This window comes from Streptomyces sp. CCM_MD2014 (assembly GCF_000772045.1).
In the GTDB taxonomy this organism is placed as follows: domain Bacteria; phylum Actinomycetota; class Actinomycetes; order Streptomycetales; family Streptomycetaceae; genus Streptomyces; species Streptomyces salinarius.
The window spans coordinates 5693149-5748990 of record NZ_CP009754.1; the positions used below are offsets into that span (position 1 = coordinate 5693149).

Sequence of the window (55842 nt, forward strand, 5' to 3'; positions counted from 1 at the left end):
ATCTCCGGATCGCTCCGGATCGCTCCGGAACGTTCTCCGACGATCTCTCATCTCTCATCTCTCCGAGCAGGAAGACAACCAGAGTGCGACAGACCCTGAGCAGGGGGATGGTCGCGGCTGCCGCCGCGACGGGCATCCTTTCCCTGTGCGGCAGCCCCGCCCTTGCCGACTCGCATGCGGACGGAGCGGCCACGAACTCACCGGGCGCCGTGTCCGGCAACGCCCTCCAGGCGCCCATCGACGTGCCGGTGAACGCCTGCGGCAACACGATCGACGTGATCGCCGCGCTGAACCCCGCCTTCGGCAACGAGTGCGAGAACGCCTCGGACGAGCAGACCGACGGCCACGGCGACGGCGGCGGGTACGGCGAGGACACGTCGTCCTCGTCCTCGTCGCCGACCGGGTCCTCCTCCGGATCCCACGCGGACAGCGTGACCGAGGGCTCTCCCGGCGTGGGCTCCGGCAACAGCACGCAGGTCCCGGTCGACGTGCCGGTCAACCTCTGCGGCAACACCGTCGACGTGATCGCCGCGCTGAACCCGGTCTTCGGCAACGAGTGCGAGAACGCCTCGGAGGAACCCCCCGGCTACGGCGAGGAGGAGCCCCCGCCGCCCACCACGCCCCCCGGCTACGGCGAGGAGGAGCCGCCGCCCCCGACCACGCCTCCCGGGTACGGCGAGGAGGAGCCCCCGCCGCCCACCGACGAGGAGGAGCCCCCGCCCTCCGGCGAGGAGGAGCACCCTCCGACGACTCCCCAGACGGAGCAGCCGCCCGTCCTGGCCGAGACCGGCAGTGAGGGCACGCTGGGTGCCGCGGCCGCCGGTGCCGTGCTGATCGCGGGCGGGGCGATCCTGTACCGCCGGGGCCGGGCCGCCGCCGGCCGCTGATCCCGCCCCACGCGCCCCCGACGCCCCCGGACGGCCCCCGCACGGGCCGCCGGGGGCGTCGGGCCGTCCGCCCCCGGACGGCCCGGGAACGTCAGTGGCTGCCCGCCCGGTCCGGGTCCGGGCGGTCGGCGTGACCCTCCTCCGGGCGGTCCGAGGCGCCGGTGCGGTCCGCGGCCGGTGCGGAGGCCTGGCGTACGACGCGGGCCCGGGCCGGGGCCGCGGCGTCCGGGCGGGCGCCGGCCCGGTGCACCCGGTCCCGCAGCCGGGCGCTCACGTGCCGGCCCCACAACGCCCACAGGGCCCGGCCCGGCGCCCGGTCGTCCCGGGCGTACCAGGCCAGCTCGCGCCCTCCGCGCCCCTCCCCGGCCGGACGCAGCGCGCTCAGCGGCGCGTAGTTCTCCACCACGAACGCCCGCCCCGGCCGCGGCGTCCCCTGAGGCAGCGGCCGGTGGGTCAGGTCCAGGTGCAGGGCCCGTACGACATCCAGTCCCGAGGTGTCGGTGAAGAGGCGGAACTGGGCACCGGGGCGCGGGTTGAAGTCGAGCAGGTGATAGCGGCCGGTCGTGCCGCAGCGCCGGAAGTCGAGGTCGAGGACGCCCCGGTAGCCCAGTTCGGAGACGACCCGTTCGGAAAGCGCCCGCACCTCGGGGTTCGGCGTCCAGCGGCCCACCGCCGTCAGGCCGGCGCCGCGCGGCCTGGCCCGTGTCTTGCGGCCGGGCCCGCCCGCCCGGACCGCTCCCGTGCGGTCGGCGTACCCGTGGAAGAACCAGTCCCGGTCGGGCCCCGGCGGCAGGAACGCCTGCAGCAGCAGCCGGCTTCCGGCCTCCTCGGCCCGCCCGTACAGCTCCCCGGCCTCCCGTGCCGAGCGCACCAGCACCGTGCTGCGCAGCCCGCCGCCCGGGGGCACCAGCCAGGGCCGGCTCCACTTCGCCACCACCGGCAGCCCCAGCCGCCACGCCGCACGCGCCGCCTCCGCCGCGCCGTCCGGGACGACGGTCTCGGGGTGCGGGACACCCAAGGACGCGCACGCGACGGCCAGTTCCGCCTTGTCGGCCACGCGCTCCGCGAGCCCGGCCGGCTGGTCCGGCAGCAGGAACAGGGGCGCCAGCTCCGCCCGCGCCCGGCCCACGGCCACGGCACACGCGTCGTCCATCGGAATCAGTACGGCGGGGCGCGCGATCCGCGCGGCGACGCGGCGCAGGGTCACCGCGATCTCGGCGGGCGACGCACCGGGCGGCGGCGGGGTGTGCAGCTCGCTCAGGTAACGGGAGGCGCGGACCGGGCTCCCGGCGCAGTCGGCGACCACGTGCACGTCCACCCCCGCGCGGCCGAGCGAGCGCACGGCACCCAGCGTTCCGTGGTGAAAGGGATTCCGGTCGGTCCGCAGCACGACGGCGGGGACCCGGGTGTCGAACAGCGACACGGGAGACTTCCTTCGGATTCGGGCTTGTGCGAGCGAGTGCCGCCGGGGCGGTTCACCGGTGCGGGCGATCGCCGCACTCGAACGCCGTAACGGCGGTGGCGTGATGGCATTTCATATGACTGAGTGTCAGTAAGAGGCGTGATTCGGGGCGATCCAAGGAGGCCGGTATGGCCGTACGGCAGTCACGGGCCCGGTCCGGGCGGCGGCCCGCGCACGCCGCGGCGGCGGCGATCGCGGTGGCGGTGTTCCTGGCCGCGGTCCCCGGCGTCGCCGCCGGCGAACCACCCGCGCCCGGACCCGGGCCCAGTACCGGAGCCAGTACCGAAGCCGGTACCGGAGCCGGTGCCGAGTCCACCCCCGCCTTCGGCGCATACCTGGACTACGGCCCGCGCGGCGTGGCCCGGATGGCCGCGCTGAGCCACTGGCTGGGCGGCGCCGAACTGCGCGTCGGCCACACCTACCTGCCCGGCGACCGCTGGAGCAACATCGAGGGAGCCCCCGGTTTCCTCGACGTGTGGGCCGACTGGCGCACCCGCCAGGCCGACCGGATGCTCGTCCTCAACGTGCCCATGATGGAGCGCAACGAGGAGCACCTCGGCGACGGCGAGGTGCGCCGACTGCTGCGCCAGGGCGCCGCCGGACGCTTCGACCACCACTTCCGCGCCCTCGCCGAACGCCTCGTCGCCCTCAAGGTGCCCGACACGGTCCTGGTGCTGGGCTGGGAGATGAACGGCACGACCTACTCCCACCGCTGCGGGCCCGACCCCGAGGCCTGGAAGACCTACTGGAACCGCATCGTCACCACCATGCGCGCGGTGCCCGGCCAGAAGTTCCGGTTCGACTTCGCGCCGAGCCGCGGCCGGGACGCCGTGCCCTGGACGCGGTGCTACCCGGGGGACGCCACCGTCGACATCATCGGCATGGACTCCTACGACCAGCCGCGCGGCATGACCTTCGACGAGCAGGTGAAGGAGCCCTACGGCCTCCAGGCGCACGTCGACTTCGCGAAGGCGCACGACAAGCCCATCTCCTACCCGGAGTGGGGGCTGTTCCGCAACGGCGACAACGCCGCGTACATGCGCGGCATGCTCGCCTGGATGGACGAGCACAAGCCCGTGTACAACACGGTCACCGACTACTGCCCGCACGGCGTCTGGCAGTGCGACGACAATCCCCGTTCCACCGCCGTCTACCGGTCCGTGCTCTTCGGCCGCACCGACGAGTCCGAGCCGACGGCCCCGAAGCCCGAGGAACCGGGCACGCCCACCGCACCGCCCGTGCCCCCGGTGCCGTCCACCGCGCCCGAGCCCCCCGCCGACTGCTCGCCGCTGGAGCTGGGCGACTGGGTGGAGTACTGGCTCGGCGGGAAGCTGTGCATGCGCCTGGACTGGTACTCGCGCAACGAGTAGCGGCGCGCGGCGGGGGCGGTCCCGGGGCCGGTCAGGTGGTTCCGTCACCGCCGGCCCCCCTCCGCTCCGCTCTTCGCCGCAGCAGCTCCTTGCCCCGCCGCCGCGCGGCCGCGTCGCACAGCGCCGCCGCCAGCAGCGGGGCGGTGCGGCGGCGGGCCAGCAGCAGCCGCTGGTTCGGCACCGGTGCCGGGCGCCAGCGGTGTTTGTACGGCTCGTCGCCCCGCAGCAGGCTCAGCGTGGAGCGCCCCGGCGCGCGGGCGTACCCGGCGCACGCGTCCAGCAGCATCACCGCCACGTCCGCCTTCGCCTCCCGCAGCCGGGGATGCGCGCCGTACAGATAGCCGCCGGCCAGCCGGCGCGACAGCAGCGTCACGTCCACGGCCACCACCTCGTCGGCCATGCGGAACTCGGTGACCACCGCGTCCCCGGACCGCACCATCGGCCCCACCGCCCGCACCAGGTGCTCGCGGAAGCGGGGGCGCAGGTGCTCCCCGGTGACCTTCCGCCCCCGCCACTGCAGCCGGTGCAGTTCGAGCAGGCGCCGCACCGCCGCGTCCGCCTCGTCGGGCAGCACGGGCCGGCTCTTGACGCCGAGCGCGTCCAGCCGGCGCAGCTGGGCGCGGACCCGCTGCCTGGCCTTGGCCGAGGGCAGCCGGGCGGCCAGCTCGTCCAGCGGGAGGGCGGGCAGTTCCAGGCAGAGCGAGTCGGCCAGCCGGCGCCGGGGCCCGTGCCAGCACGCGTAGAGCCGTTCGGCGGCGGCGCCCGGCCGTACCTCGCGCAGGTCGACCAGCGCGGTGCGGGACGCCGCCGCGAGGCCCGCGGCGAGGGCGGCCACAGCGTCCGGGCCGCGTTCGTCGTCCAGCAGGACGTCCCCGTAGTCCGAGATCGCCCCGCCCAGCGGCACCAGCGCGGGCACCGGGCGCCGTACGAGCATCAGCGGCGCGGCGGCGACCGGTTCGCCGCCCTCGCGGGCCAGCACCACCCGCAGCCGGCCGGGCGAGCCGTACGAACACCACCAGGAGCGCAGCCAGGCATGGCTCTGGAACGGGGTGGCGGTGGCGCACCGGCCGTACAGCCGCCCCCACTCCGGGGCCAGCTCGGCGAAGGCGGTCTCGTCGGTGACCAGTTCGATCGTGTGGCCGGGCGGGAGTGCGCGCGGCCGCGGCGGTCCCGGGTACGTCACAGCTGTCCGCGTCCGTCGGCCGCCGACGCCGGTCCGGGCACGGCAGCCGCCGTGCGGCCGGGCTCCCGGCCGGCGCGGCGCGGCCGGACCAGCAGGGCGAGGCCGCCCAGCAGCCCGCCCGCGCTCGCGCCCACCAGGCCGGTCACCGCGGCGGACGGCGAGGACGGCTCGGTGGGCTCGGTGGCCCGGGCGAACTGCCGCAGCTCCACGCGGGTGTCGTCGGCGGAGGCGTCCGCGTGCCGGGTCAGGGCGCGGGCGACCGCGTTGGCCATGTCGGCGGCCTCCTCCGGGTCGGCGGAGGTGGCCGTCACCGACACCATCGGCGCGTCCGGCGAGGTCGCGGTGCGGACACTCCGCTCCAGGGTCGCCACCGGCACGTCGGCCCACATCTGCGCGTCCCCGAGTACCGCGAGCTGGGTGGCGACCCGGCCGTAGGCCTGCGCGAAGCCCAGCGCGGACGCGGGGTCGGACTCGTCGGCGGCCACGGCGACGACGTAACTCGTCGCCGTGTACTGCGGGGTGGCGAGCAGGCCGTACCCGGCGCCGATCACCCCGCCGACGAGGACGCCCGCCGCGAGCGGGGACCAGGGCGGCAGGGAGCGCAGGCGGCGCAGGGAGCCGTCCAGGGCGCGGCGCAGGGCGGCCCGGGCGCGGGCGCGGCGGGCGGGTGCGGCGGGCCCGGGGTCCGTCGCGGGCTCGGCCGGGGACTGGGTGAGGGGCTCGGTCATGCGGAACTGACTCCCTGGGGTGCCGGGGACGGGGGCAGCGGTTGCGTGAGGGTGGCCGCGTAGACGTCCATCAGCCGGGCGGCGCTGCGGGTGACGCAGTAGTGGCGGGCCGCGTCGGGCGCGGTGCGCGAGCCGGGGACCGGGCCGCCGGACGCGCGGGTCTCGGCGAGGGCCCGGGCGAACTCCCCGGCGCCGCCGCCGACCCGCCGTGCCGTGGGCGCGGACCCGGGCGGCAGGTCCTCGATCGCCGGGCAGGAGGCGTACAGCACCGGCAGCCCGGACGCGAGCCCCTCCACGGCGGCCAGGCCGAAGGCCTCCTCCGGCGACGGCGACGCGAGGACGTCCATCGCGGCGGCGAGCGCGGGCAGGTCGGGGCCGGGGGAGCCGTCGGGGTGGTAGGGGCGTTCGCCGGTGAGCAGGACGCGGTCGGCGACGCCGGCCTCGCGTGCGGTGCGCCGCAGCAGGTGCTCCTCGGGGCCGCCGCCGACCAGCAGCAGCCAGCAGTCCGGCGGCAGCAGGGCCAGGGCGCGGATCAGCACGTCGAACCGCTTGGCCGCGGTCAGCCGTCCGACGCCGCCGACGACGTACGCGCCCTCGGGCAGGCCGAGGCGGCGCCGGGTGCGCAGCCGCTGGACCGGGTCGAAACGGAAACGGTCCAGGTCGATGCCGTTGGGGACGACCTCGATGCGGGGCGCGGGCACGCCCCAGCGGCGCAGCCGGTCGGCGACGGTGGGGGAGACGGCCACCGTGGCACTGCCGAGGCGCTCCCCGGCCAGGTACAGGGCGCGGACGGCCGGGGTGAGCGGGCGGCCCTCCATCTGGGAGTCGCCGAGGGAGTGTTCGGTGGCGACGACCGCGCGGACCCCGGCGAGACGGGCGGCGAGGCGGCCGTAGAGGCAGGCGCGGTAGAGGTGGGTGTGCACGAGGTCGTAGCCGCCGGTGCGGATGAGACGGGCCAGGCGCGGCAGCGCGGCCAGGTCGCGGTTGCCGGTCATGCCGAGGTGGACGACGTTGACGCCGTCGGCCAGCAGGCCCTCGGCGACCGGTCCGGGGTTGGTGAGCGTCACGACGTCGCAGTCGAGGGGCAGGTGCCGCAGCAGCAGCCGCAGTTGCTGCTCGGCGCCGCCGACACCGAGGCCGGTGATGATGTGCAGGGCCTTCACGTCCGTCACCTCACACCCCCGCCGCGGCCCGGCGGCGCAGGCGGTGCAGCCGGGTTTTGAGGAGCAGCCGTACGGGGGTGTCGCGCTGGCCCACGTGCACGCGGGGCAGCGCGTACGGGCCGGTCAGCGGGCCCGGGTCGATGGCGCAGGCGTAGCCGTACCCGGCGGCGCGCACGGCCTCGGCGGCGCGGGCGTCGACCGTGCCGTACGGGTAGCAGAAGCCGGTGACCTCGGTGCCGGTCAACTCGGCGAGCAGGGCCCTGCTCCCGGCGGTCTCGGCGGCCAGCGCGGTGTCGTCCGCCGTGGTGAGGTCGACGTGGGTGAGACCGTGCGAGCCGATCTCGACGCCCTCGGCGGCGGCGCGGCGGATGCCGTCGGCGGTCAGCAGCGGCTTGCGCGGGCCCAGCGGATCCCAGGCGTTGTCGCCGCCGAGCCGCCCCGGCAGTACGAAGAGGGTCGCCCCGCAGCCCCAGCGGCGCAGGCACGGCAGCGCGTGCTCGACGAAGTCGGCGTACCCGTCGTCGAACGTCAGCCCCACCAGGTCCCCGCCGCCGCCCCGGGCCCGGGCGGCCAGCAGTTCGGCGACCGGCACACCGCGCAGCCCGCGCCGCCGCAGCCAGCCCAGCTGCGCGTCCAGCCGGCCCGGCGTGACGGTGATGCGGTACGGGTCGTCCGAGCAGTCGCCGACCGAGTGGTACATCGCGATCCAGGGGACGGAGGCGGGGCGGGCGTCAGCGGTCGGTGCGGGAGCCGCGGACGTCGCGAAAGCCGCGGAAGGGGAACCGGGAGCGGGAACGGCCATGCGGGTGCCTTTGTGTGACGGGGTGGGGGAGACGGACGGGGCGGACCGCCCTCAGGGCGGGGCGAAGGCCCCGGACGCCCAGGGCCAGGCAGAGGACGACGAAGACTCCGCCGACGGCGGCGGCGCCGACGGCCAGCGAGAGAGCGGTCCGTGAAACGGCGGCACCGGCGTCCGCGACCCGGTCCGCGGCCAGGGCGCCCGCGCCGGTCGCCACGGCCGCCGCGAGCACCGGCCGGCCCAGGTCGCCCAGGACCCGCCGGACGCGCACCGGCACGCTGCGCGGGCCCGTCCCGGCGAGCAGCAGGGCGGCGGTGACGGTGATGCCGGCGGCGTTGGCGGCGGCGATGCCGCGCACGCCCCACGGGCCGACGGCCGAGGCGCCGACGACGGCGGTGGCGAGGACACCGACGGCCATCGCGCCGAACGGATACCAGGACGCCCGGCCCGCCGAGAAGTAGGAGCGGGCCAGCGCGCCCACCACCGTCTGGCCGAGCAGCCCGAGCGCGTACACGCGCATGACGCCGGCCGTCGCCGCCGTGTCGGCCGCCGTGAACGCGCCGCGCTGGAAGAGCAGGTGGACGATCTGCGGCGCGCACGCGACCACGGTGGCCGCGCCGAACAGCACCAGGCAGGCCGCCAGCGCCACGTCCCGCTCGACCCGGTCGCGGGCCCGTACGGTGTCGCCGTCGGCCAGCGCGCGGGCCACCACCGGGAAGGTGACCGTGCACAGCATCAGCGACAGCGTCATCGGGATCTGGGCCACCTTCTGCGCGTAGTTCAGGTGCGAGATGGCCCCGGAGGGGAGCCCGGAGGCCAGGAAGCGCTCGATGAGCACCTGGGACTGGCGGCACAGGGCGAACAGCAGCACGGTGGTGAACAGGGCGAGAGCGAGCGGCCGGGCCGCCTCGTCCGCCGTCACCGTATTCCGCTCGCCCTCCCGGTGCCTCAACCGCCGCAGCAGCGACGGAAGTTGCGCCGCCACCATCAGGACGCCGCCCACCGCGACCCCGGCCGCCGCCGAGCGCACCCCCCAGCGCCCGCCGAGCACGAACATCACCGTGATGATGCCGGTGTTGTGGGCGACGTAGATCGCCGCCGGGGCCAGGAACCGCCGGTGCGCCCGCAGCGCCGCGCTGCAGTACCCGGCGAGCCCGAAGCTGACGACGCAGGTGGCGGTGAGCCGGGTGCAGTCGACGGCGAGGGCGTGGTCGGGCAGCCCCGGCGCCAGGGCCCGCACCAGCGCCGGCGCGGCGACGGCGACCAGCGCACCGGCCGCCGTGAACGCGAGGGCCAGCCGGGGCAGGGTCGAGGCGACCAGCGCGCGCACCGGGTCGCCGGCCACGCCCCGCGCGCGGCGGGCCAGGGCCAGGCTGAACATCGGGACCAGCGCGAAGGCCAGCCCGTCCTCGATCAGCAGTGTCGCCGCGAACTCCGGGACCGTCCACGCCACCAGGAAGGCGTCCGTCTCGCCCCCGGCCCCGAACAGCCGGGCCAGCGCCTGGTCCCGGGCCAGCCCGAGCACCGACCCGGCCACCGAGAGCACGGCGGTGACCAGGGCGGCCCGGGCCAGGAAACGCCCCGAGGACCGGCCGTCGGCGGCGGGTGCGGTCTCCGCGGGCGGCCGGGCGGTCCGGGCGTCCACGGCCGGCGGGCCGGCCTCGGGACCCGGGCGCGCCGCGCCCGCCGCGCGCGGTGAGGTCGTCGTCACCGCTCCGGCACCTCCCGCGCGGCGGAACCCAGTGCCCACCAGGCCGCCAGCCCGAAGGACACCGCCGTCAGGACGGTCGACGGCCCACCGATGTCGGCGTACGCGAAGTCGGTCAGCTGCCAGACCAGGAGCCCGCAGGCGACGAACGCGCAGTCCGGCGCCGAGCCCCGTGCCCGCCGGACCGCGCGCAGCCTGCGCAGGCCCAGCACCAGCAGCGCCAGCCAGCTCCCGGCGAGGCAGAGCAGCCCGGTCAGCCCCTGCTCGGCCAGCACCAGCAGATACATGTTGTGCGGGGACAGCAGCGGCTGCCTGCGGTACCCGGCGCCCGCGCCGTCGGTCTCGCTGCCCGAGGACAGCGCCAAGGAGGCGTGCGCGTCCCGGTGTTCGGGGAAGCCCTTCAGCCCGACGCCGGTCAGCGGACGCTCCCGCCACATGCCGGCGGCCGCCGCCCACATCGTGTAGCGGTCGGTCACCGACTGGTCGGGGGCGTCGGTGACCTCGGTGATGCTGCCGACCCGCTCCTGGAGCATCGCCGTACCGATCCCGAATCCGCCCACCAGCACCACCGCCGCCGCGACCACGGCCGCCCCCACGGCAAGCGCCCTGCGCGCCCCGGCGAGCAGCAGTTGCACCGCGCAGGTCACAGCCGTCGCGATCCACGCCCCGCGGCTGAACGACACGGCCAGCGGCAGCAGCAGGGCGCACGCGCACCCGGCGGCGAGCAGCCGGTGCCGCGACGGCGTCCTTCCCAGCGCCAGCCCGAGGGCGCAGACCAGCCCCAGGGACACCACGGTCGCCATCCCCATCACGTCCTGCGGCCCGAAGGTGCCCACGGCCCGGACCGTCTCCCCCTGGTAGGAGGCGCCCGTGCCGGTGACGTACTGGTGCACGCCGACCGTTCCCTGCCACAGGGCGAGCCCCACCATCGACCAGGTGAGCAGCCGCACGTCGGCCCGGTCGCGGACGAGCAGCAGCACGGCGGCGGGGACCAGGACGAAGACCTGGAGGTAGCGGCCGAGACCGGCCACTCCCGCCCCCGGCGACACCGCGCCCACCGCCGCGAGGGTCAGCCCGAGCACGGGCAGACCGAGCACCGTCGCCGCCGTGCGGGACAGCGGGCGACGCCGGTCGCGCACCAGCCGCAGCGCGCAGTACAGCACCGCCAGCGCCGAGACCGCGTCGGCCGGGTGCGCGCCGCCCCCGTCGTCCGGGGCGAACGGCAGCGCGAGCAGCGCGACGACGGCGACCACGGCCAGCACGGGCGGCAGCCGCCGTACGCGTGCCGTCGGCCGCAGGGGCAGGGCGTGGGCCACCTGGGTCAGCTCCCCGTGGGGCGCACGAGCGCGGCGGCGGTGCGCAGCAGGATGCACACGTCCCGCCACAGCGACCAGTCGTCGATGTACGCGTTGTCGAAGCGGGCCCGGTCCTCGATGGAGGTGTCGCCGCGCAGCCCGTTGATCTGGGCCAGACCCGTGATGCCGGCCGGCATCCGGTGGCGGGCGGCGTAGCCGGGGTAGGTCTGGCTGAACCGGGCGACGAAGTAGGGGCGTTCGGGGCGCGGGCCGACCAGGCTCATGTCGCCCCGGAAGACGTTCCACAGCTGGAGCAGTTCGTCCAGCGAGGTGCGCCGCAGGAAGCGGCAGAACCACGGCATCCGGTGTTCGTCCGCCACGCTCCACCGGGTCGCCGACTCGTGCTCGTCGGCCGGCCGGTGCGTGCGGAACTTCAGCAGCGTGAACGGTCTGCCGCCCTGCCCGACGCGCTCCTGCCGGAACAGCACACCGGGGCCGCCCACCACCCGCAGCACCGCCGCGCAGGCCAGCAGCAGGGGGCTCAGCAACAGCAACAGCAGCCCGGACACCGTCACGTCCAGCACCCGCTTGCCCGCACCGCCGGGCCGCCGCGCCGCCGGTTCCAGGCGCCGGCAGGGGAAGGCGGCGATCCGGTCCCCGGCCGGGTAGGGGGCGTGGGCGGGGGTCTCGGCGTCCAGTTCCCACACCGCGCAGCCCGACTCGGCCAGCGCCCGCAGCAACGCCGCCTGCCGGTGACGTACGGAGGGATCCACGGCGGGGGGCGCGGAGGGGTCCACGACGAGGACGTCCCGTACGCCGTTCTGCACGACCGCCCGCCGCACCTCCTCGCCCGTGGACAGCACGGGCAGGCTCGCGGTGCCGCCCGGGTCGCCGGTGACGATCCCGACGGGGTGCATCCCGCAGCGCGGGTGGCGCAGCAGCGCCGACGCCACCCGCTGCGCGGTCGCGGCGGACCCGACGACGAGGGCGGCGCGGGGGCGGTTCCGCAGTGCCGTGCGGTGTCGGTGGTACACGGCGGCCCGGCCGGCGCAGCCCGTCACCGAGTGCAGCAGGACGCCCGCGGCCAGGGTGCGCGCGGACAGCGCGTGCGCCGGAGCGTACGCCGCGACGAGCGCCGCGAGTACCAACCACACCACCGTGATCCGGCCGCACAGGACGGGCAGGTCGTCCAGCGCACCGGACGGCCGCCGGCCCGGGCGCGGGCGGGGGCGCAGCAGTAGCGAAGCGGCCACCAGCACGCCGGTGAGCAGCGGTTGGTGCGGGGTGCCGGTGAGGGCCAGCGTGCCCGGCACGGCCGCCGTGCCGTCCACGACGAGCAGCGGCAGCGGCGAACCCGGCCGCGGTGCGGGCCGCCCGGAGGGCAGCCGGGGGCTCCCGGTGCCGTCGCGCTGGGGCAGCACCGCGACGGGGGAGGAGCCGAGGTCGCGCGACTGGCCGGCGGGGGAGGGGACGGTGCTTTCCGCGGTCACGGGTGGGTGGACTCCCTGCACTCGATGGGCACGACGGCCGACCGGCCCGCGGTTGCGAGCCCGTCGCCGGGGAGGGCGCGCGGCACGGCGGACGGACCTGCGCCGTCGCCGAGTCCGCCGACGACCACGACGGCGCACACCGCGACCGAGGGCCCCGCACCGGCCGCGGGTCCGGCGGCGGCTGTGGGTCCCGTGCCGGCCGCGGGTCCGGCGGCGGCTGTGGGCCTCGCGTCGGCCGTTGGGCTCGCGCTGGTTGTGGGTCCCGCGCTGGTTGTCGGCTCCGCGTGGGCCGTGGGCTTCGCGCCGGGCGCAGGCCCTGCGGCGGCCGCAGGTCCGGCGGCGGCTGTGGGCCTCGCGTCGGCCGTGGGTCCCGTGTCGGCCGTTGGGCTCGCGCTGGTTGTGGGTCCCGCGCTGGCTGTCGGCTCCGCGTGGGCCGTGGGCTTCGCACCGGGCGCAGGCCCCGCGGCGGCCGCGGGTCCGGCGGCGGCTGCGGGGCCCGTGCCGGCCGCAGGCCCCGTGCCGGCCGTGGGTCGTACGTCGCCGAGGAGGTCGTCGTACAGGGCCGTGACCGACGCCGCCGTGTGACGTACGTCGTGGGCCGAGCGGACGTGCGCACGCCCCCGGCGGCCGAGCGACGCGCGCAGTGGCGCGTCGAGGAGGAGCGCGGTGACGGCGGCGGCCAGTGCCGCCGGGGACCCGGGCGGCACCAGGCAGTGCGGTACGAGCGCGGGCGGCAGGCCCTCGCGGGCGCCGTCCACGTCGGTCGCCACCACGGGCCGGCCGCAGGCCATCGCCTCCAGCGGGGCCAGCGCCATGCCCTCCCAGCGCGAGGGCAGGACGACCAGGTCGGCGGCCCGGTACCAGACGGCGGCGTCGGCCACGGTCCCGGCGAAGATCACGGACGCCGGGGCCCGCGCGGCCAGCCGGGCGCGGTCCGGTCCGTCGCCGACGAGGACCAGCCGGGCGCCGGGCACCCGGTCGAGGACCGGCTCCCAGGCGCTCAGCAGGAGATCCTGCCCCTTCTGCCGGCACAGCCGGCCCACGCACACCACCAACGGCGCGTGCGGAGCGATGTCGTGCCGCCGCCGTACCCCGGCCGGGTCGGCCGGGTGCTCGGGGGTGTTCGCGGGCGCGTCGGCGTCGAAGCGGGCCAGGTCGATGCCGTTCGGGATCACCGCCCAGGGCCCGCGCAGCCCGGCCCGTACGCCCCGCAGCCGTTCCGCCTCGCTCACGCACACCGTCCGTGCCGCCCACCGCTCGGCCCACCGTTCCCAGCCGAGCGCGAGGCGCCCGGCGGCACCGCCGACCGCCTCGAACGACCAGGCGTGCGGCTGGAACACGGTCGGGATCCGCCCCCGTACGGCGAGCCGCCCGGCCAGACCGGCCTTCGCACTGTGCGCGTGCACCAGGTCGGGCCGTACCTCCTCGATCACGCGGACGAGCCGCCGTACCTCCGCCGTCACGGCCGGGCCCGGCGAGCGTGTCGCGGGCCAGTTCCGCACGTCGGCGCCCAGCGCGCGCAGCCGGTCGGCGAACTCCCCCTCGGGACAGGCCACGGTGACGCGCAGCCCGGCGGCGAGCTGAGCGCGCGTCAGGTCCGCCACCACCCGGGCTACCCCGCCGTCCACCGGTTGGGTGAGGTGCAGAACCCGTGGCCGTAAGCCGGTCGGTGGCAGGTGCATGCGCGTTTCCTCGCTCACGGAGAATGCTCGGGTCGGGCGGGAACGCGCCCGACCGCGGGGCGTCGGCCGCCACGCGGCATACGGGTGCGTCGAACGGGTGCGTCGAACGGTGTGGGACTCTAGCTGCTATCCGTACTAATACGGCGAAACCGGGTAAGTGTGTTGGATTTGTGAATCCCGCGTTTTTGCGAGATCACCCCTTTGGCGGCACAACTCGGGGCCGTGCCACGCGTTGACACTGCGCCGGGCAGCCGCCCGGATGTGTGTGACAACCCCAAGGAGCACTTCTCCATGTCGCGTATCGCGAAGGGCCTGGCCCTGACCTCCGTCGCCGCCGCCGCGGTGGCGGGCACCGCCGGTGTCGCCGCCGCCGACAGCGGCGCGCAGGCCGCCGCCGCCCACTCCCCGGGCGTCCTGTCCGGCAACGTGGTGCAGGTCCCGGTCCACATCCCGGTCAACGTCTGCGGTAACACCATCGACATCATCGGCCTGCTGAACCCGGCGTTCGGCAACGAGTGCGAGAACGACTGACGTCGGCTGGCAACTCCCCGCACCGGCCGTCCGCACCGCGGTTCCTCCGCGAGCGGGCGGCCGGTTCGCGTTGCCGCGCGGGCGGCGTTCGCTGCCCCGAATGGGGGGACCGCGCGGTGACACGGCGCACGGACCTTGACAGGGCGTCTCAGCAGGCAAGACGCCGAGCGGGGGAACGACGGGCGGGCCGACCGGGTCACCGCTCGGTTGCAGAGCGCCAGGGGCACTTCCACGGTGGGCACAACATCCGACGCACCACCGAAAGGAACCCCCATGCGTCTGCCCGCACGGCGAATCGCCACCTCCGCTCTCTGCGCCGGCCTGCTGATCGGCCTCTCCGGTCCGGCGGTGATGGCGGCCGACGGCGACTCGGTCCGGGAACGCACCCACGCGGCGTCCCGCGCTCCCCTGCCCGACGCCGACGAACTGCAGAGCCAGGTCAGCAGCCTGGCCGGGCTGGGCGGCGTGCTCACGCCCGTCACCGACATGCTCACCGCCATCCTCAAGGCCGACAACGGCCAGCTCTCCGCCGCGGACGCGGAGAAGCTCTCCGCCGCCGTCGAGGACGCCCTCGCCAAGGCCGAGGCCGCCGGCACGGACGCCGCCGACGCGGCGACCACCCCCGGCACCAGCACCCCGGCCCAGCCGCCGGCCGTGACCGCGCCGGAGGCCGGGACCGACACTCCGGTCACGCTGCCGGCGCCCGTCACGGCGCAGAGCGAGGACGGAACCGCGACCGCCTCCGACCTGTCCGCGACCGCGCAGGCCGAGCTGCAGAAGCAGATCGACGCCCTGGTCAAGGCCACCACCTCCGGTACCGCCGACCAGGTGAGCCCCGCCGTCGAGAACGTGATGACCGGCATCGTCAACGTCGTCGCCGCCACGATGGTCGGCAACGGGCTGCCCGCCGCGGACCTCGCCGGCCTGCCCGGCGTGCCCACCGCGCCGGAGGCCACGACTCCCGAGGCCACGACTCCGGAGGCGGCCGTACCGGCGGACCCCTCCTGACGCCGGGCCACCCCGGGCGTCCCGGGCCGTCGCACCTCCGCCACGGAGGCGCGACGGCCCTTTCCGTGTCCGCGGGCCTCGTCCGGTCCGCAGAACCCGTCCGGGGCCGGCGACCTCATCCGGGTCCGCCGTCGTCGTCGTACGAGTCCGCGGGCATCGTCCGGGTCCGGAGATCTCATATGTCTTCCGGACGGCGGAGTTTCCGGGTCCGGCGCAGGTCGTTAGGGAGGGCGTCAGCAATCCCACCGGTGACACGGGTCGCCGAGGAAAGGAACACGATGAAGTCCCTCAAGGCCGCCGCCGTCGTCGCCGGTTCCCTGGTCGCCGCCGGTTCCGCCGTGCCCGCCTTCGCCTACGACGCCTCCGACGCCGCCGCCCTCACGCCCACCAGCCTCAACGGTGCCGTCAACGCGCTGACCGCGGAGCCCATCGACATCATGCCGGTCAAGCACCAGTCGGACGCGCGGTCCAACGCCCTGGACACCGAGAACAAGGAATCCGTGCTGCACACCGTGAAGGGCGCGACCTCCGAACTGAACTCCGCGAACGGCCTGCTGGGCGGTCTCCCGCTGGGCGGCTGAGCCACCGCCCCGCTCCTCGCCGTACCCCTCGTCCCGCCCTCCCGCCCTCCCGTCCGCCCCGAAGCCGTACCCCCGCCTTCTCGAAAGGGACCGTGCCTGTCATGAAGCCGACCACCAGACGAACCCTGGCCGCCGTCGTCACCGGGGTGGCCGCCGCCGTGGGTGCGGCGGTGACTCCCGCCGCCGCGGCCGGCGCGATCCCCGTGCCGGTGCCGCTGGACGGTGCGGAGACGGCCCTCGGCATGGAACTGCCCGAGGTGGCCGGCGAGCTGCCCGTGCCGACCGCGGGCGCCCCGGAAGGCCCGCGGTACGTGGAGGGACGGCTGCTGCCGGAGCGGACGCTGCCGCAGTTGCCGGTGCACGGCGGGCTGCCCGGCGTGGACCTGCGCCAGCCGGTGCCGCACGTCCTCGGCGACGACTTCGACCACGCCGGTGTCGACGCGCCCGCCGCCGAGGTGCGGACCCTGGCGCCGGGGCTGTCCCTGGACGCCCCGCTCACCGCGCCGAACCCCGAGGCCCTGGGCCTGCCGTCGCCGAAGCTGCCCGAGGCCGGCGTGCTCGCCCCGGTGGTCCAGACGGTTCCGGTGGCCGACCTGGGCGTGGGACCGGGCCTGTAGCCCCCTCGGCGGGCCCGCTTCCGGGAGCGGCCGTGCTCCGACTGGCCCTGCGTACGGTGACCGCGGGGCCCGTCGTGCGGTTAGCGGTGCGACCGACGCAACCGGACGAGGAGTGAGCCATGGTGGTCGACGCGGGCACGAGAGCGAACGGCGCGGAGCACGAGCCGCGGTACGCGGTGCGGGGGGAGGGCGCGGCGAGAGGCGGGCCGGCGTCCGCCTCCCGGCGGCAGCTGATGCGGGGGCTGCTCGTGCCGGCCGTCGCCGTCGGCCTGGTGCCGCTGATCGCCGCCTCCCGGCCCGCCGAGGCCCGGGGCGCGGCGGGGCCCGCACACCTCGAGCCGCACACCGCCGGGCCCGTCCGGGACGGCGAGAGCGCCGAGTCCGCCGAGTCCGCCGACAGCGCGGCCTTCGACGAGACCTACCGCGGCCGGCGCATCCGGGGCATCCGCTCCGCCGCGGGGCGGGCCGTGGGCGCCGGCACCTGGCACGTCACCGTGGACGGCCGCCCGCTGCACCTGATGCGCCGGGCCGACGGCAGCTGGCTGAGCATGGTCGACCACTACCGGTCGTACCCCACCCCGCTCGCCGCGGCCCGCGGCGCCGTCGACGAACTCGGCCCCGGCGAGCATCTGCGCGACACGCCGTCGACCGGCCACGGCCAGCACTCCGGGGGGCGGCATGGCGTACACGCGTAAGGACGTCAGCACGCTGACCCGCAGCGAGAAGCGGCGGTTCGTGGGCGCGCTGCTGGAGATCAAACGGCGCGGCGAGTACGACGAGTTCGTGCGCACCCACATCGAGTACTACGTCTCCGACGGCGAGGACGGGCTGCGGACGGCGCACATGGCGCCGTCCTTCCTGCCCTGGCACCGCCGGTTCCTGCTGGACCTGGAGGAGGCGCTGCGCCGGGTGGACGACTCGGTCACCGTGCCGTACTGGGACTGGACGAAGGACCGCGGTACCAAGTCCACGCCCTGGACCGCCGACCTGCTGGGCGGCACCGGGCGGCGTTCCGACCACCGGGTCACCACCGGCCCCTTCGCGTACGCCGAGGGCAACTGGACCATCAAGGAGAACGTCACCGACACCGAGTTCCTCACCCGGGACCTCGGACGCGCCGGCAACCCACTCGACCTGCCCTCGAAGAGCGACCTGGAGTGGGCGCTGGACGACCCGAAGTACGACACCTCGCCCTACGACTCCACGGTCCGCAAGGGGCTCCGCAACAAGCTGGAGGGCTGGGGGGCCGGGCGCGGCAGCGTTTCCTGGCGCAACCACAACCGGGTGCACCGCTGGGTCGGCGGGGCCATGGTGGGCGGCGCCTCCGTCAACGACCCGGTGTTCTGGCTGCACCACGCCTTCATCGACCTGCAGTGGTCCCGCTGGCAGGCCCGCCACCGCGGCGCCCGCTACCTGCCGGCCGAGCCGCCCGGCCGGGGCAGCGCGCAGCGCGGGCGGATCGTCGCACGGCACGAGAAGCTGCCGCCGTGGGACGTGACGCCGGACGAGCTGGAGGACGTCGGCCGGATCTACCGGTACGCCTAGGCGGGTCCGGTCGTCCGGCCCGGACACGGCAGGAGCCCCGGCCGGGAAGGCCGGGGCTCCTCGGGTGCCGGGCGACTCAGCCGCCGTAGCCGCCGCTCTTGTCGCCCTCGTCGTCACCGTTTTCGCAGGCGTTGCCGAAGGCCGGGTTCAGCAGGCCGATGACGTCGATGGTGTTGCCGCAGACGTTGACCGGCACGTGCACCGGGACCTGGACGACGTTGCCGGACAGGACACCGGGCGAGCCGACGGCCGCGCCCTCCGCGCCCGCGTCCGCCATGGCCATGCCGGTGCCGCTGAGCACCACGGCACCGGCGCCGAGGGCGATACCGGCGGCCTTCGCGATGCGAGACATCACGTTCTCCTTCTGACTCGGGGAGCGCGGCGGCAGGACGCGCCGCCGCACTGCCGGTTCAACGCGGCCGGTCGCAGCCGGTCACGGGGGGAATGTGCAGATCACCCTTTTTGAACATGCGGGCCGGTGGCGACGGCGGACGGTCTCCTGCGGGAAGGCGGACGGTCTCCGGCGGGCACGCGGACGGTCTCCGGCGGGCAGGTGGACCGTCTCCGGCGGGCACCCGGACGGTCTCCGGCGGAAAAACCGTTGCCGTGCGCGCCGGTGGGTCCACTAGCCTCCCGGCATGCCGAACGACCGGTCCGACACCTCCGCCAGGGCTTGCGAGCCGCCGTCCGAACCCGCCCAGGCGTCCGCACTGGCCGCACTGGCCGCGCTGCCCGCGCTGTTCGCGGAAGAGAGCCGGGTGCGGGCCTTCGCCGCCGTGGCGCTCGGCGCGGGCGACACCGCGCAGGTGGCCCGGGCGGCCGGCCTCTGTGCGAAGGAGGCGGCCGGTGCGCTGCGCCGGCTGCGGAACCAGGGCGTGGTGACGACCGGCGCCGACGGTGAACTCGTCGTCGCCCACGAACGTTTCCGGGAGCTGGCCCGGGCCGGCCGCCCGGCGCCGCAGGCGGTCCGGGACACCGGCGCGGCGGACGGCGACGGCCCGGTCGGCATCGTCGTGCGGACCTTCGTCAGGGATGGCCGGCTGGTCCGGCTGCCCGCGCGCTGGACGCGCAAGAAGGTGGTGCTGCGGCACATCGCCGAGCAGACCTTCGCGCCCGGCGTGGAGTACCCGGAGCGCACCGTCGACGAGAAGCTGCGCGCCTGGTGCGAGGACGGCGAGGTCGACCATGTGACGCTCCGGCGCTACCTGGTGGACCTCGGCCACCTGCGCCGGAGCGACGGGATCTACTCCCGCCCGGCGGCCTCGGCCGCCCGGACGGGCACCGCCTGAACGTCGTCGTGCCCGCCGGGGGCGGAGCCGGACCCCGCGCCGGGGCCGGAGACACCGCCGGTTCGGACTCGGCCCGGGCGGGCAGCGCCGGAACGGCCCCGCTCCGGGGCTAAAGCCGGACTCCTGCCCCGGAGCCTAAGCCGGGCCCGGAGACACGGGCAGGCGCCGTACGGGGGAGCCCGCGAGGTAGGCCTGGATCGCCTCGACGGCCTGGCCGTAGTACGCGGCGTAGTTGGCGCGCGACACATAGCCCAGGTGGGGTGTCGCGAGCAGGCGCGGGGCGGTACGCACCGGGTGGCCGGCGGGCAGCGGCTCGGTGTCGAAGACGTCCACGCCCGCGCCCGCGATGCGGCCCTCGTGCAGCGCGGCGAGCAGCGCCTCCTGGTCGACGATCGCCGCGCGCGAGGTGTTGACCAGGTAGGCGGTCGGCTTGAGCAGGGCCAGTTCGGCGGGGCCGAGCAGACCGCGCGTGCGCTCGCCGAGCGCCAGGTGGACGGAGACGAAGTCGGCGCTGCGCAGCAGCTCCTCCTTGGAGGGGGCCAGTTCGACGCCGACCTCGTCGGCGCGCTCCCGGGTGAGGTTCTGGCTCCAGGCGCTCACCTCCATGCCGAAGGCCAGGCCGACCCGGGCCACCCGGCTGCCGATCTTGCCCAGGCCCAGCAGTCCGAGCCGGCGGCCGTGCAGGTCGGCGCCCACCGTCCGCTGCCAGGGGCCGCCCTCGCGCACCCCGTTGGCCTCCTCGACGACGCCGCGGGCCAGGCCGAGCAGCAGGGCCCAGGTCAGCTCGACGGGCGGGGTCGAGGAGGAGGCCGTACCGCAGACGGTGACGCCGTGCGCCTCGGCGGCGGCGTAGTCGATCACGCTGTTGCGCATGCCGGAGGCGACGACGAGTTTCAGCCGGGGCAGCCGGGCGATCAACGAGCCGGGGAACGGCACGCGTTCGCGCAGGGTGACCACGATGTCGGCGTCCGCCAGGGCCGCGGCGAGGGCGTCCTCGTCCGGGAAGTGGGTGTCGTACGCGACGACGTCCACCGAGTCCGCCACCGGCGACCAGTCGGCGACCTCGGTCGCCACCCGCTGGTAGTCGTCCAGTACGGCACAGCGCAGTCGCACGGTCGTCGGTCCCTCTCGCCGAAGGGGCAGTGGCGGGCGCCGAGTCTACCGACGTCCGCGGGACCGGGGTCGGTCAGGACTCCCGGCGGAGCAGACCGACGTCGATCGCGCGGTCGGGGTCGGCCCAGACCGCCATGGCGGTGTTCATCGGCAGGCAGCCGAGCCTGCGGTGGAAGGGTTCGGTGCCGGGACTGGCGTAACGGAGGAGCTTCTTGTGGTCCCGCGCCAGCTCCGGCAGCTTGCGGATGATGTCGGACCCGAGCCTGTCCCTGGCGGTCCGGGTGGGCGGCGACATCGGCGATGTAGGCGCAGTCGGCGCCGTTCGGCCAGCGCCCGCCCGGTGCCGACGAGCGTGTCACCGGCGCGGACGAAGAAGACCGAGACCGCCGGTGACGAGCTGACCTGCCGGCAGATCGCCGCCGCCTTCACCGCCCTCGACGGTGTCCCGACCCGCTTCGAGCGGCAGCCGCTCGACGAACTGAGCGGCTTCGCGGCCGAGCTGGCAGCCATGTTCGACTGGCTCGGCACCCGACTCGGTCGGCGACGGCGCGTACTACGTCTGCTCGGCGCCGTACTTCAACCGGATCGTCGGGACTGTCCCGACGCGGATCGGCGCCGCCCCCACCCTCGGCTGGGCCGCGGGGGCCGTCGGGCCGCTTCCGCACTGTTCGGCCGACCGCCCGTCGCGTCGCTCACCACCCCGGCTGCGGAAGGCGTACCCGCCGGCGCGGTCGGCGTCTGCCCGGCGGCCCGGGCGCCGCTGCGGAACGACGGGTGCCGCCGACGGCAGCATTGTGGCGCCCCCGGCAGGACTCGAACCTGCGGCCAAGCGCTTAGAAGGCGCCTGCTCCACTAGCCCGAGGTGCTGTGACAAACGCCGAGCTTAGAGACGTGGATGAAGCCGGTCAACGCACGCCCAGACGGCACAAGCACCTGACCATGAACACCCTGGAACAGGCGCTTCACCGCCCTGAGCAGGGGATATGGCAGCTCTGAGGCGAGCCACAGAATCACAGGCCACAGAGAGCGCAGACCTCGGTTGGCGGCCTTCACAGACACCCTCTCGGGGGGATCTATCCACCCCCACTCACGCACGCACCCGACACGGCCAACCGGCCCTATCCCTCACACCTGCCCCACACCCTCCGGCGACTCAGACAGCCGTCTCGTCCATCCCATCGCCCGGAGCTTCGACCCTCACACCGTCCGGCCCCATCCAGTACCCCAGGTACTCCCCGCTCTCCTCATCGAACACAGGCAGGGGCTTGGAGAAGTCCAGGACCACCCTCTTGTTCTGCTGCGCCACGGTTCCCCGCTCCTCTCGTCTCGCCCCCGACCCTTCGTCGGGGGCTCTCGCCAGGACCAGCCCAGCACCACACCAACCATGCTCAATCGATCGAGTGGCGCAACCACCTACCCAGCGTGACGACTCCCCGCCTCATGATCGGTCGCTGTCCCAGGAGCGTAGAAACGAAGCGTAGAAACGTGCCCCACGTTGGGGCGTAGAAAGGGCGTAGAAATCTACGCCCAACAACCGTAGATCTACGCGTAGAAGAGATCTTTCTACGCTTCGTTTCTACGGTCATTCCTGCACGTCAGAGGCGTAGAAGCTCTCTTTCTACGTCTCTGCGTGCGTGTGCTCTTTAAGAGCACACACGCAGACGCAATGAGCGACGACAGACAGCAGAAGATCAATAGGAGTTCATGCGTGCGGAATACGCGAGCACGCGCACGACAGGGCTACGACCCGACACGGCACAGAACAGCCGGCGAGTATCGCTCGCGCTCACACACGAGAGCGACGACAGAGCGCAGACACACGCGTTAGGAGCGTCTGAGCACGTCTCAGGAGCTCCAACACACTCAGTGCGTCAGTCTGTGCGCGCAACTCGTCACAACGCCCGAGAACGCGTCACAGAGCTTCGACCGCCAGAAAGCCCCGACCCGAGCACTCCATGAGTGCCGCTTCGGGCCGAGGCTTCCGACTGGTAGCGCGTGATCAGGCAGGGACTGCCCAGCGCTGCGAGGCTCGCTCGGGCCACTCGATCACCCTCGGCGCTGGCGGCAGACCCAGCTCCCGACGGGTGGTCTGCCACAGCCGCGCGCACTTCTCGATGTAGTCCGGCGCGGTGGGGTCCAGCTTCCGCATCCCCCGACGGACCTTGTCGCGCAGGACCATATTCAAGGCTTCCTCTGTGGACACTTGCCGCTCCTTGGTTCCTCACTTGCCTTAACGACTGTGCGCAGCACAGTAAGTGCCACTTTGCGGCTCGACAATCGGCGGCTATTCGAGCGGCGTTACCGTCGGCACGTGGATGAGGTTGCCCTCTGAGTTCTGCCCCACAACTCCCGCGCGCCGCAGCTTGGAGATGTTGTCCCGGATATCGGCGTTGTGGCGGACATCCTCCACGTCCGGCTTCGCCCCTCGCAGCTCATCGAGGATGGCCACGCCCCACTCCTTGCGAGTGAGGCCGTCTTCGCCCGCCGCCGCCAGCAGACGCTCAGCAATGGCGCGGGTGGAGTTGCCTTCAATGGCCGCCGCTCGCTCCTGCGGGCTGGTGTGGTGCGTCCCGGTCGGCTCCTCGGCCGTGACACGGACGCTCATCGTGTCGCCGTCACCCGTCGAGCTGTCCATGACCAGGTATCCGACCGGCTCCTTGCCCTTCCGGAATCCGGTCTTTCCCTTGTTGTCCTTGGCCAGGTATAGAGCCGAGTAACCCCAGTCCCCGCCCACACCATCCCGGATCGGAGCGAGGCGGTAGGCCGCGCCCTGGAACTTGTCCAGCTTGCTGTGGTGGCCACTCGGCCGATCCTGCGCATTGGCGCTGAGGCCCACGTGGTCAATGGCGATGCCGGTCATCTCCGGGTTCGCATCGCGGTAAGGATCGAAGTAGGTGGTAACCACGTCGCTCATGGCGTCCGCGTCATTGGGGTTGAGGCCCAAGAGTTTCATGCACGGATTGACCGAGTCGAGGATGACCAGAGCCGGGTCGTCCTCCTCGCTATCGAATGGCGACCAGCCCTTGGTGACCTTGATGGGGCGGAAGTAGTAGTCGGCCAGAATCTGGTGCACGCCCTGTCGGACCAGCATGGCCCGGAGTTCTTCCTCCGTCATGTCCTCGAAGGTGAGCCACACCACCGGCTGTGAGTTCATGACGTACTCGGCTGCCACGTGCAGGAGAAGGGTCGTCTTGCCCGAGCCGCCCTTGCCGAACAGGTAATTGAGCTTGGCGCGGTAGAACAGAGCGCGGGCGCTGTCCGCGAACCGGCCGACATCGACACGGATATCCGCCGTGGTCTCTTGGAGTTCCTTTCGGCGATCCGCGTTGTAGCGGTCGTTTGCTTTCCGGATCAGCCAACCCGGCGGCAGGGTCGGACACGACTCATAGTCCAACACCCCATCGGTTTCCGCTGGAGAGATGGGTCGCTCCAACTTGATCTCCTCCAGGTAGCCAGCCGTGAGCAACTCCTGAGCAAGAACCTTCTCCACCGCCGACGGCGGATCCTGCTCGTACTGCTGCTCCCAGTAAGCGCGCTTAGCCTCGTACTCCTTCACGGCATTGCGGTACCGCTCAACGGTCAGCGCTTGTTCGTGGGCCTCGTTCACCTGGGTTCGGGTGATGAAATTGAACCCGCCAGGCTTCGTGTCGTCGGGGAAGGCGTAGACGTCCTCACCGGGAGACTCATCGTCGTTTCCCACGCCATTTGCGCGTGCGCTATCGTCGTGATTGGTTCTCATGATTTACCTTCCTTGACGGGATGGTGTGGTGAATAGGGCGGAGTTGCCGGGCTCCGCCCTATTCCTTTTCCCGGCCACCCCGATAGCGCGGGCAATTGATGAGCTGGTCCCGCGACATGTCGTGAGCGCACTCGGCGTGATGGGCGCGCATCTCCATGCACAGCCGCGCATAGTACAGCGTCTGCGGGTGGGTGCAGTCTGCGTGCCGCTGGGCATCCCGGCACATGTGACGCTCCTCCCGCGTGTTCCCGTGGTCGCAACCCGCGTGGCTGATGATCCGCCTGGTCATAATGACCTCCATTTCAGAGCCGAACAGCCTCGTGCCGAACACTGTATTCGTCGGTAATCCCGCGCATTCAAATGAGTCGGCTCACCGAAAAATGTGACACTCGTCACATGCGCAACCGATCTTGAAATATCGCCCTCCTGAGTCCCCTGCCATTCCTGGGTATCGCTAGGCGGACTTGATTGTTCGCGGCAGGTCTGACCGTGCATTACTCGAATGAGTGACACATTCCCCGCGACCCGCAGGACGGTTTTTCAGAAGCTGCAAATGGGTCTTAGCGTTCTCGTCGTCAAAGTCAGACGCACCAATCAGGAGAATTGATATGGCCCAGCGTGTGCCCGCCGAGTACCTGGAAGCGTGGATGAACGGCCCCACGACTGAATATCCGTTCCACCTCTGGACCGACGGCGCTACGTGGCGAGCGGTGGAAGGCCACGACTTCCAGACGGACCCCGGAACGTTCCTGGATGAACTCCGCGTCCACGGGTCCAAGTTCGGCCTCTCCGTCAAGGCCGTGATGGTTCCCAAGCACGAGGACAAGGACGGCCAGGTCGTCATCTTCCGATACGAGGCGGCCAAGGACGAGTGGGACGAGGAAGACGACTGACCGGAGCAGAGAAAGTCAAAGGGGACGCTATAGCCCGCAGAACGGGCTATAGCGTCTTTTGCGTGACTACGCGACGAGACCCTTATGAGCGGTTCCTTTCCAAGGTGGAGATAGACGGGGAAACAGGCTGCTGGGTGTGGACCGATGCCAAGACCAGGACGGGTTATGGCCGCTTTCGGACGAACGGCAGGATGGTCATGGCCCACCGCTGGAGCCTGGAGCAGAAACTAGGGCGGGAGCTGGAACCGGAAGAAGTGGCCCGTCACATGTGCCACACCCGCCCATGCGTGAACCCCGCTCATCTCGAACCTGGCTCGAAGGCCGATAATGCGCAGGACACACTCAATCGCAAGAGGGAGCAAGGTTGGCGGGGTCCTGAGTCGAAAAGCTACAGCGACCGTGGCGGCCCGCACGCGAATTGTGGCCACGAGAACAGCAAAGCCGCCCGGGCCCGTTGCCGTAAGGAGAGTGGCGCGAAACGGGATTACACCCGTCGAACCACTGACTACGACCGGTTCATGTTGTACGTGGATTCCGAGACCACCCCCGACGGTTGTCACTCTTGGACGGGGTATTTGGACCCCACTGGGTACGGCTACTTCAAGGTCTCTTCTAAGGCCAGGGGTGCGCGCACTGTCAAGGCCACCCGCTGGCTCATGGGTCATCTCCGGGGCAGGGAGCTAGCGCGGAATGAGGTGGTCCTACACCTCTGTGACAACACGGCCTGTGTCCGCCATGAACACCTCCTCGTCGGTACCCACGAGGAAAACATGGCTGACATGGTTGCCAAGGGGCGGTCGCGCAATGGGCGAGAGAACCAAACCCACTGTAGGAATGGCCACGAATACTCACCCGACAACACTCGGGTGAGTGAGTCAGGCGCGCGGAGGTGTATTACTTGCAAGCGAGAGGGAGCTAGCAGGAGGCGGGCCGAGGCACGTACTGCCCCCACTCAATAATGCCGGACAAAAGCGAGTGACGCGCGTTCACTCGCGCGCTCTCGCGTCTCGACACAGAGCACGCGTTAGGAGCGCCTGAGCGCGTCTCTTGGGAGCTGAGAGCACGTCGTGAGTGTCTGTCATCGCTCACGCTCTCTTGGCTCCCGAGACGCGCTCTCAGCGTCTCGACAGACAGCCGGCGCTTAGGCGGAGTCCGAGACCAGCTCTGCCTGCTCGATGTTGCGGATCAGATTCCGTTGCCACGGCTTCATAGAGGCCCACGACTCGTCAGTGAATCCGAACCGGTTGAGACTCGCGGCCGCACGCTCGGGCGTCTGGTCCTCTGCCATCAGGCCGGAATCAGGAATAGCCCAGAAGGTGCAGTGACGGGGAGGGATGCCGTCTTCCTCAATCACCGCTGGATCGTGGACCCGGATAATTTCGCCCACCAGCTCCAATAGGCGCAGGTGTCGCATAGCCAGCCGACACGACTTCTTGTTACCCGCCCCACGGATACACGAGACGGCCACGTCGTATGTGCTCGGAAGGCTCCACCGTTCACCCGCTGCGCCTGCCCGGAACTCTTCTCTCACGTAGTCCAGAACACGGGTGGTCACGTGAGTTGGGTTCCAAGGGGCATTGTCCCAGGAGTACGACTGCGACGACGTCTCGGGCTGGTGTGGGACATAGCCGTCGTTCTCTAGCTCCGCAATGGCCTCGTCAAGCCATGAGCCAGAAGCGGACACCGTCATGATTTATCCTGCGAATCCCTGCCATGAGACCCAGTGGAGAATGGTCTCCGTCTCATCGGTCCGGTAGATAAAGGCTGTGAACCCGCTTTGCGAGGAGAAGCGGTAACCGACCTCTTGGACCCGAGTCCACGGATAAGCCGAGTGGGCCGTCAGTAGGACGGTGGGCTCGGGAGCGACCTCGGCGTGATTGGTCTTGACCTCAATGGCCGTTGACTCATTCGCCCGAGGGTTGATGGCGAGAGCCCCAAACAAGATGTTGGCCGCCGATAGGACACCCGATACCACAAGGTCGTCATTGATCTTGATGGTCACTCTCGACTCCTCCCGCGGATTCGGTTACGTGAAAGCCGGTGGGTGTGGTGCGAACACGGGAGTTCAAGCACCACACCCACCGGCTGTTTCCTGGTGCACCAGTCCAGGATTCCCGGGATACCCAACCGGGAGTTGAGAGGGCTGGTGTGGGAGAGATCATTACGGGTGGCTCCCACACCAGCCCGGTTTGTGTGCCGCTAGGCGGCGACCCAGCGTGCGCGGCCTCGCTCGGACATGGTGTCGAGACCCAACAGGCCCTCGTCGTACAGGCCCTGGATGATCTCGTCCATGTCGTCGCAACCGGTCCTCGGGAACTGGGCGTGCAGCTCGGCGCTGGTCAGACCCTCCGGCTTCTTCCGGAGAGCGCGGAGCACGGTCTCCCGGCTCGCAGCCTTCGCCCTCTTGGCAGGCGTCGCGGCCTTCGTCATGATCCCTCCAGGAAGACCCGCTGATAGGTCTTCTCGCGGCCGACGATCCGGATGCGACCGGCTTCGAGTAGGCGGGCTAGAGCGGCCTCGACCCAGCTCGTTTCCACGTCGTTGAACCCGCCGATGACGCGCGTCAGATAGAGCCCGCCGTCTTCCTTGCGGTGGTTGCGGACATAGAGGAGAACCCGCGTCTCCAGTTCCGGCAGAAGGTCGGCAGGCATCACACTGCCGCCTCGATCGCGGCCAGGACGCGGGCGATGGTCGTGCCCTCGACGGTGTCCACCTTCTGGTCGTAGTTGGTCGGCGAGACGGTGACGCTCTCGGGACCGGAAGCCGTCGGCTGACCGGCCTTGACTCGTCCGGCGTTGTAGATGTTCCGGTAGTCCCCCCGGCAACTGGCCCGGGCGCCCATCGCCATCAGGGAGTTGAAGTCGTCCAGGTCCATCGTGATGTTGGCCATTGTGGGCCTCCGTTTCGGGAAGTAGGTGTGTGGTGCAGTCGGCGAGCCGGCGGTTAGGCGCCGGGCTTGTTCAGCTCGGCCATCAGCGCGGCGACCTGGCGGGCGGTCCAGCCCTCGGCGCGCTTCTTGCGCTCGGCCCGTGCCTGCGCGTCGCGCTTGAGGATGGCCTCCGTACGGAGGGTCTCGTTCTCGCGCCGGGTGTACTCCCGCATCTGCTCGTCCACCTTGCGGCGGCTCTCGGCCTCGCGGGCCTCGCGGTCCTCCTTCTGGATCTGCGCTCGGGCGCGGTCCAGGGGGAGCTCCATGTACCCGTCCCGCTGCCACGAGAAGCGGTCGTCTTCGCGGGCCGCGATCTCCTTGGCGCGCTTCGTGACGCGGGCCTCGAACGCCTCCTGTGCGCGGAAGTTGCGGAGGTTGTGCTCGGCCCGCTCGCGCCGGATGTCACGCTCGGAACCCCCGCGCATGGCGTCCATGATCTCCTGGGACCTCGGGTCCACGGGCGGCTCGGACACCTCGGGCGCCTGGCCGGTGGACACCTCCCCGCGCATCTGGGCCATGAGCTTTTCGGACGTGCTGTCGGCCATCGTGGTTACTCCTCGTCCTTGGTCTGCTGGGGGGCCTTGAAGGTGTCCAGCCGGGCGCGGAACGCGGCTTCCTCCTCGGCTGCCATGACGTTCATCACCTCGTGGGCCACCTGAGCGCGAGAGGGCTTGAAGATCCGCCGACGCCATCGCGCGGCCAGCTCCAGGAGCACGAGCTTCCTCTCCAGCCGACGGCGCTTGCGAGCCATCTGGGGCTTCCTGCTCTCGATGGAGCGCAGCCCCGCGATGTAGACACGAGTCGCGGTGATCCGCTCGCCTAGGGTCCTCATTCCGGCTCCTCGAATTCCGGCACGGCGTTGCCGTAGCCCTCGCGTACGTCGGTGGTGTGGTGCGAGACTCGGCGCGGCCGGTTCACCCACGTCTCCAGGGCCTCGCGCATCTTCCGTGCTAGCTCCTGGTCGTTCCGGAGCGCCTGGATTCGCGCGGCCCTCTTGGCCTCTCGTTCCCGTGCTCGCTGCGCTCGGCCTCGATAGATCATCTCGGCCAACTCGGGGTCGACCCCTTTTTCCCACGGGGGTAGGGGGTCGGGATGATTCCCCTTCTTGCTCCGCGACTCACGAACCGCTTCCGCGTATTCGCGGCGCTGCCGAAGCTCATCGTCCGATAGCTTCCGCGTGGTGCACTTCTTGGGGTATTCACGTCCCTCGGAAGGGAAGTGTTTGGAGAGGTCGTACCGCTCGAAGAACAGACGTATGCGCTCATGCGGCGGCGGATCCTCAGCGCCCCGATTGAATTCCTCGGGGATCTCGTAACCGGCCTCCGTGAGTTCCTGGAGCTGGCTCTTGAGGTGACCCGCACGGGCCATCTCGGCAAGTTCCGGGTCCGGCTTGTTCCACGCACGGACGAGCGGGTGATCCGGGTACTTCTCGCAGCTCACGCCGTGAGCGGTGCAAACTTCCACACCAGCCTGAGCGCGTTGCCTTGCCAGGTTCAGAGAACGGAGCGGCATTACAGCTCACCCGCCCATACGCCCTCGCGCTGTTCGGTGAAGATCTGCTCCATCTCCAACGTGATCTTGGCGGGCACCTCCAGGCCGAGCAGCTTGGCCAACTTCATCTGTAGATCCGCGAGAGTGCGGATACAGGCGTTCCGCTCGGCCACGGTCTCGGCCTGTTCGAGGTTCTTGTGGGCCTCGCGGATCATGTCAGTGAGTGAGGACTCACGGTCGGTGCGCATGTCGGAGAGCGTTTCCCCACCCAGGTTCTTCCGAGCCCGAGCCAGGCGCCGTTCGACCACATCCATGGACATTCCGAGAGCGCGGCCAATTGCAGCCTTGCTATTGCCTCGCTTGAACATGCGGTAGACCTTTTCGGCTTCCCGGTCTAGTTCGGCGGGCGTCAGTGTTCCCGCTCCCAGCGGCTTATCCCCGGCCATTTCACCTCCCGTGCATACCTCGAAGTAGAGCCGTTCATCGGCAATACCAGAATCGCATCATTGACAGAAAACGGCAAGGTAGTGTATATGGGCGCGAGACGCGGGCTAATGCCGCAAAAACGCGGGTAACGTGGCTTTATGAATGGCTACTGGGAAACCCTTCACTGGTTCTTCGCGTCCCTCGATAAGTCGGCTGGTCCCGATCGTTGTTGGGTGTGGGACGGTGCGCGTTTCGAGAGCGGATATGGACAGCTCACCCTCGGACGCAAGCATTACCGCGCTCACCGCTGGCTCGTGCGATTCCTCGTGGGCGGAGAGCTGGAGCGAGACATCCTGGTTCTTCACAGATGCCATAACCCGCCGTGCTGTAATCCCCGCCATCTCTACGTCGGGGACCAGAAAGACAACATGCGGGACATGCACGAGGCCGGGCGACAGAGCCGCTACTGGAGCCGTCGCACGCATTGCGCGAAGGGCCACGAGTACACCCCGGAGAACACGCGGATATACCGGGGCTATCGACGCTGCCGGGCGTGCGACAGAAGACGCACCACACCAGCCTGACGCGTCGTCTCGTCGCGCATGTGCGAGAGCGCGTGACGCTCGCATGTCTCCAAACGCGACAGAATCGCGTCTCTCGGCTCCCAGCAGCGCGAGTGAGTGTCAGACACTCACTAGCTCAACCGATCTCGTCTCAGGCGCTCTCAGAGCTTTCACGTCCTCGCAGGTCAGTGCACGCCGGCGATTACGTCGTGGCTGGTCAGCCATGCGAGAGCCCCGGCGACTCGAAGGGAGTCCCGGGGCTCTCTAGTCGGGCGGGACGGCTAGCGCCAGGTGACGCGGTGGTACCCCTCGCACGTCACGCCGACGTACGTCACGCCATCCACGGTGAGAAGGCCGTGACGCTCGGCCTCGAAGTCGTCAGCACCCACGCGCTTGTGGCAGTTCCAGCACTCGCCCGTGATCTTCCCTTGGGCGATCAACTCGGCCGCGTTCTCGCGTACGTACGTCATGGCTCGCTCGTTGCTCATGGCTTCTCCTGGGAATGCGAGAGCCCCCGTCTCGATGAGACGGGGGCTTCTCTGTTGAGGGTGGTGCGTTACTTCGCCGCGTCACCCGTCGGCTTGGTCGGGCTCTTCTTCGCGGGCGTCGTCGCGCGAGTCGGGCTCTTCTTGGGAGCGGCGGGCTTGGCGGGCGCAGCCTTCTTCGCGGCAGCCTTCGTGGCGGGCGTTGCCGTCGTCTTGGGAGTCTCGGCCTTGGCCGCGCTCTCGGGAGCGGCAGCGGCTCGCATGGCCTTCCGGCAGGCAGCGCGCCCGGCCTTCGTCTTCTCGTGCTGGCAGTTCGAGTGGTCGAAGCGCTCGCGGGTCATGTCGTGCTCCTTCGTGGGTCGTTGTGTCGTGCTGGCAGGTCGACACTCTCGGAGTACGGCGAGCCATCCGAAGGGCTACGGCTGGACTCCTAGGCGACCTGTTATCAAGCGATGGCCTGTGATGGCCTGAGAGAGCCCCGAGACCGTGGGGGCGGGAAGTCTCGGGGCTCTCGACTAGGGGAGTGCTACGGCGTCACCAGCACCACGGCTCGTGCTCGCCGTCCGCGCACTCAGGGCACGGGACCTTGCACGTCTGACGGCACGTCCCACACCCAGCGAAGCCGCCGCAGTCGGGACACCAGACGAGACTGGCCCCGGCGCACGTGCCGCACAGGTCGCCCCACTTCCACAGTGAGAAGGGCTCTTCCCCGCCTGTGCGTCCGGCTCGTGGCTTCGGGTGAATGGGGCCTGTGGCCATGCGAGCCTCGGCGATGGTGGCCATCAGTGGCCATCGCTCGATGGGTCATCGTCTGTCGGGCCATCGCTCGATTGGCCATCGTCCGTCTCGGCGCGGTAGTCGTGGATGCGGTGACCCCGGCTCTCGGCGACGGTCAAGACGTCCGTGAGTGCTGCAATGAGCCGACGTGCGGCCCAACGCAGCTCGGGCACCGAGTGCTTCGTCTCGTCCTCGACCAATGGCTTGGTCAGGCTCAAGATCATGTTGGCCGTCTCGATCTGCTCTGCCTCGGCCCTGTCGGCGAGACGTGACAGCCACGTCCCCGAGCTGTCCGTGAGGAGGTAGGCCCTCTTGCCCTCCTCGCCCCACGGCAGGAGACGGAGAAGCCTGCTGTCCGGCTCGGGTTGGCTGCTCTCAGGCTGACTGCTCATGCCGCCGCCTCCTGGTGGTAGATGCCGTGAGCGTGTTCGTGGGCGACGAGATACGGACGGATCAGACCCACGTCCTCACCGCGCAGATACGCGGGCGGCTTGGGGGATCGGTGCGAGGGAAGTTCCACACCAGCCGGTGCGATGAGCAGACGCCGTGTCGGCGAATCCGCGGGAGTGTCGTCGGCCGGGCGTCGTCGCTTACCGGTGGACGGCAGGAGCCACGAAAGGACTAAGGCCAGTAGGGTTCGCACTGTCGGTCACTCCTTGGGTGATCGGCCACGCCCCCGGACAGTTCGCCCTGTCGCGGGGGTCTTCTGTTGTCTGCGTCACGTTAGCGAGGCCGGTCTATGCCTGTCTATGCCTTCCTATAGACCCACCTGCACATGCGTGCCTGCTCATGGGTACTTAGCGTCCGTGGTATGGCAGAGGTGGAGTGGGATCCGAAACGGCCGAGGTGGCAGCAGATCGCCGACGCCATCCGCGCGAGGATCGCGGACGGCACCTATCCGCCCGACACGCTGATCAGTGAGGCGCGGATCATGGGGGAGTGGGGCGTGGCCAAGATGACCGCCCGCAAAGCTGTAGCCGCTCTCCGCGCGGAGGGCCTTCTCGTCACCACGCCGGGCATGGGCTCATTCGTGAAGGGTGAGGGCGAGAGCGAAAGCTGACGGGCTGGTGTGGAACAGGAGACGTCCCACACCAGCCCTAATCGCCGGCTGTTGCCTAGCCGCTGGTCAGAGGGCTAGTACCTGTCGCCCATGCGCTTGACCGCGTTCACTGCTCGGGTCGCTGCCATGTCCGCTGCGTACCGCCTGAGCATTGAGGGGTCCTTCCACCCGGCGATGGTCATCACGTCACCCTCGGACACCCCTGCACTGAGTAGGTCGTCCACGGTCGTGTGCCGGAACTGGTGCGGGTGGACGATGCTCTTGGACTCCGGGTCATCCGGGTTGCCGTACCCGGCGTCAGCCGCTCGGCGGTTCACCATGCGGTACAGACCCGAGTAGGTGAGCTGTGGCCTGCCTCGTGTCCCGAGCCAGAGGAAGTCCGTGTAGTTGGGAGAGAGCGGGTTCGCTCGCGGGTGGCTCTCCCTCGCGCGCAGGTAGCGCGTGATGGCCACGACGGTCTTCGGCTGTAGCGGGATGATGCGGCCCTCACCACTCGCCCTCGCTTCCTTGAGTGGGGTCACTGGTCCGATGAGCCCTTGGTCCAGGTGCAAGTGATCGAGCCTCAGGGACAGCAGCTCCTCTGCCCTCAGACCCTCCGTCAGTACCCGGATGATGGCGTGGTCTCGGACCTTCTCGAACGCGCGGATTCGAGGGTTGCCACCGCCTGTGACCTGCAACAGATCACGGATGAACTCATCGGACAGTGTCGTCGGGCGTACGTCCTCCGGGTGCGCGTAGCGCTGGAGCCGCGCGTCGTTGTACGGGTTCGCGTGGTCGTACTCGGCCTCCAGCCACTTGAAGAACGGGCGCAAGTTGCGCTGGAGGGTGTGGGTCCCGCCCTGTCGCTCGCCCTTCCCGCCGTCGTAGTGCGCGCGGAAGAAGACGTTCAGGGTCGGGGCGTCGCAGTCCAGGAAGCTGACGGGCCGTGCCACACCCGCCAAGCTGCGTGAGCTGGCGTCCGTGTCTGACGTGCTGACCTGCGGTGATGTGCTCAACCAGCGGTCGAGTGTGCGCGCTGCCTTGGTGTACGCGGTGACCGTCTTCTCTGCGTACGGACGGCCGCGCTTGTTGTTGCTGGCTCGAAGGTGCGTCGCGTAGTCGCTGAGCATGTGAGCGCGCGTGTCTGCGCTGTCCTCACGCTGCCTCGGGGACTGTACGGACGTGAGACGACGTGCGCTCTTGCTCGTGCTCTGCTGTGCGCGCAGAGGGCTCCGTGTCATTGCCTGTGGCTCTCCTCGTGTCACCACTCCGAGGGAGTGGGTGAGAGCTGGGCAAAGTCGAGTCGGCGACTCACCTTGCCCAACTGTCGGTCGGGTGAGTCACAGCGCTCCGGCTGGGGTGTCTGAGTCGCGTTTCCGCAGGTCAGACAGCGTAAGCGCCCCCGGCAGGACTCGAACCTGCGGCCAAGCGCTTAGAAGGCGCCTGCTCTATCCACTGAGCTACGGGGGCCTGGTGTGGTGGCCTCGGTCGTGGGGTCCGGGTGTGGCCGGACCCTGACGTCGCCGGGGACAAGGATAGGGCTCCCGGCTCCCTGTCCCGGATGCTTCCCCTCCGTGGCTCGATGTGGAGGTTCGGTGAAGCGGTCCCGATAATCGCAGGCAGTTACGAATCGTGCATCGCTTTTGGCTCCGCGCGCATCGGGTGTTGTCCACTCGTTATGCCTGGACTGTCCTCGTGTCCCGGTAGTCCCTTCCGTCCGGAGTGTCCGGTCGGCGCGCAGACATGCTCATCATGCTCATATGCTTCAGAATTCCCTCAAAATTGGGCATTCTTCACATGTGGTGACCTTGGACGTACGGCCTCAGCTGCTCGACGCACTCTCCGCCCTGCGCGACCGTGTCGCGGCCGCACGCTTCCCGCTGCCCCTGCCGGGGGCCCCACGCGCGCGTGCCAACCGTGACGAACTGCTCGCCCAGCTCGACGACTACTTGGTGCCCCGCCTGAAGGAACCCGAGGCACCGCTGCTGGCCGTCGTGGGCGGATCCACCGGCGCCGGGAAGTCCACCCTGGTGAACTCCCTGGTGGGACGCCGGGTCAGCGAGGCGGGTGTCCTGCGGCCCACCACCCGCACACCGGTCCTGGTGTGCCACCCGGAGGATCACCACTGGTTCAGCGGCATGCGGGTGCTGCCCGACCTCACGCGCGTGTGGGTGCCCCACCGCGACCCGGACGACGACCTGCTGCTGCCCGGCGAGAACCCCGCGCGCGTGCTGCGCGTCGAGACCGCCGACACCCTGCCGCCCGGCATCGCCCTCCTGGACGCGCCCGACATCGACTCCCTCGTCGCCGACAACCGAGTCCTGGCCGCCGAACTGATCTGCGCCGCCGACATCTGGGTGATGGTCACCACGGCCGCCCGGTACGCCGACGCGGTCCCCTGGCACCTGCTGCGCACCGCCAAGGAGTACGACGCCACCCTGGTCACGGTGCTCGACCGGGTGCCGCACCAGGTGGTGTCCGAGGTGTCGCGGCAGTACGGGGCCCTGCTCACCAAGGCCGGGCTCGGCGACGTCCCCCGCTTCACCGTCCCCGAACTGCCCGAGTCCGCCTGGGGCGGCGGCCTGCTGCCCGCCAGCGCCGTGGCACCGCTGCGGACCTGGCTGGTCCACCGGGCCCAGGAACTCGAGGCCCGGCACCACGCCATGGCCCGGACGGCGCACGGCATCCTGGACTCGCTGAAGTCCCGGATGCCCGAACTGGCCGGCGCCACCGCCGCGCAGTACGCCGCCGCGCTGCGGCTCACCGCCGCAGTCGACGGCGCCTACGACGGCGAGCACGCGCGCGTACGGGGCCGGTTGCGGGCGGGCGCCGTACTCGCCGGGGACGCGCTGAAGCGCTGGCGGGCCTTCCCCCTCGACTGCACCCCGGAGGAGCTCCTCGACTCGCTGGTGGAGAGCCTGAGTGCCCTGCTGCTGTGCGCCGTCACGGCCGCCGACGAGCGCGTCGACGAGGCCTGGCGCCACGAACCGGCGGCGGACGCCCCCGAACTCGCCGCCTCCGCCCCCGCGCCGGAGAGCGCCGAGCACCGCATCGGGATGGCCGTACGGCGGTGGCGGCGCGAGCTGGAGGAGTACGCCGAGGAGGAGGTCCGCGAGCTGGACCGCAACCTCGCGCCGGACCCCGGGGTGGTGGCCGGCCTGGTCGCCACCGTGCTGCTCGGCGGCCGGCGTGCGCGTGCCGCCGGGGAGCGGCTCGCCGAGCGGATCGGCGCCCACGGCGCGCTGCGGCTGCGCGACCGGGGCGGGCGGCTGCTCGACCAGTACGTCGACCGGGTCATGCACGCCGAACGCGAACGCAGACTGGCTCCGCTGGACGCCCTGGAAGTGCACCCCGAGCCGCAGGCAGAGCTCATCGCCGCGCTGTCCGTACTGCAGAAGGAGAGGTGACCGGTGACCGCCGTCACTGACCAGGACCCCACCGAGCACACGACGAAGGAGGCAGCGCGGACGGACCCCACCGACGCTTCCCACTCCGGTGACGACCGGGGCGACGGGGGCGACCGGGAAGAACGGGGCGACCGGGAGAAGCGGGGCGACCGGAGGGAGCGGGATGCCCGGGGGGAACAGGGCGCACGGGAAGAGCAGGACACCCGGGAGGAGCGGGACCGCCGGGGCCGCCGGGAAGTGGCGGACATCCGGGACGCTCGGGACGACGTCGAACCGCGAGGCGCCCGGAAGCGCTGGGGCCACCGGGAGGAACGAGGCGCCCAGGACGCTGCTGTCGAGCGGGACGGTGGGGACCGCGGGGGCAGCACCCTCGAACCGCGAAGCGCCCGGGACGACCGGAGTGGCCGGGACGACCGGAGTGGCCGGGACGGCCGCAGTCAGGACGCCCCCGCCGAGAAGGCGGCCCCCCGCGACCGCGGCGCGAGTGACCGCGTCGCGCGTGTGCACGCCGACCGCGAGGACGCCACCGGGGACCGCCGGGGCGCCCGGGAGGCCGGGGACGCCGGGCGCGGGACGCGTCCGCGCGACCACGGGAGCGACCGCCCCGGCGGCTCCCACGCGCGCGTGCGGGACGACACCACCGGTGGGCACCGCCGCGCGGACCGTGCCGGGACCTCGCCCGACGGTCCGTCCGGAGCCGGTGCCGGAGACGGAGAGGGCGCCTGGGGCGACGGGCTGATCGCGCGGCGGGTGGACGAACACGGCGGGGCCGAGCCGTACGCCGTGCTGCCGAGCAGGCCCCCCGCCTCCTCGGCCGCCCTGATGCCGCTCGCGTACGACGGCCACCTCAGATCACGCCTCGACGCCCTGCGCGAACTGGTGGGGCTCTCCCGGACCCGGCTCGACAGCGGCACCCTGGCCGAGGCCGGCCGGGTCCTGGACGAGGCCGCCGCGCGGCGCAGGCTCTCCGGGCAGCACACCGTCGTCGCCGTCGCGGGTGCCACCGGCAGCGGCAAGTCGCAGCTGTTCAACACCCTCGCCGGGGTGACGATCTCCGAGACCGGCGTCCGCCGTCCGACCACCGCCGCGCCCATCGCGTGCAGTTGGAGCGACGGCGCGGCCAGCCTCCTCGACCGGCTCGGCATCCCCGGCCGGCTGCGCCGCCGGCCGCTCCAGCACCCGGACTCCGAGTCGCCGCTGCGCGGCCTCGTCCTGATCGACCTGCCCGACCACGACTCGGCGGCCGTGCAGCACCGCGAGCAGGTGGACCGCATCCTGGCGCTCGTCGACGCCGTCATCTGGGTCGTCGACCCGGAGAAGTACGCCGACGCCCTGATCCACGAGCGCTACCTGCGCCCGATGGCGGGCCACGCCGAGGTCACCTTCGTCGTCCTGAACCAGATCGACCGGCTGCCCGGCGAAGCCGCCGAGCAGGTCCTCGACGACCTGCGGCGCCTGCTCGACGAGGACGGCATCGCGCTGGGCGAGCACGGGGAACCCGGCGCCACCGTGCTTTCCCTGTCCGCGCTGACCGGCGAGGGCGTCGGCGAACTGCGCGAGGCACTCGGCCAGTTCGTATCCGAACGGCAGGCCCCGGCCCGCCGGATCGCGGCCGACGTGGACGCCGCCGCACGGCACCTGCGCCCCGTCTACGTCACCGGGCGGCGCACCGGGCTCAGCGAGGAGGCTCGGGAGGAGTTCGCGGACCGGCTGGCCGACGCGGTCGGCGCCACCGCGGCGGGCGAGGCCGCCGAACGCGCCTGGCTGCGCAACGCCAACCGCGCGTGCGGAACGCCCTGGCTGCGGCTGTGGCGCTGGTACCACGACCGGCGCGATCCCGTCACCGGACGGCTGCCGTCGCGCACCCAGGCGGACGAGGAGGCCACGGCCCGTCAGCGCGTCGAGCACGCGGTGCGCACGGTCTCGGAGCGGGCGTCGGCCGGGCTGCCCGCGCCGTGGGCGCAGGCGATGCGCGAGGCGGCCCTCCGCGGTGCGCACGGGCTGCCCGAAGCCCTGGACGAACTGGCGGGGCGCGCGGCGCCGCCGGGGCGTCCGCCGCGGCCCGGCTGGTGGCCGGTGGCGGTCCTCGCCCAGGCGACCATGACCCTGCTCCAGGTGGTGGGCGGCCTGTGGCTGCTGGGCCAGATCATCGGCATCGTGCCGCCGAACCTGGGCGTACCGGTCCTGTTGATGGTGGCCGGCATCGTCGGCGGACCTCTCATCGAGTGGAGCTGCCGCCTGGCGGCCCGCGGCCCCGCACGACGCTACGGCCACGAGGCGGAACGCCTGTTGCGGGAGGCGGCCGCGGGGTGCGGCCGCGCCAGGGTCCTGGACCCGCTGGCGGCCGAGTTGCTGCGGTACCGGGAGGTGCGGGAGCAGTACGCGCGGGTCACAGGGGTGGGGGCCGTGACGAGGTAGGGGACGCGGCCGCGGCCTTGACGCGCCGTCGGCCACCCGCACGGGTGGCGGAGTTGTCCACAGCCGCCGGGCCGGTCCACAGCCTCCGGCGGACCGGTCCGATCACGGGCAGTCTGGCCTTCGCGGCGATCGCGAGGGACGCGGTCGCCCCGGCCGCCGTACGGGAGGTGCCCGTGCGGAAGGCGCCGTACGGGAGGTGCCCGTGCGGGAGGGAGGACTCGCGATGAACGAGACGATGATCTGCGCCGTGGGCAACGTGGCCACCCAGCCGGTCTTCCGGGACCTGGCGAACGGACCGTCGGCGCGCTTCCGGCTCGCGGTCACCGCGCGCTACTGGGACCGCGAGAAGAGCACCTGGACGGACGGCCACACCAACTTCTTCACGGTGTGGGCCAACCGCCAGCTCGCCACCAACGCCTCGGCGTCGCTGGCGGTGGGCGACCCCGTCGTCGTGCAGGGCAGGCTGAAGGTGCGCACCGATGTCCGCGAGGGGCAGAGCCGGACCTCGGCCGACATCGACGCGGTGGCGATCGGCCACGATCTCGCCCGCGGCACGGCGGCGTTCCGGCGCACCGGCAGGACGGAGGCGTCGGCCTCTCCACCCCGGCCGGAGCCCAACTGGGAGACACCGGTGCCGGACCCGGCCGGGGAAGCGGTCGGGGAGCCGGCCGCCCCGGGCTCCGAACAGCGGCCGGAGCCCGTCGCGGTGGCGTGACGCCGAGACCCGCCGGAACCGCCCGAAGCACGGCTTATCGACCCATGCGCCCGGGGTGGACCCGGGTGGATTTGTCGATAAGCCCTGCTCAAAGTGGCTGTCGGCGATAACGATTCCGATTCGGATCACCGTGAGGGTGACGATCACCGGCGGCCCCGGTCCGTCACGTCCTTAGGATGCCGAACGAGCCTTGTACGGCTGCTGATTCTGCTGGTGGGACCGTGCCCCCCACGCCAACGGGTCCTGCTCGAAGGGGAATTTGGTGTTTTCTTCGCTCGCTGTGCCGCCTCTGCCCGGTCGAGGGGCGGTGCGTCTCGCCGCCGGTGCGCTGGTGTCCGCGCTCGCCGTCGCGGGTGTGGCGGCCGGTGCGGCTCCGGCCACCGCCGCCCAGGACGGGGCGGCGCGGGGGCAGGGCGGAGCGACGGCCACCATAGGCGGTCTGAAGGCGCACGGCACCGCGCTGATCCACGGCGAGGACGGCGACCAGCAGGTCCCGGCCGGCCTGTTCGAGATGTCCGTCGAGGGCGGCGGCATGCTGCAGACGTACTGCGTCGACATCCAGAACCCGACGCAGAAGGACGCCAAGTACCGGGAAACGCCCTGGAGCGCCACGTCGCTGGGCACCAACAAGGACGCCGGCCGCGTGCGGTGGATCCTGCAGCACAGCTACCCGCAGGTCAACGACCTCGCCGCGCTCGCGAAGAAGGCGGGCGTCCGGGCGCTCACCGAGGAAGAGGCGGCGGCCGGCACCCAGGTCGCCATCTGGCGCTACTCGGACGACACGGACGTCGAGGCCGCCGACCCGCAGGCCGAGCGGCTCGCCGACTACCTGGAGAAGAACGCCCGGAACCTGGCCGAGCCCGCGGCATCCCTCGCCCTGGACCCGCCGGCCGTCTCGGGCCGTCCCGGTGAGCGGATCGGCCCGGTGACGGTCCACACCAACGCGGGCGGCGCCACGGTGACGCCTCCGGTGGGCGCCGCCGACGAGGACGCGGTGCGGATCGTCGACAAGAAGGGCCGGCCCGTCACCAAGGTCACCGACGGCACCCAGCTCTTCTTCGACGTGCCCGAGGACGCGGAGGCCGGCACCGCCCAGCTGTCCGTCCAGGCCTCCACGACCGTGCCGGTCGGCCGCGCCTTCGCCTCCGACAGCCGCAGCCAGACCCAGATCCTGGCCGGTTCCAGCGAGTCGACGGTCTCGGCGACGGCCACCGCCACCTGGGCCGCAGAAGGGGCGATACCCGCCCTGTCCGCAACGGAGAACTGCGCCGAGGGCACCCTGGACATCACGGCGCTCAACAAGGGCGACGAGCCCTTCACCTTCCAACTCCTGGACTCCGAGTACACCATCGCGCCGGGCGAGACCCGTACGGTGCCGGTCCCGCTGCCGGAGGACCGCCCCTACGACTTCACCATCCGCGGCCCGGCCGGCTTCGAACAGCGCTTCGCCGGCGTCCTCGACTGCCGCACCCAGAGCGCCGCGCTCGCGGACACCACCCACCCCCTCAGCGAACCGGCCCCCGCCACGGTCGTCACGCCCTCCCCCGACCCCAACCTCGCCGAGACCGGCAGCTCCGACACGACCCCCCTGATCGGCGGCGCGGCCATCGGCCTGGTCGTGATCGGCGGCGCGGTCCTGCTGCTCGTCCGCCGGAGGAACGAACAGTAACGACGTGCCCGCGCGGCAGAGCGGCCCGACGCACCGCCGATCACCGCCCCACGCCGGCGCCGGCCGCGGGCAACCGTCCCCCGAGTTGCCCAGGGTTCGCCGTATGGCCGAAGACGCTCCCTCCTGCCCCGAGTGCAGGCAACCCCTGGAGCCGGGCGGTCTTGTGCTGGCCAAGAGAGACGACGACGGCCGCAGGGCCTGCCGATCTCTCTGGCGGTGCGCTGATCGGCATACCTGGTGGCAGTGGGCGGACCGGCCGGAGGAGCCACTGGAAGTCTGCCCGGTTCCGCAGGTGTTCCGCTGACGTCCTGCTCTGGCGCCGGCGGGCCCGTATTCCGGAGTTCTGAGGTGTGCTCATCTCGGCGCGACGGCTCGGAGCCATTCGGCGAGCGCGGAGAAGTCGGCGTCATCGAGGCCCTGGGCCGGCTCGACGTGGTGCAGGAGTGACGGCCCGGGGTGGCTGGCATCGACCCAGAGGCGGTCCATGGCGCCGATCTCGTCGTCGACCCAGATGAAGGGTCGGCCGGCGGCCCACTCGACCATGGGGCGAGTCTTCCAGTGGAGACCCCGCGGGGTTCCGCCCGCGTCGGCGTCCGGCCACTCCAGCAACGGCAGCCTCGGCAGGCCGATGCGCGGGGCGACTACTTCGTTCGCCTCTTCCCGCCAGGTCGTCGCCCACACGAGCCGGCAGCCCAGAGCAATGAGGCGCTCCCCGACGCCGGGGTCGAGTCGGGCCAGCAACGGGTTCCCCTGGTCGACGGTCGTCGAGGAGGCGGCAGTGACCTTTGAATGGCTGGCCGACGACCCGAACGGGATCAGTGGGCCGTCCACGTCGAGGAAAAGGAGAGGGCGCTCCGATGAGCTGGTCACGGCAGCACCGTAGCCCCGCGCGGCGTGGGGGCGGCACCTTCCGGCTGGGCCGTCCCCGGGCCCTGAGGGTGCCCGCGGCCGGTCGACGGCGACCGGCAGTGACGGGTGAGGGTCAGGCGGCATCCAGGAAAGGCCAGGTCAAAGGCCCCGCCGGGAACGCGTTTCCTCACAGGGGTGGCGGTGCGGCAAGATGGGGTGTATCTGCCCACCTGCCTGATCAAGCTGCCGGACGGTTTCTCTTGGCTGAGTACATTTACACCATGCGCAAGGCGCGCAAGGCGCACGGCGACAAGGTGATCCTTGATGACGTCACCCTGAGCTTCCTGCCCGGCGCGAAGATCGGTGTGGTCGGTCCGAACGGTGCCGGTAAGTCCACCGTTCTGAAGATCATGGCGGGGCTGGAGCAGCCGTCGAACGGCGACGCGTTCCTGTCGCCGGGCTACACGGTCGGCATCCTGCTCCAGGAGCCCCCGCTGAACGAGGAGAAGACCGTCCTGGAGAACGTCCAGGAGGGGGTCGCCGAGGTCAAGGGCAAGCTCGACCGGTTCAACGAGATCGCCGAGCAGATGGCGACCGACTACTCGGACGCGCTGCTCGAGGAGATGGGCAAGCTCCAGGAGGAGCTCGACCACGCCAACGCCTGGGACCTCGACGCCCAGCTCGAGCAGGCCATGGACGCGCTGGGCTGCCCGCCCGGCGACTGGCCCGTGGTCAATCTGTCCGGTGGTGAGAAGCGGCGTGTGGCGCTGTGCAAGCTGCTGCTGGAGGCGCCCGACCTGCTGCTGCTCGACGAGCCCACCAACCACCTCGACGCCGAGTCCGTGAACTGGCTGGAGCAGCACCTCGCCAAGTACGAGGGCACCGTCGTGGCCGTCACCCACGACCGGTACTTCCTGGACAACGTCGCCGGCTGGATCTGCGAGGTCGACCGCGGCCGCCTGCACGGCTACGAGGGCAACTACTCCAAGTACCTGGAGACCAAGGCCACCCGTCTCAAGGTCGAGGGCCAGAAGGACGCCAAGCGGCAGAAGCGCCTCAAGGACGAGCTCGAGTGGGTGCGGTCGAACGCCAAGGGGCGGCAGGCCAAGTCCAAGGCGCGTCTCGCGCGGTACGAGGAGATGGCCGCCGAGGCCGACAAGATGCGGAAGCTGGACTTCGAGGAGATCCAGATCCCGCCGGGCCCGCGGCTGGGCAACGTCGTCGTCGAGGTGAACAACCTCAGCAAGGCCTTCGGGGAGAAGGTGCTGATCGACGATCTGTCGTTCACGCTGCCCCGCAACGGGATCGTCGGGGTCATCGGGCCCAACGGTGCGGGCAAGACCACCCTGTTCAAGATGATCCAGGGTCTCGAGGAGCCGGACTCCGGCACCATCAAGGTCGGCGACACCGTCAAGATCTCCTACGTCGACCAGAGCCGCGAGAACATCGACCCGAAGAAGTCGCTGTGGGCCGTGGTGAGCGACGAGCTCGACTACATCAACGTCGGGCAGGTCGAGATGCCCTCCCGCGCCTACGTGTCCGCGTTCGGGTTCAAGGGCCCGGACCAGCAGAAGGCGGCCGGAGTCCTCTCCGGCGGTGAGCGCAACCGGCTGAACCTCGCCCTCACCCTCAAGCAGGGCGGCAACCTGCTGCTCCTCGACGAGCCGACCAACGACCTCGACGTCGAGACCCTGAGCAGCCTGGAGAACGCGCTGCTCGAGTTCCCCGGCTGTGCCGTCGTCGTCTCCCACGACCGGTGGTTCCTGGACCGCGTGGCCACGCACATCCTCGCCTACGAGGGCGAGTCCAAGTGGTTCTGGTTCGAGGGCAACTTCGAGTCCTACGAGAAGAACAAGGTCGAGCGGCTCGGCGCCGACGCCGCCCGCCCGCACCGCGCCACCTACAAGAAGCTGACCCGGGGCTGATCTTGCGGCACATCTACCGCTGCCCACTGCGCTGGGCGGACATGGACGCGTACGGCCACGTCAACAACGTGGTCTTCCTCCGCTACCTGGAGGAGGCCCGTATCGACTTCCTGTTCCGCCCGGAGAAAGACTTCAAGCAGGGGTCCGTGGTGGCACGCCACGAGATCGACTACAAGCGCCAGCTCGTCCACCGGCACCACCCGGTCGACATCGAGCTGTGGGTCACGGAGATCAGAGCGGCTTCCTTCACGCTCACCTACGAGGTGAAGGACGGTGACGTCGTCTACGTCCGCGCCTCCACGGTGATCGTGCCGTTCGACTTCGAGGCGCAGCGGCCCCGGCGGATCACCGCCGACGAGCGGGAGTTCCTCCAGGAGTACACGGACGCCGAGGAGGAGGCCGTCGCCGCATGACGGTGCTCCACCTCGCCGACGAGGGGGAGGCCGCCGACCTCGCGGCCTTCCTCTCCCGGCTGCTCCACTACGACCGTTCCGCCGCGGTGCGCCTCCAGGCGGCCGGCACGGCCCTCGCCGTCTTCGGCCGGCCGCCCTCCTTCGAGGTGCTGGCCGTGCGCACGGTGCGGCTGGCCAAGCCGTACGAGAACGGGCTCGACGTCACGCTGGACGTGACCGTGTCCGCCGGTGAGCTGCTGGAGAGCGTGGACGAGCGGGCGGCCACCGCCCGTGTCCCCGGTTCGGTGACCGGGCCGCCGTGGGCCGGGGTGTTGCCTCCGCGCGGCGGGTGGCGGGCCGAGCCGGGGCTGCCCGCCCCGGACGCCCTGCGCGCGCTGGTCGCCGCCGCGGTGGCGGAGTTCCGGGCGCGTACGGAGGAGCTGGCGGCCGAGGACCGTACCAGGGCCGCGCTCGACGGTATCGGGCGGGACATCTGGTCCCGGACCGTCGGCGACACCGGGCTGCCGGTGCGGGCCGTGCACGCGGCCCAGTCGCTCGGGTTCCTGCGGCCGCGTGGAGCATCCGGTCCCGGGACCGGCCCCGGCTCCGGGGAGGACGCGCCCCGGCTGTTCTCGTCCGGTGCGTGGCTGCGGCTGCGCACGCCCTTCGGGTCCGTGGCCCTGCGCAGGGCCGGGACCGGAGCCCTCGGCATCAGCGTGCGCTGAGCCCGGCCCGCCCTTCCCTTCCCGGCGGGGCCACCGGTTTCAGTGGTGGGGCTCGCCGTCGTCCGGGCGTACGGCGATGTGGTCGCTCTCCAGCTCCAGGGCGACGCGGTCGCGCATGCCGAGGGCCGCGGTGTAGTCGGCGGGCAGCTGGAGCCGGCCGGCACGGTCCAGCATGGCGTACTCGCGGGCCACCACCGTCTCGTGGCCGGTCTCGGCGTCCACCTCGCTGCGCCGCAGCACCTCCGTGGAGGTACGGCCGTCGCGGATGGCGACCGTGCGGCGGACCTCGCCGGCCACCGCCTGGTCGTGGGTGACGACGACGACCGTGGTGCCCAGGGCTTCGTTCGCCGTGCGGAACGCGGCGAAGATCTGTTCCGCGGTGTGGGAGTCGAGTTCACCGGTGGGTTCGTCGGCGAGCAGCACCGACGGGGAGCCCGCGAGGGCCACGGCGATGGCGACCCGCTGCTGCTGACCGCCGGACATCTGCCGCGGGCGGCGGTCGCGGCAGTCGGCGACGCCCATCAGGTCCAGCAGCTCCAGCACGCGTTCGGCGCGCTGCGCCCGGCGTCCGCCGGTGCCGGCCAACTGCAGGGGCAGCGCCACGTTCTGGGCGGCCGTCAGGTAGGGGATGAGGTTGCGGGACGTCTGCTGCCACACGAAGCCCACGACCGTGCGGCGGTAGGCCAGGCGGTCCTTCGCCGTCATCGTCATCAGGTCGTGCCCCGCGACCCGGGCCGCCCCGGCGGTCGGCGTGTCCAGGCCGGCCAGGATGTTCATCAGGGTGGACTTGCCGCTGCCCGAGGCGCCGACCAGCGCCATCAGCTCGCCCTCGCGGACCAGGAGGTCGAGCCCCTGCAGGGCCTGCACCTCGACCCCGTCCGCGCTGAAGATCCGGACCAGGCGGTCGCAGGTGATCAGCGCGTCGTGCCCGTAGGCGGGCCGGTCACGGGACGCGGTGGCGCGGCCGGCCAGGTCGGCGAGGGTGGGGTCGGTCGTCATCGGGGCTCCTCCAGGTCTCCGTCCGTGCTCGGCCCTGCTCGGTCTCCGTCCGTGCTCCGCCGTGCTCGGTCTCCGTCCGCGGTTCGTCGTACCGCCCGTCGCGCCTTCACCGGGCATCGCCCGCCCGCAGCTCCGTCACCGCTCCGCGCCGGCCCGACCACCACGCCTGCAGCGCCGCCACCCCCACCGCCAGTACCAGCACCGTCACCGCCGGGACGGCCAGCCACCACGGGTCGGCACGCAGTTCCGCGCGGCCCACCGGGGAGGCCGTCGTCGACATCGCGATGGTGGTCAGGTCGATGCCGGGGGAGAGGAGCCGTACGGCCGCCCAGCCGGTCAGGACGCCGCCCAGCGCGGCGGGCAGGGCCTGCGGGAGGGACTCCAGGACCAGCAGGCGGCGGCCCTGGGCACGGGTGAGGCCCATGGTGCGCAGCCGCGCGAGGAGGGCGGCGCGTTCGGGTGCGGCGCTCGCCAGGGACAGCAGGAGGGCCAGGGCGGCGTAGCCGGCGCCGGCGGCCACGGCTGCCGTGTAGATCCGTTCCGCGCCGGACTGCAGCGGCGAGTCCACATACGTGTCGCGCTGCTCGGACCGCAGGTGGACGGTGCCGACGTCGTCCGCGGCCCGGTGCAGCGCACCCGCGTCCAGGCCGTCGCCGGTCAGCAGCAGCACGTTCGGCGGGACGGAGCCGGTGGGCAGGCCGGCCCGGTCCACGACGAGGAAGTCGTCGCCGTACACGGCCGGGGTGCGGTCGCGCACCAGCACGATCCGCAGCGTGGCGGTGTTCCCGTCGGCCAGGCGCAGCCGGAAGGCCCGGTCGCCGAACCGTTCGGCGACCGCGGGGGAGGCCAGCGCCGGCAGTACGGCTTCCTCGGAGCCGCTTCCGGAGCCGCTTCCGGAGCCGTCCGGCCGCGTCAACGGCCCCTCGGGGAACGCGCCGAGGTCCGTCCGCCCCGCCAGTGCCGCGTAGGCACCGGGGTCCACGCCCGCGAGCGGCAGCGACTGGCGGCCGTCCGGCGTCCTGGCCAGCCAGTCGACGCCGGCCTCGGTGACCTCCCGTACCCCGGGGACCCGCCCGAGACGGCGGGGCAGACCGGAGGGCAGCGGCTCGGCCGCCTCCACCCGGGCGTCGGCGCCCACGGCGAGCAGCGCGGCCCGGTCGCGGGCGTCGGCCACGCCGCTGAGGACCGAGCCTCCGAACGCCGCGACGGTGAACGCGGTCAGCAGCGCGAGGAGGGGCAGCACGGTGGAGGCGGAGGTCCGGCCGGCCCGGGCCAGGGCGAGCGGACCGACCGCGCCGCGCAGCCGCCGCGCCGGACGGGCCAGCCCGCGCAGCGGCAGCGGGTACAGACGCACCAGCACCAGCGCGGCGATCACCCCGACCAGCACCGGTGCCATCGCCACCAGGTCGCCGGCGCCGTTTGTCGCGCCGCGCCGGCGCAGCGTCTCGACCGCGCCGAGGGCGAGGACCACGACCGTCAGTTCGGCGACCGTACGGCGCCGTGACGCACGGGGCGCCGCCGCGTCCCTCCGTCCGTCGTGGACGCGTACCCGGCGGTGCGCGGCGGTGGCCCGCAGCGGCAGCGCCAGGCAGGCCACGGCGATGACCGCGACGGCGGCCCACAGCGCGGGGAGCAGCCGGGCGCCGGGCAGCGTGAGCAGGGCCGCGCCGAGGCCGAGCGCTCCCGCGGGCACCGCCACGACCGCCGTCTCGGCCAGCAGCCGCCCCGCCAGGCCCGCTACGGAGGCGCCGCGAGCGCGCAGCAGGGCCAGTTCGGCACGGCGCCGGCCCGCGGCCAGACCGCCCGCCATCAGCAGGACGACGACGGCGACCGTGCCCGAGCCCGAGGCGGCGACGGAGACCAGCGGGCCGATGTCGTCGTCGAGTCGCCCGTAGGTGGTGAGGACGTCGTCGAGGCCGGTCGTGGCCTCCGTCTGCGGGCCGGTCGTCGCGTGCAGTCGCCGCAGGGCGGGCCCGGACTCCAGGGAGGCCACGGCGGAGGCGAGCGGGTCGAGGTCGCGGCTGTGCAGGGCGTCCGGGTCGGGCGCGAGGTGCCAGTAGCGGGCCACGGGCGCCGAGCCGAGGAGCGCGGGGCCCGCCTCGGGGGCGAGCAGCAGTCCGCCGACCCAGTAGGTGGGGCTGGGGGCGCCGGCCGGTCCCGGCACGCGCCGCAGGGAGGGGGTGCGCAGCACGGGGTCGACGGACCAGTAGGCACCGTCTGGCCGCTCGGGCGTGAGGATGCCGGTGACGCGCACGGTGAGTTCGCGGTCGCCGACCACGTGGACGACCGAACCCACCTTCACGTGCAGCGTGCGGGCCGTCTCCTCGGACACCGCGGCCTCCACCCGCGTGGTCGAGGCGTCGGCCCGCCCGCCGGGGACTCTCGGCAGCCGGCCGGAGCGCAGCCGGGCGTGGCCGTCGAGACCCTGCGGGGCGGCGAGGACCATCTCGGCGGGCAGCCCGTCGGGCCGGGGCAGCCACTTCTCCGGTGAGGGCAGGCCGTCGGTGACGCGGACGCCGTAGGACGACTGCTCCTCGTCGACGACGAGCGGGCGCTCGACGGCGCCGAGGACGGACCGGTGGTCGGCGGCGAGCCGCCGGGGCCGGAGACTGTCCTCCGCGGCCCGCGCATCCGCGCCGGGGTCGGGAGCGGCGGACACCTGGACGCCGGTCACGTCGGCCGGGGCCCGCTCGACCGCCCGGCGCAGACCGGCGTCCGCGTACCGGTCCAGCGTCCGGGGGAACGCGGCGGCCAGGAACGCGGTCACCGCCACCAGCACCGCCAGGGCGACGGCGGCACCGGGCGCGGCCCGCAGCCTGGTCCGCACCCAGGGGGCGGTGGCGGGGGTCATCGGCCGGTACCTCCGGCGTCCTTGAGGGTCACCGCCGTGTCCGTGCGGCGGAGGGCCAGGGCGGCCGTGGCCAGGAACGCGGTCACCGCCACCAGCACCGCCAGGGCGACGGCGGCACCGGGCGCGGCCCGCAGCCTGGTCCGCACCCAGGGGGCGGTGGCGGGGGTCATCGGCCGGTACCTCCGGCGTCCTTGAGGGTCACCGCCGTGTCCGTGCGGCGGAGGGCCAGGGCGGCCGTGACCAGGAACGCGGTCACCGCCACCAGCACCGCCAGGGCGACGGCGGCACCGGGCGCGGCCCGCAGCCTGGTCCGCCCCCAGGGGGCGGTCGCGGGGGTCATCGGCCGGTACCTCCGGCGTCCTTGAGGGTCACCGCCGTGTCCGTGCGGCGGAGGGCCAGGGCGGCCGTGACCAGGAACGGGACGACGGAGACGCCGGCCAGCAGCAGGGCGATCCGGCCGGCCGGCAGGGCCACGTGGACGTCCGGCACGGGACGGGTGGCCCGCGGGGTCAGTACGGTCAGCGGGATCACCGCCCGGGTCAGCACCGCGCCGAGGGCGGCGCCGGTCAGCAGGGCCAGGCCGGTCAGCACGCCCTGCTCGACGGCGACCGTACGGGCCGGCCCGCGGCGCTGGGCGCCCAGGGCGCGCAGCACGGCGAACTCCCCGCCCCGCTCGCGCAGCGACCCCGCCGCGCTCACCGCGAAGCCGACCGCGGCCAGCGCCGCCGCCACCAGGGTCGCCGCGGCGAACGCCGCCCCGGGACCGGCGCCGAACGGGTCGTCCCGCAGCCGCTCGGCGACCTCGTCGCGCACCAGGACCTCGGCCGGTGCCGTGTCCGGGAACGCCCGCAGGCCGGCCGCCGCCTCACCGGTCTTCCCCGGCCCGGTGCGCAGCCACCACTCGGTGGGCTCGACGGCGGCGCCGTACTCGCCCTGCAGATACCGGTTCACCGCCGGCAGATCGACCAGCAGCGCGCCGCCGAACCGGGCCGAGGGAGCCTCGGGCCCGGTGCCCGGCAGCTCGCGCGCGGAGCGCACGATCCGCACCGGTACGTCGTGGCCGCCGATCGGCACCGTGACGCGCTGCCCGGTGCGGGCGCCCGCCGAGTCGAGGAAACGGTCCCCGGCCACGGCGGTCACCTCCTCCGGCTTCGGCTGTGCGACCCGCAGCCGCACGGTCAGCGTGGTCAGCCGGGAGCCGTCCGAGAGGCCCGTGACGTACTCGACGGCGAGCGGACCGGAGTCCAGCAGGCGCGGCTCGGCCGGGGCGCCCTCCGCGCCCGGTGCGCCCGGCGGCGAGGACGGTTGCGAGCCGGCCGTCCAGGCGTCCGGCAGCGGCACCGGCCGTACGGAGCCCTCGGCGTCCCCGGCCGTCACCCGCCGTACGGTCAGGCGGTGTTCCTCCTCCCGGTCCGCGGGCTGGACCACCGTGAACTCGGCGCCGGTCAGGGTGAGCGGTCCGCCGGAGACGTCCAGGCCGAGGGTGTGCTCCCGGCCGTCGGCGGCCAGCGAACCGGCGCCGAGCCGGTACGGGGTGCCCCAGCGGTCCTCGACGGTGACCGTCACGTCCGCCGACCGGGTGCCGGCCGAGGACGGGCCGGCGTTCGGCACGGTCAGGGCCGCCGTCAGCGCGAGCCGGGTCGTGCCGGCCGGGATCCTCGCGCCGTTCGACGGCCGCCGGGGCGCCATCCCGGACAGCAGCCCGCGCGGCGACCGGTCGGCCAGGTCCGGCCGCATCAGCATCGTGTCCCGCGCGTGCGCGGTGTCCAGCGCCAGCACCGTCGCCGTCCGGTCGCCGGACAGCGGGACCTCCGACCGCGCCGCGGGCGCGACCTGCCGTACGCCGGTGACGCCCGCGATCCGGTCGGTGCGGCCCGGGTCCGCCGTGCCGGAGGCCAGCACCCGGATCGGCGCGCCCGCGCGGAAGTCGGCCTGGTCGTCCTGCGAACGGGACCACGACGCCCCCTGCCCGATCGCCATCGTGCCCAGCGCCACGGCGAGCACCAGCAGCAGCACGGGGCCCGCCCCGCGCATCGGACGGCGGCTCAGCTGCCAGCCCGCCAGCGCCACCGCGAGACCGCGCCCGCGCGCCGCCCGGCGCTCCGCGAGCCGCGCCACCAGCGGCAGCAGCCGCAGCGCCAGTGCCGTCCCCGCCAGCAGCGCCAGCGCGGGCGTCGCCACGAACAGCGGGTCGACCCCGAGCGAGCCCGCGTCCGCCTCCTCGCCGGTCCCGGCGGCGGAGGTCTGCCGGTCAAGCTGCCAGTAGGCGATGCCCGCGATCACCAGCAGGCCCACGTCCGCGCCGGCCCGCAGCCAGCCCGGCAGCGCCCGGGAGCGGCCGCCGCCGTCGGCCTGGGGCGCGAGGGTCAACGCAGGCAGCGTCACGGCCAGGGTGCACCCGAGGGCCGCCACCGCCGCCACCAGCCACACCGTCCCGCCGGCGCCGGCCGTCGGTTCCCAGCCGAGCCCGATGCGGGCCGGCGCCCCCTGCCCGGCCGACAGCCGGACCAGCGGTCCCGCCAGCAGCGGCGCGCAGACCAGCGCGGGCACGGTCAGCAGCAGCGCCTCCAGCGCGGCCCCCGCCGCCAGCCGTGCGCGAGAGGCGCCGCGTGCCCGCAGCAGCCGCAGCTCGCCCGCCCGCTCCACGCTCAGCAGCCGCGCCACCAGCAGCAGCGTGCCGCCCGCGAGCAGGACGAGCTGCAGCGCGATCACGAGGAGCGTGGAACGGGAGACCTCCAGCGACCGGTCGAGACGCTCCAGGATCGCCGGCAGGTCGGTCGTCGCCGCGGTGGTGCCGCTGAGCACCTTCTGCTCGCGCAGCCACTCCATGCCGCTTTGGGCCGCATCCCCGAGGGCTTCGGCCCGCCCGGCCGTGAGCGACGCGTAGTCCGCCGTCACCAGCCACCCGGACGCCCCCGCGCTGACCCGGCCGCCGCTCAGTACGCCCGGCGGGGCGAGCAGCGGCCCGTACGTCGTGAAGCCGCCCTGCTTCACCCCGCGGCCGTCCAGGTCGTCGAGGCGCCAGTACGGCGACCCGGTGTCCACCGGCCGGTACAGGCCGCTCACCACGACGCGGACGGCCGGACCGTCGAGCCGGTCGGTGAGGGTGAGCCGGTCGCCCGTACCGACGCCGACGCGCTCGGCGGCGGCCACCGGCACCGCCACCTCGACCGTGCCGCCGTCGGCCCCCGCCACGGGCATGCGGCCCTGCTCGACGCGGACCTGCGTGGGATCCAGCGCCGCGAAGAACGTCAGATCGGGGTCGCCGGACCGCTCGGTCGGCGGCCGCGGGGAGCCGGGCAGCGCGTACGGGCCCGAGCGCACCAGGGTCCGTACCGTGAGCGGCAGCCCGTCGAAGGTCCTCGCGGCCCCCTCGCGCACGGTGGCGTCGGCGGCCGGCCGCCGTCCGGCCGGTACGTCCGCCTTCACGACCAGTGCGGCGTCGGACCCGGTGCGCGGGTCGGCGAGGGCGTGCCGCAGGGCCGCGTCGCCGACGGCGCCCGAGTAGGAGGTCAGGGTGGCGAGGACCGTCGTGGTCAGCAGGACGGTGAGCAGGGCCGCGGCCGGCAGCAGGCGGTGTGCTCGTGCCCGCAGCAGCACGAACTGCGTGAGCCCCCCGAACCCCGACACCCGGCCCCCTGCCGCTGTTGTCCAGACCTCGCCGGGATGCTGTCAGAGGTGGGGACGCCGAAGTAAGCGCCCGGGACCGGGACTTGACCGGATCGTGACCGGAATCCGGCGTCGGCCGACCGGAATGCGTCCGTCAGCCCATCGGCCGGTGAGGGCGTCGGTCAGGGGCCGGTCAGTCGGGAGTGTTGATCATCGAGGCCGCCGCGTACGTCAGGTACTTCCACAGCGTCTGCTCGTGCTCCTCGGACAGACCCAGCTCGTCGAGCGCGACCCGCATGTGCTTCAGCCAGGCGTCGTGCGCGGCCCGGTCGACGACGAAGGGGGCGTGCCGCATCCGCAGCCGCGGGTGGCCCCGGTTGTCGCTGTACGTCGTCGGGCCGCCCCAGTACTGCATCAGGAACAGGGCGAAACGGTCCTCGGCCGGACCCAGGTCCTCCTCGGGGTACATCGGCCGCAGGATCGGGTCCTCGGCGACTCCCTCGTAGAAGCGGTGGACGAGGCGGCGGAAGGTCTCCTCCCCGCCGACCTGCTCGTAGAAGGTCTGCTCCTGAAGCGTGCCGCGCCGAATCTCATTCACGCCGTCCATGGTCTCAGACCCGGGGGCATAGGACTCAAGACCTAGGACCCGCCCGGGAACCCTGCCCGCCTCCCGCCCGGCCCGTACTGTGGAGGCATGGGCGGGTACGAGGACCTGGACAGCCTCGCCGCCTCCGCGCGGGCGGAGCTGGTGCGCGAGATCGAGCTGAGCGGCGCCTGGACGGCCGATCCGGTGTGGCGGGAGGCGTTCCTCGCGGTCCCGCGCCACCTCTTCGTGCCGTACTACTACGTCGGCGTCCGGGGCGGCTACGAACGCCGGTGGGGCGAACACCCCGACCCCGCCGCCCGCGAGCACTGGGTGCGCGGCGCGTACGCCGACGCCCCGCTGGCGACCCGGATGCGCGACGGCGAGCTGCTCTCCTCCAGCAGCCAGCCCTCGCTGATGGCGATGATGCTGGTCGAGCTGGACGTGCGGGACGGCGACCGGGTCCTGGAGATCGGCGCCGGCACCGGCTACAACGCCGCCCTGCTCGCCCACCGGCTCGGCGACGACGACCTGGTCACCACCGTCGACCTGGACCCCGAGATCACCGAGTCGGCCCGCCGGCACCTGGACGCCGCCGGGTACCACCCGGCCGTCGTCACGGGCGACGGCGCCCGCGGTGTTCCCGAGCGCGCCCCCTACGACCGGATCCTCGCCACCTGTGCGCTGCCCTCGATCCCCCGCGCGTGGACCGCCCAGTGCCGTCCCGGCGGGCGGATCCTGACGCCGCTCGCCACCGGGCTCGTCGTCCTCACCGTCCGCGACGCCGGGCACGCCGAGGGGCGCTTCCTGCACACGCCCGCGTACTTCGTGCCGCTGCGCGGCGCGGACCGGGCCGAGCCCGAGACGCCGGGCCTGGGCGGCGTACCGCGCCGGGCCCGGGAGGACGACCTGTTCCGCTTCCTGCTGGCGCTGAGCCGGGGCGGCCTGGACCCGCAGGAGGCGTACGCGCTGTGGGACCGCGAGGACGCCCCGCGCCGTGAGCGCTACGGCATCACCGTCAGCGGCGAACGGGCCTGGGCGTGGCTGGACGACCCCGAGGGGCCCTACGCCTGGCCGTTCGCCTGACGCGGGCCCACTCGAAGGTGCCGTCGTGCCTATCCCCGGCGGATCGTGATCGTCGTCCAGGCGCCGACGTGCACCCGGTCGCCGTCCTGGAGCGGCACCGGCACGAAGGGCTGGATCGGCTCCTCGCCGCCGTTGACCGTCGTGCCGTTCGTCGAGTTCTGGTCGACGACCGCCCAGCCGCCGTCCGGCTGGTGCACCAGCACCGCGTGCTGGTGCGAGACACCCGGGTCCTCCGGCGGCACGGCCAGATCGATGTCCGGGGTGTCGCCGGTGGAGTGCCGGCGGCGGCCGATGGTGATCTGGTTGCCGGTGAGCGTGCGCTGCTGCTCGGGCGAGTACGCGGGCAGGTTCAGGCCCGCGGCCTCGGGGCCGGAGCGCTGCATCATCGCCATGAAGTACTCGCGGTCCGGGCCGATCGTCGCCGACCAGGTGGTCGGCTGCTGGGGCCGCTGCTGCTGCGGGAAGCCCTGGCCGGGACCGGGCGGGGCCTGGGTGGCGCCGGGCTGCGGGTAGCCGTAGCCGCCACCCTGGGCCGGACCGCCCGGACCGCCCGGACCGCCCGGACCGCCCGGACCGCCCTGACCGCCGGGACCGCCGGACGTCGGCGGGGAGAGCACCCAGTCGTCGTCACCGCCGCCGCCGAAGGCCGGGCCGCCTTGCTGCGGGCGGTTGGTCTCCTGCGGGAAGGCGGGCGGGGCCGGGGGACCGGACTGGAACCCCTGCGGGGCACCGCCCGGGCCACCCGGACCGCCGGCGCCGGGCGGCGGCGGGGGCGGAGGCGGGACGGGACGCGAGGGATCGGCACCGAAGCCGGGCGGGGACGGAGGACCGGAGGGACCGCCGGGCCCACCCGGGCCGCCCGGACCACCGAAGCCGCCGGGACCGCCCGGACCGCCGGGCCTGTCAGGGCTGCCCGGACCGCCGAAGCCGCCGGGACCGTTCGGACCGCCGGGTCGCTCAGGGCTGCCGGGGCTGCCCGGACCGCCGAAGCCGCCGGGCCGCTCGGGACCAGCGGGGCCCCCGGGTCGCTCAGGGCTGCCGGGGCCGCCCGGACCGCCGAAGCCGCCGGGCCGCTCGGGACCAGCGGGGCCCCCGGGTCGCTCAGGGCCGCCGGGGCCGCCCGGACCGCCCGGACCGCCGAAGCCGCCGGGACCGTTCGGCCCGTTGGGTCCGCCCGGAGCGCCGGGGCGGTCAGGGCCACCGGGGCCACCGAAGCCGCCGGGGCGGTTGGGCCCGTCAGGGCCGTCGAAGCCGCCGGGACCACCGGGACCGCCGGGCCGGTCGGAACCGCCGGGGCCGAAGGGGCCGGGGCCGCCCGCAGGACCACCGGAACCGCCCCCCGGCCCCCCGGGACCACCGCGTCCCGACGGGTCGCTGCCGAAGGGCGGCGGGCCCGGGGGAATCGGTTCGGCGGGGCGGTTCATCTGGGACGGGCGGGAGCCCTGGTAGTCGTACGCGTCACCGCCGCCGAAGGACGGACCCCCCGAGGGACCCGTCGGCGGCTGTCCGAAGTGCGGGGCCGGGCCGGGCGCCGGCGGGCGCGGGGCGGCCGGGGTGTACGACGTGGCGGTGTTGGTCAGGAAGTTCCACCGGCACTCCTCGCAGAACGGCGCACCGCCCTCACGCGGCGTGCGGCACTGCGGGCACAACTGCGGCTCGCCGCCGGGACCGCCCGGACCGCCACCGGGGCCGCCGCCCGGCCCACCGGGACCGGCGGGCGGCGGGAAGCCGTAGCCGCCGCCGGGCGGCGGGGGCGGCGGAGGGGGCGGCACGGCACCGGCCATGCGGTGACCGCAGACCTCGCACCAGTCGTCGGAACCC

The 55842-nt window shown here is 72.9% G+C and carries 55 protein-coding genes, 1 tRNA gene and 1 pseudogene (1 of these 57 only partly in view); 20 read left to right on the forward strand and 37 right to left on the reverse strand.

Features of this window, described 5'->3' with window-relative positions; translation table 11 throughout:
- The first annotated feature begins 83 nt into the window (after positions 1-83).
- Entirely contained in the window at positions 84-887 is an 804-nt protein-coding gene (gene chpA, locus NI25_RS25465; protein ID WP_267886345.1) for an LAXTG-anchored chaplin ChpA, read from the forward strand.
- A 91-nt stretch (positions 888-978) separates the two neighbouring features.
- On the opposite strand, the gene NI25_RS25470 is transcribed toward chpA, so the two are convergent.
- Positions 979-2310, reverse strand: a complete 1332-nt coding sequence (locus tag NI25_RS25470) for an ATP-grasp domain-containing protein (RefSeq protein WP_061444670.1) — start codon at positions 2308-2310, stop codon at positions 979-981.
- A 167-nt stretch (positions 2311-2477) separates the two neighbouring features.
- Between NI25_RS25470 and NI25_RS25475 the strand changes: the two genes are divergently transcribed.
- A complete protein-coding gene (locus tag NI25_RS25475; RefSeq protein ID WP_061444671.1) occupies positions 2478-3719 on the forward strand; it encodes a glycoside hydrolase family 26 protein in 1242 nt (413 codons plus the stop codon).
- A 31-nt stretch (positions 3720-3750) separates the two neighbouring features.
- Here NI25_RS25475 and NI25_RS25480 read toward each other — a convergent pair whose 3' ends face one another.
- The 8 genes and pseudogenes from NI25_RS25480 to NI25_RS25515 all read right to left on the reverse strand — a co-directional run.
- Positions 3751-4902 (reverse strand): GNAT family N-acetyltransferase, encoded by a 1152-nt coding sequence (locus tag NI25_RS25480; protein ID WP_061444672.1) that lies wholly within the window; start codon positions 4900-4902, stop codon positions 3751-3753.
- A complete protein-coding gene (locus NI25_RS25485) occupies positions 4899-5630 on the reverse strand; it encodes a lipopolysaccharide biosynthesis protein (RefSeq protein WP_107071843.1) in 732 nt (243 codons plus the stop codon). Before NI25_RS25485 ends, NI25_RS25480 begins: the two co-directional genes overlap by 4 nt.
- Positions 5627-6793 (reverse strand): glycosyltransferase family 4 protein, encoded by a 1167-nt coding sequence (locus NI25_RS25490; protein ID WP_061447093.1) that lies wholly within the window; start codon positions 6791-6793, stop codon positions 5627-5629. Before NI25_RS25490 ends, NI25_RS25485 begins: the two co-directional genes overlap by 4 nt.
- A 10-nt stretch (positions 6794-6803) precedes the next feature.
- A complete protein-coding gene (locus tag NI25_RS25495; protein ID WP_061444673.1) occupies positions 6804-7493 on the reverse strand; it encodes a polysaccharide deacetylase family protein in 690 nt (229 codons plus the stop codon).
- 31 nt (positions 7494-7524) lie between these two features.
- Positions 7525-9303 (reverse strand): lipid II flippase MurJ, encoded by a 1779-nt coding sequence (murJ, locus tag NI25_RS25500; protein ID WP_061444674.1) that lies wholly within the window; start codon positions 9301-9303, stop codon positions 7525-7527.
- Positions 9300-10616, reverse strand: a complete 1317-nt coding sequence (locus NI25_RS25505) for an O-antigen ligase family protein (RefSeq protein WP_061444675.1) — start codon at positions 10614-10616, stop codon at positions 9300-9302. The genes murJ and NI25_RS25505 overlap by 4 nt, the downstream gene beginning before the upstream one ends.
- 5 nt (positions 10617-10621) lie before the next feature.
- A complete protein-coding gene (locus NI25_RS25510; protein ID WP_061444676.1) occupies positions 10622-12085 on the reverse strand; it encodes a sugar transferase in 1464 nt (487 codons plus the stop codon).
- Positions 12086-12507: 422 nt separating this feature from the next.
- A pseudogene (locus NI25_RS25515) lies at positions 12508-13767 on the reverse strand (glycosyltransferase); the annotation flags it as partial.
- 291 nt (positions 13768-14058) lie between these two features.
- On the opposite strand from NI25_RS25515, the gene chpG reads away from it, so the two are divergent.
- The 6 genes from chpG to NI25_RS25545 all read left to right on the forward strand — a co-directional run bounded on the left by chpG (position 14059) and on the right by NI25_RS25545 (position 18049).
- Entirely contained in the window at positions 14059-14298 is a 240-nt protein-coding gene (gene chpG, locus NI25_RS25520; protein ID WP_030179666.1) for a chaplin ChpG, read from the forward strand.
- Between the two features lie 273 nt (positions 14299-14571).
- The gene (locus tag NI25_RS25525; protein WP_061444677.1) at positions 14572-15306 is read left to right on the forward strand and encodes a hypothetical protein; all 735 of its coding nucleotides are present in this window, start codon (positions 14572-14574) and stop codon (positions 15304-15306) included.
- 278 nt (positions 15307-15584) lie between these two features.
- Positions 15585-15887 (forward strand): hypothetical protein, encoded by a 303-nt coding sequence (locus tag NI25_RS25530; RefSeq protein ID WP_061444678.1) that lies wholly within the window; start codon positions 15585-15587, stop codon positions 15885-15887.
- A gap of 101 nt (positions 15888-15988) precedes the next feature.
- Complete coding sequence (locus tag NI25_RS25535; protein ID WP_061444679.1) at positions 15989-16504, forward strand: hypothetical protein; 516 nt, start codon at positions 15989-15991, stop codon at positions 16502-16504.
- Between the two features lie 119 nt (positions 16505-16623).
- Positions 16624-17199: a tyrosinase family oxidase copper chaperone gene (locus NI25_RS25540; RefSeq protein WP_061444680.1), complete on the forward strand. Its 576-nt coding sequence runs from the start codon at positions 16624-16626 to the stop codon at positions 17197-17199.
- Positions 17183-18049, forward strand: coding sequence for a tyrosinase family protein (locus tag NI25_RS25545; protein ID WP_061444681.1), 867 nt, complete (start codon positions 17183-17185; stop codon positions 18047-18049). Before NI25_RS25540 ends, NI25_RS25545 begins: the two co-directional genes overlap by 17 nt.
- A 76-nt stretch (positions 18050-18125) precedes the next feature.
- Here the strand turns inward: NI25_RS25545 and chpF are convergent, their stop codons facing one another.
- Positions 18126-18401 (reverse strand): chaplin ChpF, encoded by a 276-nt coding sequence (gene chpF, locus NI25_RS25550; protein ID WP_061444682.1) that lies wholly within the window; start codon positions 18399-18401, stop codon positions 18126-18128.
- Positions 18402-18687: 286 nt separating this feature from the next.
- On the opposite strand from chpF, the gene NI25_RS25555 reads away from it, so the two are divergent.
- Positions 18688-19338: a DUF2087 domain-containing protein gene (locus tag NI25_RS25555; protein ID WP_078884730.1), complete on the forward strand. Its 651-nt coding sequence runs from the start codon at positions 18688-18690 to the stop codon at positions 19336-19338.
- A 135-nt stretch (positions 19339-19473) separates the two neighbouring features.
- Here the strand turns inward: NI25_RS25555 and NI25_RS25560 are convergent, their stop codons facing one another.
- From NI25_RS25560 to NI25_RS25580, 5 genes are all read right to left on the reverse strand, one after another.
- Positions 19474-20451, reverse strand: a complete 978-nt coding sequence (locus NI25_RS25560) for a D-2-hydroxyacid dehydrogenase family protein (RefSeq protein ID WP_061444683.1) — start codon at positions 20449-20451, stop codon at positions 19474-19476.
- Between the two features lie 73 nt (positions 20452-20524).
- Positions 20525-20746, reverse strand: coding sequence for a hypothetical protein (locus NI25_RS25565; RefSeq protein WP_061444684.1), 222 nt, complete (start codon positions 20744-20746; stop codon positions 20525-20527).
- An 858-nt stretch (positions 20747-21604) separates the two neighbouring features.
- The gene (locus tag NI25_RS39495; RefSeq protein ID WP_158508464.1) at positions 21605-21757 is read right to left on the reverse strand and encodes a hypothetical protein; all 153 of its coding nucleotides are present in this window, start codon (positions 21755-21757) and stop codon (positions 21605-21607) included.
- A gap of 693 nt (positions 21758-22450) precedes the next feature.
- Positions 22451-22654, reverse strand: coding sequence for a hypothetical protein (locus tag NI25_RS25575; protein WP_061444685.1), 204 nt, complete (start codon positions 22652-22654; stop codon positions 22451-22453).
- An 81-nt stretch (positions 22655-22735) separates the two neighbouring features.
- A complete protein-coding gene (locus tag NI25_RS25580; RefSeq protein WP_107071844.1) occupies positions 22736-24190 on the reverse strand; it encodes an AAA family ATPase in 1455 nt (484 codons plus the stop codon).
- Positions 24191-24798: 608 nt separating this feature from the next.
- Between NI25_RS25580 and NI25_RS25590 the strand changes: the two genes are divergently transcribed.
- Together NI25_RS25590 and NI25_RS40800 are read left to right on the forward strand one after the other, a co-directional pair.
- Positions 24799-25083 carry a hypothetical protein gene (locus tag NI25_RS25590; RefSeq protein WP_061444688.1) on the forward strand — a complete coding sequence of 95 codons (285 nt, stop codon included), beginning with the start codon at positions 24799-24801 and terminating at the stop codon, positions 25081-25083.
- A 656-nt stretch (positions 25084-25739) separates the two neighbouring features.
- Positions 25740-26042 carry an HNH endonuclease gene (locus NI25_RS40800; protein ID WP_420710813.1) on the forward strand — a complete coding sequence of 101 codons (303 nt, stop codon included), beginning with the start codon at positions 25740-25742 and terminating at the stop codon, positions 26040-26042.
- A gap of 182 nt (positions 26043-26224) precedes the next feature.
- On the opposite strand, the gene NI25_RS39275 is transcribed toward NI25_RS40800, so the two are convergent.
- From NI25_RS39275 to NI25_RS25645, 12 genes are all read right to left on the reverse strand, one after another.
- Positions 26225-26773 carry a hypothetical protein gene (locus NI25_RS39275; protein ID WP_148315156.1) on the reverse strand — a complete coding sequence of 183 codons (549 nt, stop codon included), beginning with the start codon at positions 26771-26773 and terminating at the stop codon, positions 26225-26227.
- Between the two features lie 3 nt (positions 26774-26776).
- Positions 26777-27085 carry a hypothetical protein gene (locus tag NI25_RS25600; protein ID WP_061444690.1) on the reverse strand — a complete coding sequence of 103 codons (309 nt, stop codon included), beginning with the start codon at positions 27083-27085 and terminating at the stop codon, positions 26777-26779.
- A gap of 197 nt (positions 27086-27282) precedes the next feature.
- Positions 27283-27513: a hypothetical protein gene (locus NI25_RS25605; protein ID WP_061444691.1), complete on the reverse strand. Its 231-nt coding sequence runs from the start codon at positions 27511-27513 to the stop codon at positions 27283-27285.
- Entirely contained in the window at positions 27510-27734 is a 225-nt protein-coding gene (locus tag NI25_RS25610; protein ID WP_148315157.1) for a hypothetical protein, read from the reverse strand. The genes NI25_RS25605 and NI25_RS25610 overlap by 4 nt, the downstream gene beginning before the upstream one ends.
- A complete protein-coding gene (locus NI25_RS25615; protein WP_061444693.1) occupies positions 27734-27973 on the reverse strand; it encodes a hypothetical protein in 240 nt (79 codons plus the stop codon). Before NI25_RS25615 ends, NI25_RS25610 begins: the two co-directional genes overlap by 1 nt.
- Before the next feature lie 53 nt (positions 27974-28026).
- Positions 28027-28557 (reverse strand): hypothetical protein, encoded by a 531-nt coding sequence (locus tag NI25_RS25620; protein WP_061444694.1) that lies wholly within the window; start codon positions 28555-28557, stop codon positions 28027-28029.
- A 5-nt stretch (positions 28558-28562) separates the two neighbouring features.
- A complete protein-coding gene (locus NI25_RS25625) occupies positions 28563-28844 on the reverse strand; it encodes a hypothetical protein (RefSeq protein ID WP_061444695.1) in 282 nt (93 codons plus the stop codon).
- Complete coding sequence (locus NI25_RS39280) at positions 28841-29452, reverse strand: hypothetical protein (RefSeq protein ID WP_148315158.1); 612 nt, start codon at positions 29450-29452, stop codon at positions 28841-28843. The genes NI25_RS25625 and NI25_RS39280 overlap by 4 nt, the downstream gene beginning before the upstream one ends.
- A gap of 71 nt (positions 29453-29523) precedes the next feature.
- Positions 29524-29949, reverse strand: coding sequence for a hypothetical protein (locus NI25_RS25630; RefSeq protein WP_148315159.1), 426 nt, complete (start codon positions 29947-29949; stop codon positions 29524-29526).
- Positions 29950-30773: 824 nt separating this feature from the next.
- Entirely contained in the window at positions 30774-30980 is a 207-nt protein-coding gene (locus tag NI25_RS25635) for a hypothetical protein (protein WP_061444697.1), read from the reverse strand.
- A 68-nt stretch (positions 30981-31048) separates the two neighbouring features.
- Complete coding sequence (locus NI25_RS39500; RefSeq protein ID WP_061444698.1) at positions 31049-31318, reverse strand: hypothetical protein; 270 nt, start codon at positions 31316-31318, stop codon at positions 31049-31051.
- A gap of 441 nt (positions 31319-31759) precedes the next feature.
- The gene (locus NI25_RS25645) at positions 31760-32146 is read right to left on the reverse strand and encodes a hypothetical protein (protein ID WP_078884732.1); all 387 of its coding nucleotides are present in this window, start codon (positions 32144-32146) and stop codon (positions 31760-31762) included.
- Between the two features lie 419 nt (positions 32147-32565).
- Between NI25_RS25645 and NI25_RS25650 the strand changes: the two genes are divergently transcribed.
- Positions 32566-32814 (forward strand): winged helix-turn-helix domain-containing protein, encoded by a 249-nt coding sequence (locus NI25_RS25650; RefSeq protein ID WP_061444699.1) that lies wholly within the window; start codon positions 32566-32568, stop codon positions 32812-32814.
- Positions 32815-32888: 74 nt separating this feature from the next.
- Here NI25_RS25650 and NI25_RS25655 read toward each other — a convergent pair whose 3' ends face one another.
- Positions 32889-33923 carry a tyrosine-type recombinase/integrase gene (locus NI25_RS25655; protein ID WP_233520776.1) on the reverse strand — a complete coding sequence of 345 codons (1035 nt, stop codon included), beginning with the start codon at positions 33921-33923 and terminating at the stop codon, positions 32889-32891.
- Between the two features lie 267 nt (positions 33924-34190).
- A tRNA-Arg gene (locus tag NI25_RS25660) sits at positions 34191-34263 on the reverse strand.
- A 329-nt stretch (positions 34264-34592) separates the two neighbouring features.
- Between NI25_RS25660 and NI25_RS25665 the strand changes: the two genes are divergently transcribed.
- The 4 genes from NI25_RS25665 (at position 34593) to NI25_RS25680 (ending at position 41002) form a co-directional block, all read left to right on the forward strand.
- Positions 34593-36200 carry a dynamin family protein gene (locus tag NI25_RS25665; RefSeq protein ID WP_061444701.1) on the forward strand — a complete coding sequence of 536 codons (1608 nt, stop codon included), beginning with the start codon at positions 34593-34595 and terminating at the stop codon, positions 36198-36200.
- 3 nt (positions 36201-36203) lie between these two features.
- A complete protein-coding gene (locus NI25_RS25670) occupies positions 36204-38618 on the forward strand; it encodes a GTPase (RefSeq protein WP_078884734.1) in 2415 nt (804 codons plus the stop codon).
- 223 nt (positions 38619-38841) lie between these two features.
- Positions 38842-39333, forward strand: a complete 492-nt coding sequence (locus NI25_RS25675; RefSeq protein WP_061444702.1) for a single-stranded DNA-binding protein — start codon at positions 38842-38844, stop codon at positions 39331-39333.
- 262 nt (positions 39334-39595) lie between these two features.
- Positions 39596-41002 carry a Cys-Gln thioester bond-forming surface protein gene (locus tag NI25_RS25680; protein WP_061444703.1) on the forward strand — a complete coding sequence of 469 codons (1407 nt, stop codon included), beginning with the start codon at positions 39596-39598 and terminating at the stop codon, positions 41000-41002.
- A gap of 354 nt (positions 41003-41356) precedes the next feature.
- On the opposite strand, the gene NI25_RS25690 is transcribed toward NI25_RS25680, so the two are convergent.
- Entirely contained in the window at positions 41357-41872 is a 516-nt protein-coding gene (locus NI25_RS25690; protein ID WP_061444705.1) for an HAD domain-containing protein, read from the reverse strand.
- Positions 41873-42111: 239 nt separating this feature from the next.
- On the opposite strand from NI25_RS25690, the gene ettA reads away from it, so the two are divergent.
- From ettA to NI25_RS25705, 3 genes are read left to right on the forward strand one after another with little or no spacing between them, the layout of a single operon-like run.
- Positions 42112-43776: an energy-dependent translational throttle protein EttA gene (ettA, locus tag NI25_RS25695; protein ID WP_061444706.1), complete on the forward strand. Its 1665-nt coding sequence runs from the start codon at positions 42112-42114 to the stop codon at positions 43774-43776.
- Positions 43777-43778: 2 nt separating this feature from the next.
- Positions 43779-44189: an acyl-CoA thioesterase gene (locus tag NI25_RS25700; protein WP_061444707.1), complete on the forward strand. Its 411-nt coding sequence runs from the start codon at positions 43779-43781 to the stop codon at positions 44187-44189.
- Positions 44186-44893, forward strand: a complete 708-nt coding sequence (locus NI25_RS25705; protein WP_199561028.1) for a hypothetical protein — start codon at positions 44186-44188, stop codon at positions 44891-44893. Before NI25_RS25700 ends, NI25_RS25705 begins: the two co-directional genes overlap by 4 nt.
- Before the next feature lie 39 nt (positions 44894-44932).
- Here NI25_RS25705 and NI25_RS25710 read toward each other — a convergent pair whose 3' ends face one another.
- The 6 genes from NI25_RS25710 to NI25_RS25725 form a co-directional block, all read right to left on the reverse strand.
- Positions 44933-45892, reverse strand: coding sequence for an ABC transporter ATP-binding protein (locus NI25_RS25710; protein WP_061444708.1), 960 nt, complete (start codon positions 45890-45892; stop codon positions 44933-44935).
- A 106-nt stretch (positions 45893-45998) separates the two neighbouring features.
- The gene (locus NI25_RS25715) at positions 45999-48743 is read right to left on the reverse strand and encodes an FtsX-like permease family protein (protein WP_061444709.1); all 2745 of its coding nucleotides are present in this window, start codon (positions 48741-48743) and stop codon (positions 45999-46001) included.
- The gene (locus tag NI25_RS39505) at positions 48740-48913 is read right to left on the reverse strand and encodes a hypothetical protein (protein ID WP_158508465.1); all 174 of its coding nucleotides are present in this window, start codon (positions 48911-48913) and stop codon (positions 48740-48742) included. Before NI25_RS39505 ends, NI25_RS25715 begins: the two co-directional genes overlap by 4 nt.
- Positions 48910-49083 (reverse strand): hypothetical protein, encoded by a 174-nt coding sequence (locus NI25_RS39510; protein WP_158508466.1) that lies wholly within the window; start codon positions 49081-49083, stop codon positions 48910-48912. Before NI25_RS39510 ends, NI25_RS39505 begins: the two co-directional genes overlap by 4 nt.
- Complete coding sequence (locus tag NI25_RS25720) at positions 49080-52373, reverse strand: FtsX-like permease family protein (protein ID WP_061444710.1); 3294 nt, start codon at positions 52371-52373, stop codon at positions 49080-49082. Before NI25_RS25720 ends, NI25_RS39510 begins: the two co-directional genes overlap by 4 nt.
- A gap of 172 nt (positions 52374-52545) precedes the next feature.
- A complete protein-coding gene (locus tag NI25_RS25725; protein WP_061444711.1) occupies positions 52546-52959 on the reverse strand; it encodes a globin in 414 nt (137 codons plus the stop codon).
- 87 nt (positions 52960-53046) lie between these two features.
- Here NI25_RS25725 and NI25_RS25730 point away from each other — a divergent pair, with 87 nt between their 5' ends.
- Complete coding sequence (locus NI25_RS25730; RefSeq protein ID WP_061444712.1) at positions 53047-54021, forward strand: methyltransferase domain-containing protein; 975 nt, start codon at positions 53047-53049, stop codon at positions 54019-54021.
- A 29-nt stretch (positions 54022-54050) separates the two neighbouring features.
- On the opposite strand, the gene NI25_RS25735 is transcribed toward NI25_RS25730, so the two are convergent.
- Positions 54051-55842: the 3' portion of an FHA domain-containing protein gene (locus NI25_RS25735; RefSeq protein ID WP_061444713.1), read on the reverse strand. 29 nt of this gene lie beyond the right edge of the window; the window shows 1792 of its 1821 coding nt (coding positions 30-1821); the start codon falls outside the window, past its right edge; its stop codon occupies positions 54051-54053.

What these genes read in the sequence shown, in the direction of transcription:
- NI25_RS25475 (WP_061444671.1), top strand. Translation starts at nt 2,478, where the DNA reads ATGGCCGTACGGCAGTCACGGGCCCGGTCCGGGCGGCGGCCCGCGCAC.
- NI25_RS25485 (WP_107071843.1), bottom strand. Translation starts at nt 5,630, where the DNA reads ATGACCGAGCCCCTCACCCAGTCCCCGGCCGAGCCCGCGACGGACCCC.
- NI25_RS25495 (WP_061444673.1), bottom strand. Translation starts at nt 7,493, where the DNA reads ATGTACCACTCGGTCGGCGACTGCTCGGACGACCCGTACCGCATCACC.
- chpG (WP_030179666.1), top strand. Translation starts at nt 14,059, where the DNA reads ATGTCGCGTATCGCGAAGGGCCTGGCCCTGACCTCCGTCGCCGCCGCC.
- NI25_RS25525 (WP_061444677.1), top strand. Translation starts at nt 14,572, where the DNA reads ATGCGTCTGCCCGCACGGCGAATCGCCACCTCCGCTCTCTGCGCCGGC.
- NI25_RS25530 (WP_061444678.1), top strand. Translation starts at nt 15,585, where the DNA reads ATGAAGTCCCTCAAGGCCGCCGCCGTCGTCGCCGGTTCCCTGGTCGCC.
- NI25_RS25535 (WP_061444679.1), top strand. Translation starts at nt 15,989, where the DNA reads ATGAAGCCGACCACCAGACGAACCCTGGCCGCCGTCGTCACCGGGGTG.
- NI25_RS25540 (WP_061444680.1), top strand. Translation starts at nt 16,624, where the DNA reads ATGGTGGTCGACGCGGGCACGAGAGCGAACGGCGCGGAGCACGAGCCG.
- NI25_RS25545 (WP_061444681.1), top strand. Translation starts at nt 17,183, where the DNA reads ATGGCGTACACGCGTAAGGACGTCAGCACGCTGACCCGCAGCGAGAAG.
- chpF (WP_061444682.1), bottom strand. Translation starts at nt 18,401, where the DNA reads ATGTCTCGCATCGCGAAGGCCGCCGGTATCGCCCTCGGCGCCGGTGCC.
- NI25_RS25555 (WP_078884730.1), top strand. Translation starts at nt 18,688, where the DNA reads ATGCCGAACGACCGGTCCGACACCTCCGCCAGGGCTTGCGAGCCGCCG.
- NI25_RS25565 (WP_061444684.1), bottom strand. Translation starts at nt 20,746, where the DNA reads ATGTCGCCGCCCACCCGGACCGCCAGGGACAGGCTCGGGTCCGACATC.
- NI25_RS25580 (WP_107071844.1), bottom strand. Translation starts at nt 24,190, where the DNA reads ATGAGAACCAATCACGACGATAGCGCACGCGCAAATGGCGTGGGAAAC.
- NI25_RS25590 (WP_061444688.1), top strand. Translation starts at nt 24,799, where the DNA reads ATGGCCCAGCGTGTGCCCGCCGAGTACCTGGAAGCGTGGATGAACGGC.
- NI25_RS40800 (WP_420710813.1), top strand. Translation starts at nt 25,740, where the DNA reads ATGGGTCATCTCCGGGGCAGGGAGCTAGCGCGGAATGAGGTGGTCCTA.
- NI25_RS39275 (WP_148315156.1), bottom strand. Translation starts at nt 26,773, where the DNA reads ATGACGGTGTCCGCTTCTGGCTCATGGCTTGACGAGGCCATTGCGGAG.
- NI25_RS25605 (WP_061444691.1), bottom strand. Translation starts at nt 27,513, where the DNA reads ATGACGAAGGCCGCGACGCCTGCCAAGAGGGCGAAGGCTGCGAGCCGG.
- NI25_RS25610 (WP_148315157.1), bottom strand. Translation starts at nt 27,734, where the DNA reads ATGCCTGCCGACCTTCTGCCGGAACTGGAGACGCGGGTTCTCCTCTAT.
- NI25_RS25615 (WP_061444693.1), bottom strand. Translation starts at nt 27,973, where the DNA reads ATGGCCAACATCACGATGGACCTGGACGACTTCAACTCCCTGATGGCG.
- NI25_RS25620 (WP_061444694.1), bottom strand. Translation starts at nt 28,557, where the DNA reads ATGGCCGACAGCACGTCCGAAAAGCTCATGGCCCAGATGCGCGGGGAG.
- NI25_RS25625 (WP_061444695.1), bottom strand. Translation starts at nt 28,844, where the DNA reads ATGAGGACCCTAGGCGAGCGGATCACCGCGACTCGTGTCTACATCGCG.
- NI25_RS25630 (WP_148315159.1), bottom strand. Translation starts at nt 29,949, where the DNA reads ATGGCCGGGGATAAGCCGCTGGGAGCGGGAACACTGACGCCCGCCGAA.
- NI25_RS25635 (WP_061444697.1), bottom strand. Translation starts at nt 30,980, where the DNA reads ATGAGCAACGAGCGAGCCATGACGTACGTACGCGAGAACGCGGCCGAG.
- NI25_RS39500 (WP_061444698.1), bottom strand. Translation starts at nt 31,318, where the DNA reads ATGACCCGCGAGCGCTTCGACCACTCGAACTGCCAGCACGAGAAGACG.
- NI25_RS25645 (WP_078884732.1), bottom strand. Translation starts at nt 32,146, where the DNA reads ATGAGCAGTCAGCCTGAGAGCAGCCAACCCGAGCCGGACAGCAGGCTT.
- NI25_RS25650 (WP_061444699.1), top strand. Translation starts at nt 32,566, where the DNA reads ATGGCAGAGGTGGAGTGGGATCCGAAACGGCCGAGGTGGCAGCAGATC.
- NI25_RS25655 (WP_233520776.1), bottom strand. Translation starts at nt 33,923, where the DNA reads ATGCTCAGCGACTACGCGACGCACCTTCGAGCCAGCAACAACAAGCGC.
- NI25_RS25675 (WP_061444702.1), top strand. Translation starts at nt 38,842, where the DNA reads ATGAACGAGACGATGATCTGCGCCGTGGGCAACGTGGCCACCCAGCCG.
- NI25_RS25705 (WP_199561028.1), top strand. Translation starts at nt 44,186, where the DNA reads ATGACGGTGCTCCACCTCGCCGACGAGGGGGAGGCCGCCGACCTCGCG.
- NI25_RS25710 (WP_061444708.1), bottom strand. Translation starts at nt 45,892, where the DNA reads ATGACGACCGACCCCACCCTCGCCGACCTGGCCGGCCGCGCCACCGCG.
- NI25_RS25715 (WP_061444709.1), bottom strand. Translation starts at nt 48,743, where the DNA reads ATGACCCCCGCCACCGCCCCCTGGGTGCGGACCAGGCTGCGGGCCGCG.
- NI25_RS39505 (WP_158508465.1), bottom strand. Translation starts at nt 48,913, where the DNA reads ATGACCCCCGCCACCGCCCCCTGGGTGCGGACCAGGCTGCGGGCCGCG.
- NI25_RS39510 (WP_158508466.1), bottom strand. Translation starts at nt 49,083, where the DNA reads ATGACCCCCGCGACCGCCCCCTGGGGGCGGACCAGGCTGCGGGCCGCG.
- NI25_RS25725 (WP_061444711.1), bottom strand. Translation starts at nt 52,959, where the DNA reads ATGGACGGCGTGAATGAGATTCGGCGCGGCACGCTTCAGGAGCAGACC.
- NI25_RS25730 (WP_061444712.1), top strand. Translation starts at nt 53,047, where the DNA reads ATGGGCGGGTACGAGGACCTGGACAGCCTCGCCGCCTCCGCGCGGGCG.